A 57671-nucleotide genomic window follows, 5' to 3' on the forward strand; every position below is an offset into this window, starting at 1 on the left:
TCCAATGAACATACATTTTATTTGTTTACATTTTTCTCAGCGGGACTTGTTAACTTCTTTATACCGTCAGGCGGTGGACAATGGGCGGTACAAGCTCCTATTATGCTAGATGCTGCAACCACTTTAGGTGCTGACTACGCTAAAACTGCTATGGCTATCGCGTGGGGTGATGCTTGGACGAATATGATTCAACCGTTCTGGGCACTGCCAGCCCTTGCAATCGCTGGCTTAAAGGCTAGGGATATAATGGGCTTCTGTTTATTCGTTTTAATCTTTACGGGCATTATTATTAGCATTGGCCTCCTTTTCTTCTAACTAAATATAGAGGTATAAACTTCACGGGATGTATATCCGTGAAGTTTTTTTACTTACCCTTAGAGCGTAATAGACTTAAGGGTTTAATTTAGCCGTAAAAAAAACCCGTCTTAGTGTAACGGGTTCTGTTTTCGAGTACAAAACTTAAAAAACACTATAAAAAGGATAACAAATCGAAATGGTTTGGATATCCTTTTTTTATTGACATAAAGCGGCTTTTTACAATTTTCATACGAATTGGTATATCAAATCTCATTAATAAAGTTATATTATAGAAAGTTCTATAACGATGTGAATATATACATAATCTTTTTTCCGCTCGAATTAGTTAACGTGTTAATTTAAATGGCAAGAAACTATATTCAACCCCCATGAAAGAACTTAATCATCTTTCATTTTCTGTGGTGAAGTGCTAATTTTTGCGCTACATGGGTGGCTAACGGTGCAGGATAATTTAAAAAGGATTAAATTTAGGAGGTGGTTAAATGAGTTTTTATTCATTTATAGCAACAAATTATGAAATGCCAGAAGTAGAAACAAAAGCGAGGTATATTACTGTTAAGGAAGCTATTGAATTGAAAATAAAACCACATGAGTTGGTACCTTGGGAGAAAATGGACCCTAATGCCCAAATATTATTTGTTGAAAATGAAGATGACTTAAATGAATTGGTCATTAAAAAGGACGCTTACTATGATGTAAGTGGATATACAAGTTATCCATTCATTTATGAAGTGAATTTTATCTATTCGGAATTGAGGGCAAAGCAATTACTGGAGTACCTAAAAGAAAATATTAGAGAAGGACAGATATTAGAACTATGGAGAGTATGGATTGGTCATGACGATAATGAAATAAATATACCGTATATTAGATGTTATTATAAAGAATTATCTCTAAATCATCTAGTACAAATGTACAATTGGAACCATGAAAAATATAAAGAACAGTATTGTATAGTATTAGAAAGATAAAAATATAAATAATTCTTATTGAACTAATGGATGGCTTTAGGTAAATTTTGATTCACGAAATATCAAACCAAGTTGTACAAAAAGGTACTGCGAATTGTAGTACCTTTTTGTATACAAATTAATTGACTTTTTAACCTGTGATTTTGCTCTTTTTGTACTTCAAAACAGAACCGTTAGTCTTAGTGGGCCTTCTCTAATGCCAATTTAATGCCAAAGCCAATTAACACTGCACCTGTCAATCCTTCGATGACAGCCTTCGTTGTTGGCTTTTTCATAAATGCGCTAATTTTATCCAATAAGTAAACATAGAACACAAACCAAAATCCTGTTAATGCCGTATATATAAGTCCCATTATAAGAAACGGCATAAATGTACCGCTTTTGCCATCTACAAACTGCGGTAAAAATGTTAGAAAAAATACAGCCACCTTTGGGTTTGTAACGTTCGTTAAGAAGCCTTGTTTAAAGCATGATTGCTCTGAATATTTGTGATCAATTTGGGTTTCGTCTTGTACAACTGGAGGCTGTGTACGTATTGCTCGTAATGCCCATAAGGTTTTGACACCTAAATAGCATAAATAGAGCGCGCCGACGTATTTTAAAATGGTAAATACATATGCTGACTTTACAATAATCGCGGAAAGTCCAATAACTGCTGCAAACGTATGGATCAATAATCCACAGCACGAACCGATTAAAGTCTGTAAACCTCCCTTTCTACTTACGGTAAGTGTATTTTTTGTTGCAATCGCGGTATCCGGGCCAGGCAAAATAATTAATAAAATGCACATTAATAAAAAAACAGATATGTTCACCACTTTAACGACCTCCTTTTAGTCGGAAAATTATAAAAATAATTTTAACATAAGTGAGGCTACTCAAAAAGATATGGTGAAAATTTATCCAATGTATTTATCATTGACATACAACCTTAAGGTGTTATATATTCATAACACCTTAAGGTTATATTTTTGTGAAGGAGTTCATTTTAAATGACTGAAAAACTAGAGAATATTGTTAAAACGGTTACACTCAATGCACCGATTGAAAAAGTATGGGAAACTGTAACGGACGCTGAAAAGATTGCTTCTTGGCTTATGCCAAATGATTTTAAGCCAGTTGAAGGTCATGAATTCACAATACAATCACCGTTTGGTCCTTCACCATGTCGAGTAGAACAAGTAGATGCTCCACATTTTGTTCGTTTTGCATGGGATACAGATGGATGGTTTGTTACTTTTGAACTGAAAGAAATTGGTGAGCAAACTGAATTCACGTTAACACATGGTGGCTGGAAAGAAGCTTCACATATCATTCCTAAAGCCAACATGCCTGCTGAAGCCATTCGTACAACAATGGAGGGCGGCTGGACAATGCTTGTCGGCAAAAAATTAAAAGAAGTTGTGGAATCACAATGACACAACATGCTGTAAAGTATGATGTTTTTCAAGCAATCGCTGATCCAACAAGACGTCATGTCCTACAGCTACTTGCCGCAAGTGATAAACCGATCTCACTGATTTCTGAGAATTTTTCTATAAGCCGAACTGCTGTTGTAAAGCATTTGAAAATTTTAGAACAGGCTGAGCTAGTGTCTGCTCAGAAAAAGGGACGAGAAAAAATATACACATTACATGCCGAAAAACTAAAAGAAATTGAAGACTGGCTACAATACTTTGATTTATTTTGGGATAATAAACTGGCACAATTACAAAGTATTTTTGAAGAATAATCAATAATGCCTCGGCATTATTGTAGCTGTCGCTTCGCTTTCGCACAGATAAACAATGCGTCCCGAATCGGCTAAATAAAGTTAAAATGGCAAGGAGCTGTCCCTACTATTAGGACAGCTCCTCGTTTAATATAGATAAAATAATCCACCATTAATGATTTCTATTTTAATTTTTGTATTGTATTGTTCCTCTAATGCCTTCTTTTCAATGTCATAGCATTCTGGCTTATCTTCTTCTTCCTCATAAAAATAATCAAGTACTCGCTGATCATGCTGCCATCGTTTTTTTGCCTCAGCAGCCCATGAATGATCATCTTGTTCAATAATCTTTTCAATAGTAGCATGTAATCTTTCGAGTGCTCTAAGAGGCTTAATGATATATTGTACGTGAAAAGCATTGTCTGCTGGAACAGTATCAAATTCAGATGTGCATATTGTCTCTTGAAAATCCTCTTTTATGATCCCGGTAAGCAAGTTTATGCCAAATGAATAAAGTGTTTCTTTCGTTCGATCGCAGCAATACGACACTTTAAAATTTACACCAAGCCAAGGAGTTAGGATAACTTGCCCTATGTCATTATCCACCTTTTCAAAAAGCTGAACATAAGCTCCTAGCTCCCTTGTTGCTTGAAAAAGCTGGTTCATTCTCGGAGAACCAAAATGAATAGCTTCGCCATAAAGGCCCCCAGCTGATGTTGTTTGATTTGTAATGAAAGTTACTTGAGCTGGATTTGCCTCACTGTTTGTAGCTTCGACGTATTGCCAATAAAAAGGGCGATTCATTATTCTTTTATCAATATCAACGGTTAATTGTACAGTAAGATAATGCTGGTCTTCTCCTAATATAGGGCAATCATTTTCATTAAAAAATTGGCGTAAATAACTATGAACTTGCTGTGGATACATGGTCCTTCTCCCTCACACTATACAGATTCTTTAAAGTTAGATAGAATCGCATCTAAATCGCCTACTACCTTTTCGAACACATCAATTTTCGTATGAAGTAATGCTAATATGTTCTCTTCAATCGTATTGGCAATAGCCAGATTATAAATATGAACATCATGCTCTTGCCCTAATCGATGTACACGCCCAATTCGTTGCTCTAGCTTCATAGGGTTCCAGGGCAAATCATAGTTAATGACATGATGGCAAAATTGAAGGTTAATCCCCTCACCACCTGCCTCTGTCGCGATTAGAACCTGTGCCCTTTCCTTAAAAAGATGCTTCATATAATCACGTTTACTTTTATTATATTTACCGTTGAATAAGACACTCGTTATACCGTTAGAATGTAAATACCATTGCAAGTATATTTGAGTAGCTCTATACTCTGTAAAAATAATCACTTTATCCTTAGCCTGTTCGACTATTTCAAGCGTCTTTTTTGCCTTTGAATTTACTTCTAAGGCCATTAATTTTGCTAGTATTTCTTCAATTTCTTGTGGTTGCGCATTGTCTTCAAGCATTTTAGTTAATGTTAAACCTGTTGCTTCCTTGCTACTACACATTTCCTTCTGCAATGTAATCATTGAAAATGAGGCTGTATTTTGAAGCGTTCCGAGCAGATTATAAACTTCCTCTTCTTCCTTTGTGAATTGAATTGGAATAATTTGAACACGGCGGTTTGTCCATTCAATACCCGTGTCCTCTCTCCTATTCCTCACCATCACCTGATTCACTAATTCTTTTAAATAATCATCATGCTCTAAATCATGCTTACTTGCCGAGAATGCAGATTGAAATGTATCATAATTGCCAAGATGACCAGGCTTAAGTAAAGAAATAAGATAATATAATTCAAAGACATCGTTTTGAATCGGTGTAGCCGTTAATAATAAACAAAACTTTTTCTTTAAGCTTTGTACAAATTCATAAATTTGTGTTTTATGATTTTTTAATTTATGAGCCTCGTCGATAATTATCATGTCGTAATCTTGCTCATAAATGCGCTCTTTGTGAGGACTCTTCTTTGCCGTATCCATACTCATGATAAGGACATCATGACGCTCAATCTGAACATTTTTCTTATAAGCTACTGCCGGAATGTGGAACTTTATATTTAATTCTTCAACCCACTGATTAATAAGAGATGCTGGAGCTAATATTAATGCTTTTTTAACGAGGCCCCGAATCAAATATTCCTTTAAAACTAAACCTGCTTCAATTGTTTTACCAAGACCTACTTCATCAGCTAAAATCGCTTTACCGTTCATACGTTCAATGACTGTCTCTGCTGCTTCCAACTGGTGCTTAAGCGGCTTTAAATTTGGTAAATACTTCGTCGCCTGTAAACCTGTGAAATCAGGAATTAACTTCATTTTCACAATGTCATAATTCATCTTGTACAATGTCCAGCTATCCCATTTTTCAAGTTCATTCAGTTTATTGATAAAGCCTTCTTCCCATTCGGACGACCTTTCTATTTTCATGATCATCACCTCATACCATTATTTCTAATGTTTAGGTTGTCCAAAAAAGAAAAAGCTATGTTAAGGTTTTGCGAAAGAATCACTAAAAAGTAAACTATGCTCCGGCAAAGCGAGTAGTTGATTTCCGTTCTGGCTGGGCGCTTTGTTGTTGCTGTCGCATAGATAAAACAATTGCTGCCGCTTCGCTTTCGCACAGAGCTCAACTTATTCACATTACTTACATTTCAAAATGACACTTCAACCTCTCTGTGATAAACTTTCTCTTTTTTAAATACGGCTAAAGAAAAAAATCCATACTATCTAATACCTTATTATTTTCTGCAACGTTTTATGGCATATACACCATGATTACCGCGCATGCAAAATTCGTAACTATACAAATCCAATCCCTGTTTATAAATTAAATATAGGATTTTGCAAATTTAAAAGGATAATGGTATTAAGATAGTCTTTTTATTCTCTTCCGTTTTTCATACAATTAAAGAAGTATTACTATAGCGTTTTTCAGAAGAGCAAGATTATGCCCCAATTTAACAGGGCTTACATATACCGAGGAGGTTACTATGAATATTCTGGAAGCATTATCAATGTCAATGCCTTACATTCATTTAGCTATGAAGGGCGAGGCCATGATTGGATTAGTCGATAAAGAGAGTGAGAGTATTATTGCATATTTACCTGGGAAACGGATAGATTCTGGTTATAAAATTGGACAAAAAATTCTCCCAGGTGATGTAATTTTACATCTCCCACTTAAAGGAAAAAGTACCGATGAACCTGTATCAAAAGAGTATTACGGTGTGGATTTTAACGCATTTTCTTTTCCTGTTCGTGAAAATGGGCATGTCGTTGGCGCGCTAGCCTTTGGATTACCTATTGACCATTCTCTCCAAATGGAGAAATATATTGTTACTATGAATGATATTATTCAAAACCTACAGGATAAAGTACATACAATTGCCTCTCATTCGGAGGAGCTAGCTGCAACTAGTGAGGAAATTAATAAACAGACACAATTTGCTTTAGAGGATGCTGAAAAAACAAATGGTATTACGGATTTGATAAAAAATATTTCTCGTCAAACCAATTTACTCGGATTAAATGCATCGATTGAGGCAGCACGTGCAGGTCAGCACGGTGCCGGATTTAATATAGTTGCACAAGAAGTTCGCAAGCTTTCTACTGAAACAACTACTGCTACTGATAACATTGAATCCTCACTTCGAAGCATCAATCATAATCTTGAAAATTTAAAGCAAAACATGACTCAAATTAATGGAGCCACAAACGAACAGGCACAACTTGTTCAGGACTTTAGTGAAATCATTGATGAGCTTAATACGCTTAGTATGGAAATGAAAGGTTTTATGTCTAACGCAATGAAATAAAGGCATATATCAACGGAAAAATCCGCCTCGCTTTCTGTGGTCAATCAAGAACCACATAAGTCTGCGCGGATTTTTTTCTTTTGGTCACTATTCGGAATAAATCGATACCAATAATTCACAAAATATACTGTATGATTACTTTTTGGTACACTATTGAAAAAAGAAAAAATGAGGTCAACATGAAAAGGAAAATATTCATTCTACATGAGATTTATGGCGTCAACGATTTTATAAAAACGCAAGCTGAAGCATACGGTAACGCCAACACGACTGTTGAGTGCATTTCTTTATATTCAGACGATAGAATATTTCCATATGAACAAGAACAGGAAGCCTATGAATATTTCACAAATGAAGTTGGCTTTGATGCTCCTCTCGATAAACTATCCGAAAAGATATTGGAAGCTAGAACACATTTTGATGAAGTGCTGTTAATCGGATTTAGTGTAGGTGCAACATTAGCTTGGAGACTATCATCGCTACCATTACAACGTATCGTTTGCGTTTATGGTTCACGCATTTGTCAATACTTGGATGCAATCCCCTCCTGTCCGACACTCGTTATTTTACCAAGTCATGAGAAAAGTTTTAATGTCCATGAATTAAAAGAAACACTCGATACGTTTCCATCTGTTCATACGAGACAATATATAGGTCAGCACGGTTTTATGGACTTTAATAACGCAAACTACCATCATGGAAGTTTTTTACAGTCACGAACCGAAATCTCGCAATTTTTCGAAATCAAACGAAGTCAAGGAGGACTAAGTAATGAATCAAAATGAAAGCATAATTATTGACCCTTATATAGAAGGAGGAAATGTAATTTATCCAAACTTTCACCTATCTATGCAGCCTGGTATTATTATCGGCATCAATACGGATGTGTCAAAAATACATACATTATCACAATGGTTTTCGAAGCAAAGTAATACGTATACACATTTTCGTGAAAACGCCTTGTATGAGCGACTGACGGTTCGAGAATATATCAACTTTTGCTTAAAGCTTTTCAATGCTTCTTCTGAAAAAAGGGAGGATCTATTAAAATTATTCGCTTTAATGGAGAAAAAAAGCATTAAAATCAGCAAGCTTTCGAATGGAGAAAAGCAACGTTTAAAATTGATTCATACATATCTCGATCCGGCACAGATACATGTTTTAGAAGAGCCATTTCAAAACCTAGATGAGTTTTCCAAGCAAAACGTCATTCAGTTATTGGATGCCCTTCAACAACAGAATAAAACAGTCATTTTATTATCTAACAATCTTGAGGATTTAATTATTTCGAGTACAGAAGTACATAGACTAGATACAATGGGCATACATGCATTAGATGTTAAAGAGGATGAAACAGAAACGGCTTCCCCCCCTCAAGAAAACGTACCGATTCGACTTGATAAAATCCCTACAAAGAAAAATGATAAGATCATTTTATTTAATCCCCCTGAAATTGATTTTATCGAAAGTGTTGAGGGTGTTGTTTCACTATATGTTGCAGGTGAAGCCTATCCATGTACATTATCATTAAATGATCTTGAGCAAAAATTGACACCGTTCGGCTTCTTTAGAAGTCATCGCTCTTATATCGTTAACTTACAAAAAGTACGGGAAATCATTACGTGGACTCGCAATAGCTACAGCCTAGCCTTAAACAGCAATGAAAAGACCGTCGTACCTTTGTCGAAAAACAAGCTCGCAGATTTAAAGGAAATACTCGGAATTTAGTAGATTTCCCAGGAAATAAACGACTCCTGTCAGCTAAACTATTTCTCCGCTAAAGGTGATTTTACTGCCTTTCACCTGTAATTTAATGTCGAGACCCTTATTGTCCCTTATAGTGTAGATATCAACAACAACACAGGGAGGTTTTCAAATGAACGCAGTGATCGATGTTCAGCATTTGAAAAAAACATTTAATAAGGAAGCCGCATTACAGGATGTTTCATTTACTATTCAAAAAGGGGAAATATTCGGCTTTCTTGGACCTAGCGGATCCGGAAAAACTACTACTATTAAAATATTAACAGCGCAAACTGAAAAAACTGCTGGCGACGTTTTATTGTTTGGCCGCCCAGTAAATGAGATGAAACAAAGTAACAATCGTAAACGCTTCGGTATTTTAACAGATAATAGCGGACTGTATACGCGACTTTCAATCGAGGAAAATTTATTACTATACAGTAACTTATATCAATTACCTAAATCAGCCGTAAAAGAGGCGTTGGATTTTGTTAACTTATACGGTCATCGTAAAAAGAAAATTAGTCAACTTTCTAAAGGAATGATGCAACGTGTTACGCTTGCACGTGCCATCATGCATAAACCAGAATTATTATTTTTAGATGAACCAACTTCTGCACTCGATCCTGTTAATACCCAGCACATTTATAATGGCTTGCGTAAATTAAACGAGATGGGTACGACAATATTTTTAACAACACATGATATGAGTGAAGCCGAAATACTTTGTGATCGTGTAGCCTTCTTACATAAAGGTAAAATTCGAGCAATTGGTGCGCCAAAGGATTTGAAAAAAGAGTTCGGTGATGACTCTATTACAGTTGAATTAAAAAATGGTGCTTGTGAAGTTATTCAAACTGGAGAACAAGATGCTGAAAAACTGTTTCATTGGATGCAATCTAACGAAGTTTCTCGTATATATTCGAACGAGCCAACACTAGGGAATATTTTTATGCAAATAACAGGGAGTGATTTAGTATGAACATTTCAATGACACGTATTCAAGCTATTTTAATGAAGGATTACAAGGAATTTTCCCGTAACTATGCGGTATCCGTTATGGTACTTATGCCACTTATTATGGCATTTTTATTTAATAAAACAGGTGGAAATAATATCAACACCTATTTCCTTACAGTAAATATGGCATTTTCTATGGTGACTGCCTACGTACAATGCTGTCTAATTGCCGAGGAGAAAGAAAAAAATACGCTTCGTAGTCTCATGCTTTCCCCTGCTTCACTTGGCGATATTTTAATTGGTAAAAGCTTGTTTGTCTTTATCCTTACAATGGTAATTGTAGCATTGACTATTTTCATTGTTGGCTATAACCCAGCTAATCTTTTCATCTTAGCTATCGCTTTAATACTTTCGACTGTATTCTATATTGCAATAGGAACATTATGTGGATTATTCGCTAAAACGGTTATGGAAGGATCTCTTATCATTCTACCAGTTATCCTTATTTTCACGTTGAGCTCTTCTGCCCTAGCATTATCGTCTGCCTTTCCTATTTTAAAAATTGCAGAGTGGTTACCAAGTTCTCAATTGGTACTATTAGCAGAGGCTCTAGAAGGCACATACACAACAATGGACGTCATTATTCCAATGGCTACAATTATCGTTTGGTCACTAGTTACTTGGATTGTAGTAGGATTTATTTATAAAAAAAGAATGGTCGACTAATGACCATTCTTTTTTTATGTAATAATTTCTTTATCCCAATTTCTCTGTAGCATCAACTAGCAACTGCTGCAAATGGTTTTTCACTTGTGGCCATTCTTGTAGAGTAATGCTGTACATCACTGTATGACGAATTGTACCATCCTTCCGCACCATATGATTACGTAAGACCCCCTCCTTTGTTGCCCCTAAACGTTCAACCGCCTTTTGAGAACGTAAATTTTCGTGGTCTGTTTTTATTTGAACACGCTGTAAATTGAGTACTTCAAAGCAATATTGTAATAATAAATATTTACAATTTGTATTAATGGCCGTACGCCAAAAAGCAGGTGTAATCCACGTAGTACCTATTTCAAGCCGTTTATTTGTTTCATCAATATCCATAAACCGAGTCGAGCCGATGATTTGTCCGGATTTTTTATCCACAATTACAAATGGGAACTCAGTTTTTTCACGTTTTGTTATTAATGCCTTGTCCACAAAGTTATTCACATCGACCATTTTCTCAATTGTTGTGGACATGTGTGGCCATATCTCTGGATAACTACCTGCTTCCAATAATCCTTGCGCATCCTCTTGTTCTAATGGCTTCAGTAATACTACCTCATTTTCTAATGCTATAAAATTCATGTTGCTTCACTCCTTTTTTACTATTTAAGGGTATTTTTGATATGATAGATAGAACCAATTTTCTAAAAATACACCGTACCAGGAGGTGCAATATTTTGGAGTTATCGATTTCATTTACTGGAGATGCATCGAAATACGTGCAAATTTACGAGGAATTAAAACAAGCAATTTTAAGCAAGAAACTACTGGCCCACGAGCAATTGCCTTCTAAACGAACACTTGCTAAAACGCTTGATGTTAGTGTCCATACGATTAAGGAAGCTTATGAACAATTACTAGCTGAAGGCTATATCTATAGTAAGGAACGCTCTGGCTATTTTATAGCGCCCTTTGAATTTGAATGGGGACAGCAGCAAAAACAGCACATATCCACAGCTATAACATCAACTACCTATACTATAAAATTTGATTTTAATAACGGACATGTGGATAAGGAAGCTTTTCCATTTTCGATCTGGCATAAACTGTTGAAAAAGCACTTTAATGTGGATAATTTAACAACAAGTCCTTGGCCAGGAGAAGCTATATTGCGGACGGAAATCGCTCGCTATGTTGAACGATCAAGAGGAGTTACTTGTGAGGCATCACAGGTGTTTGTTTATAGTGGTACACAAAATCAGCTGCAGGCTCTCTGTCACTTTTTTGGCCAAAAAGCACACGTTGGCTTAGAGGAGCCTGGCTTTAAAAGAGTACGTGCAACATTGCAACAATGTGGATTAACAACTCATACTATTCCTGTTGATAACTTAGGGGTAACCATACCGAAAGAATCCATCCACATGTTATACACAACACCCGCACACCAGTTTCCGCTTGGGATGGTCATGCCGGTTGAACGCCGTGCAGAACTTCTACAATGGGCCACTTCCGAGAAGGCCTATATTATTGAGGATGACTATGACTCAGAATTTCGTTATAAAGGGCTCCCCATCCCCTCTTTAGCAAAAATGGATCAGCTGCAACGCGTTATTTATTTCGGAACCTTTTCTAAAACACTTATTCCGTCGCTGCGTATTAGTTATATGATTTTGCCTAAATCGTTAGTCGAAGAATTTATGCTATTTAATCAGGAGCAAAAGTCTGTTGTCTCAAAAATAGATCAACTAGTATTAGCCGATTTTATTGCTCAAGGCTTATTCGATAAGCACTTAGCCAAAATGCGCACTATTTATCGCAAAAAGCAACAAGCTTTACTAGCAGCGATTACCGCAAATTTTTCTGAGGCATTCGAAGTAATTGGTGAAAAATCTGGACTACATATTATTATGAAGTTACCAAAAAGGCTTACTGAACAGGATGCGATTATGCTTGCCCAGGAGGTAGGAATCAAAGTCTATCCATGTTCAACTTCCTATCAACAAGACTCTATACATGCTATGATCCTTATGGGCTACGGTGGGCTAACCCTTAAGCAAATCAATGAAGGCATCGCGTTACTTGCAACAGTTTGGCAATCATCCATGCCAGAATAATTTTAAGTAACCTTTTAATAGACAAAAAAAGATGACTCCGACAGTACATATCAGAGTCATTTTTTTATCACTTAGTCAATATTCATCCCGCATTAACAGGCATTAATTTCACTTTATATCTACCACTACATTTTTAAGGTACTCATCAAGTTTCCCTTTATCTACAGTCTGCATAATAGTTGAACGTTCTTCTCTGTTCTCTAAAGCTTTAATAATTAAATCCCCAACATTTGGATAGTAATGCAACCAGTCGAAAAAGTTGTTCTCATTCTTCGTTACTTCATTCACACCATGGAAGCTATACACGGTACCAAACACATCTACCATATCATTCATCCATCTACTATAAGCCTCATAACGATTTTCATTATGCAAAATTGTCTGAAGCCGTTTGGCAGGCATTAATTCTGTAAAGACCACTAGTTCTGTATTTGGGAATGCATCTTTTATAGCTTGAAGCCTTTTTCGATAGTCGGTATCGTACATAAAAGGCTTAGCTGCCTCTGCCTTAAAATTCTTCTGAAATTTTTGCCATCCCTGCTCCATATCATCATTGGGATACGTAGTTTGTGCAATATTATTACGTGTGTAACTGCGAGCACCGTCGTAATGATTTGCTTTTGAAATATCATAATTAAAAAGAGCATAATGCATCGTGCTTTCTGAATATAAGGACTTTATTGCATAAAAAGGTGCCTCCGACGTCTCGATATAAGTTTGCGGCGGATTCGATGTACTAGGTTTGCCAGCATTCGCCGAATCAAAATATAACTCAATAAAAATTCTCTTAAATGGCTTACCATTTTTCTTTTCAGCATATTTCATGTAAGGCAAATATTCTGTAATATGCAGTCCACTTAATGAATAGTTATAAACATCTTCTTTTGTAAAAGCCCTCTCATCAAGATACGTAATCCTGCTCGTTCCCATTAACAAACTGTCATAGTTAAAATCATGGCTATTGATATAATTTGTTTTTAATTGTCTTTCATCAAAGCCAAGCTGATAGTCGTTAAAATCATTCGCATGTGTGTAATTCCAAAGAGGGTCAATATAATAATTGAAACCCATAATTCCGAAAACAGGTAATCCTATTACTATGAATGATGTGGCAAATAATTTTACTAACCATTTTTTCGGATCCAAGTTCATTCACACCTTTATTTAGAAATTAAAATATAAGAATATACTATTTTTTTGCATATAGTAAATCGATACTAGCACTAGTGCAATCATAAATTGCGTATAAATAATTGCTCCCCAATTAAATTTCATCTTATCCATTAATTGAATAGAATTTAATGTAGTAAACGCAATAACAAGTGTGATTAAGAGTCCTACAACAATCACTATTGGATCACCGAATGATAGTCCCAAAATATTAAAGGCTTCCGCTTGAGCAAAATTAGTGTGCGGTTCCGTAAAGAAATCAGTTATAGCTGTCATGTTTGGCGTAAACATTTTGGCTAAAATAGTATTCGCTTGCTCAATACTTGTTGCACGGAAATATACCCAAGCGATATTAACAAATTGGAAAGTCATAAACCACGAAAGTAAATACGGAAGTTTTATACCTGTTTTACTAAAAAGTCTCACAACAACAGACGCAAAGCCATGCAGAAGTCCCCATAAAATAAAATTCCATCCTGCACCATGCCAAAATCCACTGATGAAGAAAATAATTAATATATTTATATAGGTTCTAAAAGCCCCTTTACGACTACCACCTAATGGAAAATAGACATAGGTAGTTAAAAACCGGTTCAACGTCATATGCCACTTTTTCCAAAACTCCTGAATATTACGTGCTTTATAAGGAGAGTAGAAATTTACTGGCAGTTTAATATTAAATAATAATGCCAAACCGATCGCCATATCAGAATATCCACTAAAATCATAATAAAGTTGCACTGTATACGATAATGAGGTAATCCAAGCTTCTATAAAACTTAAGTTACTATAATTGGCAAAGCCTTCATTCGCCCATATGCCCACCGTATCAGCAATAACAACCTTCTTGACTAAACCAATTGCAAAAATAAATAAGCCTCGTGCTACATGTTCAGGAATAATTTTACGATTTTCCTTCGTATCATACTGTGGAAGCATTTCATCATGCTGAACAATTGGTCCTGCAATTAACTGCGGGAAAAACAAAATAAACAGCGCATAATGACTAAACTTATAATGAGCTGTTCCATCACGATAACTATCAACAATAAAAGCAATCTGTTGGAATGTAATAAAACTAAGTCCTAATGGTAGCAATAAATGCAACAGTGCAAAATTTGTACCAAATAAACTATTTATATTATCAATAAAGAAATCTGTATATTTATAGTAACAAAGAATTAAAATATTGAAGATAACGCCAATAATCATATACGTTTTTCTCGAACGACTATTGGTATTACTAATCACCCGACTTAAAGCAAAGTTCACAACTATTGAAATCGTGATGATTGTTAAATAAGTTAACTTAAAATAGCCGTAAAAAAACAAAGAGCTCAGTACCAACCAATAAATCGCATATTGCTGGTTCCTGAAACGATTTAATAAAAAATAGAGAATAAATGTTATTGGTAAAAATAGAAAAATAAATTCAAAGGAATTAAAAAGCATTGCACCACTCCCCTAATAGCCATTCCTTTATATTCAAAATTTAAGACTCTTCACCACAACATTTCCGTTCCGACTAGACGCTTACTTGAAGGCGTTCGCTTGCGCTCCAGGGGTCTCGTCTTTGACGCTTTTCCAAAGGCCCTACAATCAACCTAAAAACACGGCATACGTTTAACAAATATTTAGTGAAGAGTCTATCAAATTTAATGTTTTAATATTATATTTACATCACTTAAATTAGCCATATAACACTTTAACATTGATACACTCGTTAAATCTAAATGAAATAAATACCATAGTTAGATGCAGTATGTATTTAAAGAGGCCAAATATAATATTATAATAAAAAGTTGGCCAAAAACAAATAACAATATCAAAATAAGGTAGAGAAAGACAAAAATCTATATAATAATACCTCATTTTAACAATTGTTTAAAGGAGATTCCTGTTTATTGTTGAAAAATGTTTATTTAGGATTATACTTACAAACTATGTGGTAATTCTTAATGGGTGGGCTTGATTTTGGGCCATCCACTCACCACAATGCTGTTTTCGAGCTACAGGCTCTAAAATAAAAGTAACCTCTGTATAGCATGTTGATTACTATACAGAGGTTGTTCATTTTATATTTTAATTAAAATCTTCCCTTGATGCTGGCGACTTTCCATCAAATCATGCGCTTTCTGCATGTCTTCTAATGCAAAGATATTAGCAATTGGTACTTGGAAACTTTCATCCTTCAACAATGCAAACATCTCTTGTGCAACTTGTTGTAGCATTTCAGGCTTAGAAGCTCGAGTCGTTCCAAGGCTAAAACCTTTCACATTGCGGCAGCTACCATGTAAATCAGATGTTTTTATATTCCCGGCTTTACCACCACTATTTCCAAATTGCACTAGCGTCCCATACGGAGCTAAACAGTTAAAACTCTCTTCCGTAATATCCCCAGCAATGGAGTCAAAAATAATGTTAACACCATGACCATCCGTATATTCATTGACTTGCGCACTAAAATTATCGTATGTCAGTACATGATGTGCACCTAGTTCAAGGGCAATTGTCGCTTTCTTCATATCACCAACTGTACCAATAATCTTCTTGGCGCCTAGCTTTTTCGCCATTTGAATCAGCATTGTTCCTGCCCCACCAGATGCAGCATGAATTAATACGCTATCATCTGAGCTAATTGGAGCGATTTGATGTGTCAAAAGATAGGATAGAAACAAAACCGTTGGCACAGCAGCCGCCTTTTCCAAAGGGACATCATCCGGAACTTTAAAGACGAGCTGCTCTTTAGCCACCACATATTCTGCATAGGCTCCATTTTTCGGGAATGCAATAACTTGGTCTCCCCTTTTAAAAATACTGTTCCCCTCAAAAACCTCTTCAACTACACCAGCTACATCTAAACCGAGTATCATTGGAAAATTTGCTTTTGCTTTATTACCTGTTCTATTTTTAATATCAGCAAAATTCACACTCGTATATGTCGTACGTATTAATACTTCCCCTGCTGAAATAGTGGGCTTTGGACATTCCCCATACTTTAAAACATCAGAAGTACCAAACTCATTAATGATCACAGCCTTCATAAATTTCCCCCTCCTTGTTATAGTAAAAGTATAAAATAGAATAATTTCCATAAAAAGAGACAAAAGGAGATATTAAATGTCCACCTTTCTTTCAAAAAATAAAACACTATTTTATTTACTTTCACTCTATTGTCAACAGAAGAACGGTACCTTTCATCTACAGCAATTAGCTACTTTATTAAAAATAAGTCCTAAACAATTGAATCGTTATCTTAAATTATTTCAGAAACACAATTGGCTAAATTATAATGCTGGGAATGGGCGTGGACACTTGTCCAAAATTCAATGGCATGGAGATATTGAACAAATTATTGTAGATCAGCTTAAATCCCATCTCTCTACAATGACTATGATAGATTGGGGAGAATTATTTGCATTTCCTAATTTAACGGATTCTTTAGCAATGAACTTTAAGCATCTATATCAACAAAATATAAAAAACAATATCCTATATAATGAGCGTTTGATTGTACCTATCTACCACCCTATTTATACTTTACAGCCTAATCAAGTAAACGATATTTATAGTGCTGCACTTTTATCCAATTTAACAAATCGTTTAGTTGAAGCAGATGCGAATGGTAATATTATTCCTTCTCTCGCGCACCATTGGAAAGTTAATGACATAACATTGCGTCTTTATTTACGAAAAAATGTTGCATTCCACAATGGCGATTTACTAACAGCACATGATGTAGCTTGGTGTTTGCGTCAACTACTACATCTTCCTTTATGGCAGCCTATTCGAGAAATTATCATTGTTGATATGTGGACAATTGATTTTATTTTTTCGGAATCTTGCACATACGCACTACACTTACTAACAGATATACAAGCGAGTATCTATAAAATTGAAGATAATGTAGTTTTCGGAACAGGTTCATTTGCAATATCAAAACATACACCCCATCAAATTGTTTTAGAAGCATATGACAATTATTTTGGCATGCGAGCATTATTGCATACGGTAGAATTAGACATACTTCCAAAAGGATCTAATTCGTTTTGTCAAACTAATTTATCAACTGACATTCATCGCAAAAAAATAAATATCCAAAACGGGGTTTGTGCAGTAATTTTAAATAAAAATAAAGAGGCTTGTTCAACTAAAGCGCAAAGGCAACATATTAAAAACATAATACACAAGCATTTATATAAAGCTATTCAAAAGGACTCTTCATTACAAAATCATTTAAGTAGTTTTGGTAATACTATCTTACCCCTATGTAAAAAAGAGGTTTTAAAAATCGGCGTGCCAAAAGGGAAAATCAATCTAAACCAATGCTTAATTTCATCTTTAACAAAGTATGGTTATCACCCTCAAACAGAAGTATTAACACTATCTCAATATATTAAAGATAGTCTTCAACCTCTTAAGTACGATGCATTTGTTTATACGAATGTCACAACTGTAAATAGTGCTTTTCACAAATTGCATGCCATGTTCAACCCAGTTTCTCCAATTTATAAAGTATGCAAAGAAGATAAATATTTTAAAAATATCTTTGAAAAGTTTAAATTAGCCACGATGGCAGAATGGCCGTTACTTTTCGATTCTTTAAACAACTATTTAATTGAAGAAGCTATTTTGATACCATTATTTACACATCTCGATGATATACCGTTTGCCCACGATATTTTAGAATTGGACTTCAACCACTTAGGGCACATCGACCTTTCAACAATTTGGTATGACAAGGAGGAATTATGATGAAAATCAAACCGAGAAAAGAACAATACAATGATGTTACATACAATTACTTTGATTTAGAAAGTAACAAGGTGTGCTTTATGTTCTCTGGCACAGGCTACACGTATGAAAAGCCACTTCTTTATTATTCCACTGAGCTAATGCTAGAGCTTGGCTATGATGTAGTACAAGTATGCTATTCATTTAATTCAAAGCAATTTGAGCAGGAGCCAGAAGCTATTTCAGCAATGGTTTATAATGCCGCGAATCCTATTGTGGAATATGTTTTAAGCACAAAATCTTATACAGAAGCTGTATACATTGGAAAATCACTCGGAACATTGCCTATTACAGATTTTTATATGCAGCAGTCTTCATCTGTTCCTTCTCGTTATGTACTTTTAACACCCCTACTGTCACTTGAGCATGTTATGAAAAATTTGCTTGGAAGGCAGGCATTTCTTGCAATCGGTACAGCTGACCCTCATTACTCTAAAGAAAGTTTAGAACAACTTTCTTCACATGAGCTTCTCATTATAGAAAATGCTGACCATTCTCTTGAAATAGCAAATCATACAGTTGAGTCGGTGATTCTTTGTCAGTCACTATTAACGGGGCTTAAAGCTTATCTTTAATAAAAATATCGGAACCTTTTCATGAAATATCGGTATGTTTTCAAGATTTATCGGAACAATTTCATAGTTTATCGGAATGTTTCAAAAATTAAATACTTTACCAAAATTCCAAATATATGCTACACTATCGAAAATACATTGAAGAGAAGAGTAAATAAGGCTGTTCTTCCCAGAGAGCTCGGGTTGCTGAAAACGAGTAAGAACGAATTATTGAAACAAGCCTCGGAGTAGCGCATTGGATTTCTGCTTGAATGATGATGCGACGGGAACTCCCGTTACAGAGTAACAGTATAAGCATAAGTATTTATGCCGTACTGAAAAGGCTATTATGGCGACATAATAGTGAACTAGGGTGGCACCACGTGAGTATAAATTCCACAATCTCGTCCCTAAGACAAATCGTCTTGGAGGTGGGATTTTTTTGCTTTAGTTACTTGTCATAACTACAAGGAGGAATTTATATGAGCATGAATAAATTATTAGAAGCATGGCGTTATCCAGCTATATTATTGTTTAGTATTGGTGTTTCCAGCGTTGGAAGCTGGATCTATTTTATAGCTTTAAATCTTATTGTCTTAAACCTTTCAGGGTCAGCTATAGCTGTGTCCGGTTTGTATATTGTTAGAGCGTCATCCACACTTTTTGCCAGCTTTTGGTCAGGTAGTTTGATAGATCGTTTAAATAAAAAATTTCTCATGATTGTTCTCAATCTTTTCGAATCTTTACTAATTGTCATACTACCTTTCTTCTCTACGTTGACTTGGATATATTTTATGGTCTTTGTGATCACAATGGCTAGTTCTATGTATCATCCAACTTCCATGACCTACATTACGAAATTAATACCAATTGAACAAAGAAAACGTTTTAACGCGCTTCGTAGCTTTCTTGATTCCGGCGCATTCATAACCGGTCCAGCCATTGCAGGACTGCTGTTTACGATTGGAACGCCTAATATGGCGATTTACTTGAATGCCATTGCTTTATTTATTTCAGCCTGTATTACATTAGGTATGCCTAATGTCGAAGCCAATCAAAAGCTGGCTAGTAAAGCAGATGAGAAAATTTCCTACAAGGTATTATTCAATGACTGGAAGCTTGTTATAAGATTTAGCCTTAAAAACCCTTATATTATGATGATCTATATTTTATTTAGTGCGATGATTGTTATGATGACGGCAACGGATTCTTTAGAGGCTGCCTTTGCTACTCAAGTACTTTCATTATCCGAAGGTGAATACGGTGTTTTAGTGGGCATAGCAGGTGCTGGTCTATTAGTTGGCTCTTTAATGAATACAGCAATCGTTGAAAAAGTGCCGACTGCTTGGCTAATAGGAATGGGTTCGTTAATAACGGCATTAGGCTATTTAACTTTTACATCCTCTTACACATTTCTAATCGCTTCTTTTGGATGCTTTATTTTGTCCTTTGCAACTGCCTTTGCCAATACAGGTTTCTATACTTTTTATCAAAACAACATTCCTGTCGATAGTATGGGGAGAATAGGCAGTATTTACGGTTTTGTAGAGGCTTTGTTCATTATTATCATAACTGCAGTCTTTGGAGTTACAGCTGAAATTATATCTATTCGATATGTTGTTGTCTCTGCAGCCATCATCATGTTTGTAGTAGCAACGATACTGCTAATTTTTAATGTTCAACCTTCAAAGTCCAGTTTTTATAGAAATATTTCTGAACTCAATGACTAGAATAGATTTCGATGCTATCGCTTCGCTTTCGGAGGCATAGCGATAAAAAATAGTAGCATCTCCTATTATAAGAGGTGCTACTTAAAATGTTGGGATAAGGCATAATGGTATTCTGCTGTCGTATCGATCACTTTGTTTATCGCTTTGGCTGGTCTTTCCGTCACTCTGTCGGGGCTATCCACGACTCGGGGTGTTCTATCCACGATTTTGGCCGTTCTATCCACGGCTTTGGCGATTCTATCCGTCACTTCGACTCTTCTTTCCGTCACTCTGATTTCTTTCCGTCGCTCCGACTCTTCTTTCCTTCGCTCTGATTTCTTTCCGTCGTTCTGACTCTTCTTTCCGTCGCCCTGACTCTTCTTTCCGTCGCCCTGGCTCTTCTTTCCGTCGCCCTGGCTCTTCTTTCCGTCGCTCTGATTTCTTTCCGCCGTTCTGACTCTTCTTTCCGTCGCTCTGGCTCTTCTTTCCGTCGCCCCAGCTCTTCTTTCCGTCGCTCTGGCTCTTCTTTCCGTCGCTCTGATTTCTTTCCGTCGCCCTGGCTCTTCTTTCCGTCGCTCTGACTCTTCTTTCCGTCGCTCTGGCTCTTCTTTCCGTCGCTCTGGCTCTTCTTTCCGTCGCTCTGGCTCTTCTTTCCGTCGCTCTGATTTCTTTCCGTCGCCCTGGCTCTTCTTTCCGTCGCTCTGATTTCTTTCCGCCGTTCTGACTCTTCTTTCCGTCGCTCTGGTTCTTCTTTCCGTCGCTCTGTCGGGGCTATCCACGATTTGGGGTGTTCTATCCACGACTTTGGCGATTCTATCCGTCGCTTTGGCCTTCCTATCCGTCACTTCGGCTCTTCTTTCCGTCACTCTGATTTCTTCCCGCCGTTCTGACTCTTCTTTCCGTCGCCCTGGCTCTTCTTTCCGTCGCCCCAGCTCTTCTTTCCGTCGTTCTGACTCTTCTTTCCGTCGCTCTGGCTCTTCTTTCCGTCGCCCCAGCTCTTCTTTCCGTCGCTCTGGCTCTTCTTTCCGTCGCTCTGATTTCTTTCCGTCGTTCTGACTCTTCTTTCCGTCGCCCTGGCTCTTCTTTCCGTCGCCCCGACTCTTCTTTCCGTCGCTCCGACTTTTCTTTCCGTCGCCCTGGCTCTTCTTCCGTCGCTCTGATTTCTTTCCGTCGCCCTGGCTCTTCCTTCCGTCGCCCTGGCTCTTCTTTCCGTCGCCCTGGCTCTTCTTTCCGTCGCTCTGGCTCTTCTTTCCATCGCTCTGGCTCTTCTTTCCGTCGCCCCGACTCTTCTTTCCATCACTTCGGCTCTTCTTTCCGTCGCTCTGATTTCTTTCCGTCGCCCTGGCTCTTCTTTCCGTCGCTCTGACTCTTCTTTCCGTCACTTCGACTCTTCTTTCCGTCGCCCTAGCTCTACTAACCGTCTCTCTAACTACCCTAACAAAACAAAAAAAGGGCATGAATTCAATATTACTATTGATTCATGCCCTTAAAATATTAATACGCTAAGCCGAATAGCGCTTTAATGTGTGTAAGATAGCGAATGTTAGACGCTTCTTTCATAAGTGTTGCAGGAAGACCTTTAAGTTCTGTGTTGCTAGCACCGATAGTCGCAACAGCGTCTTTACGGCCTAAGCTTGCAAGTGTACCAGAGTTAATTGCAGAGAAAGACTTCATCTCTTGGTTTTTGTATTGTGCGAATAAGTTGTAGCCAGCGCACTCACCCATTTGCCATGCAACTTGAGCAGTTGGTGCGTATAGCGGACGTCCGCCATCAGCTGGTAATGCAACAGATGCGTCACCAATTACGAATACATCATCGTGAGATGTTGATTGTAAGAACTCGTTAATCGTTGCTTTACCGCGGTCAGCAGCAAGGCCAGACTCGCCTACGATTGGAAGTGGAGCTACCCCACCTGTCCAAATAAGCGTATTGGCAACGATTGGTTCGCGATCTTTAAGAGAGATGACATTACCATCAACGCCTGTTACAGGAGTACCTGTAATGAATTCAACGCCACGTTTTGTTAAGCTTTCAGTAGCACGTTGGATAAGTGCATCTGGAAGTACTGGTAAGATTTTTGGACCAGCTTCAACAAGTTTGATTTTAAGATCAGCAAAGTTAACACCGTGTTTTGCTGCGATTTTCGGGAAGTTGTCCACGATTTCACCAACAAGCTCTACACCTGTTAAACCGCCACCACCGATAACGATTGTTGCATCTGCTTCGTCTTTTGTTTGTGCATATGCTTTAATACGGTCTTCGATGTGTTTGTTAATTTTGTTTGCTTCGTTCACTGATTTAAGTACCATAGAGTTTTCTTCTAATCCTGGGATACCGAAGAATCCAGTTTGGCTACCTAAAGATACTACTAAAGTATCGTAGTTTAAAGTATAACCAGTATCTAGGTCAACTTTTTTACTGTCTACATTGAATTTTGTAACTTTAGCGATTTGTAAATCGATATCTAAACCTTTAAAGATTTTTTTAAGTGGTAAAGCAACAGCACCTTCAGCAATAGTACCACCAGCTAAACGGTGAAGTTCAGTGATGATTTGGTGTGTTGGGAATTGGTTTACTACAGTAATTTTAGCTTCATCAGCTGATAGATACTTACGTGCTGTTAATGCAGTTAGAACGCCAGCGTAACCAGCACCTAAGATGACGATTTCTTTTGACATGATTAATTAATCCTCCGTCCTTACGAATTGAATGTATCTCGAGTCGAGTCTTATTTAGCTTTACGTTCAGCGCTTACTTGTAAGAAAGCATTAACAAAACGGAAAACACCTTGAACTTGTGGGTCCTTTAACATTTTCATAAGACCGAATAAACCAATTACTTCTTGGCTTTCAGAAGCACGGTCTTTCGCTTCAATTGCAGTAGCTGCAAGGTTTTTAGCTGAGCCTACTACTGGGCCAGCCATTTCTGTTACCGCACCAACAGTATCATTTTTAAGCACTTCGTCAGTTGCAACAGCTTGAGCAAACTCATATGATTTTGTTAATAGCGTCATCATCTCAGTTAACTTTGGTAATTGTTCAACTAAAGTTGTAAGTGATTCCTGAACCTCAGGCTTTAATAATTGATCTAGCACATCCAATTGTTCTTGACTCACAGTTAATTGTTCAGACTGTGTTTGGTTTTTCGTTTCTGACATTTTGAACTCTCCTTTGCCATCACTATTACTATTTTAATTTTATTGCTTCCATGTAAAAAAGACCATTAAGGCACTTCTTAACAGTCGTTACAGCGCGTATATCTTACAAATCACCAGTCTCAAGAGCTGGATAGCAATTCGTATAACTTGTTATTACAATGTTAACTTTATTTTGCAAAAAGTGCATCATAATTCCATCCTCATCTTGTCTTGGTGACATTACAAACTCCATTATAAGACTGTTTACACATTATTTCAATGAGCTAAATCACAATTTCGACAATCTTTTCAAAATTCATTGATTTTATCAACTATACATCGTATTTAAGTTTGCTTTTTGTCTCCACTGTTAAAAAATACAATATTTTCGATCTCAAATTTTTAAAATATCTCTGTAAAACATTTGATTTTCAATAGTATTTGTTCTATTTAAACTTCCCCTCAATTGTTCATGTAATACTAATAAAAAAATTTATCGCCTACATTTTTTTTATCGATAACTAATTACGATTCATCACCCAAATTGCCTCATTTCGATTATCAAAAAACCTGTTAGAAGAAAAATTCCTCTAACAGGTCTAAACATCACAAATTATTTAGTTGGTTTTTTCAAATCCATAGAAGCCGTTGAGCTTTCAATTTTTACGCGTTTTAGGAAGAACGCAAGCACTAGCGCAAGGACTGTAACACCAGCTGCTATTAAGAATGAGTGTGTAATACCATCTAATAAAGCAGTTTGTGCAATCTGATCCTGCATTTGTTGCATTTGTTCTGGCGTTGCTGCAACACCTGATTGCGCTGCATTGGCTTTTGCTTCTGCAATTAAATCTTCGGCTGTTGCTTTTGAACGGGTATTCATGAACGATACCATTACAGCACTACCAATCGCCCCCGCCACTTGTTGTAAAGTATTATTAATGGCTGTACCATGTGGGTTCATAATTTGCGGTAATTGGTTTAAACCGTTTGTCATAATTGGCATCATAACCATCGACATACCGAACATACGAATTGTGTACATAGACACGATAAATGTATAGCTTGAATCTAGTTCTAACTTTGTTAAACCGAATGTCGCAAGTGATGTAATCGTTAAACCGATAATCGCTAATATACGCGGTCCAAATTTATCAAAAAGTTTCCCTGTAATCGGCGACATAATCCCCATTACAAGTGCCCCAGGAAGCATCATTAAGCCTGCTTTAAATGGATCAATTCCACGAATCGATTGGACATAAGCAGGTGTTAAAATCATCCCCGAGAACATAGCCATTGAGACGATAACCGAGATAGCTGATCCCAATGCAAACATTGGATATTTATAAATACGTAATTCTAGTAAAGGTTGATCCATACGTATTTGTTTAAATATGAAGATGATTAAAGCAATAAAGCCAATTGAAATTGTGCCATATACCCAAGGACTTGACCAGCCCTTATCTCCTGCAGTACTGAAACCATATAGAATACCACCGAATGCAACTGTTGATAATAGTACTGATGGGAAATCTAAATGAACTTCGCGTGTTTCCATCACGTTTTCTAATTTCCAAATACCAAACAATAAACTAATTACAGCAAATGGAATAATCATTTGGAATAGCATACGCCAATCATGGTGTTCAATAATATATCCTGATAACGTTGGACCTATCGCTGGTGCAGAAATCATTACTAAACCGAAAATACCCATTGCTGCACCACGTTTTTCTTTTGGAAAACTAATCAGCATTACATTCATTAGAAGTGGTGACATACTTGCAGCCCCCGCTGCTTGTACCATACGACCTGCAAGTAACATACCAAAGTTAGGTGCAAAGGCAGCCATAATTGTACCGATTGTAAAGACTGACATCGCTGTAATAAATAAATGTCTATTTTTAAAGCGTGTTACAAAGAATGCTGAAGCAGGTACTAAAATCCCACTTACAAGCATATAGCCCGTTGATAGCCATTGTACCGTTGAATATGTTATACCAAAATCTTTCATGATTGTTGGTAATGCAACATTTAATAATGTGTTGTTTAAAAAAGCAACAAAAGCACCCACAAATAAAATTGAAATCATTCCATAGGGGGGCTTTTTCAGTGTTTGACCACTATTCATTTATATCCCTCAATTCGTTCTTGTTTTTTTCGATAAAACTTATTTTATACTCGCAGTCTACTTTTTTCAAGAATTAAGATTATATTTTTTAAAAACATTGATATATATGCGTTTAAGCTATAGAATAAGAGTATAATATTTTTAAAAAAGGTGAGGTTATGAACAAAAGAAAAAGACAAATCATTACTGCTGCCCGTGCCTTATTTATTGAAAAGGGATTCGTTGATACATCGATTAACGACATCATTAGCGAAGCCAAAATCTCAAAAGGCACATTTTATAATCATTTATCTTCTAAAAATGAATGCTTAATCGCTATATTAGACGAAGGGCGTGAGGAGGCAAGTAATCGCCGCCACGAACTGCTTTACGGCAAAGATCCTACTGATTTGGAAGTATTAACACAGCAAGTTGCGGTACTCATGTATGTCAATCGAGAACATAATTTAATTCAAATTTTTGAATCGGTTTTCCATTCTCGTGATAATGAACTAAAAAAAATTATTTTAAACTATCATTTGCAAGAGCTGGAGTGGCTTGCTAACCGACTTGTACAAGTTTTTGGAGAAGAAATTAGTCCAATTAGCTACGAATGTGCTGTCCAGACACTTGGTATGATTAACCTTTCAATACGTGCTGTCTTAATTGCTGATTATAAATATATAAATCGGGAAGCCATTGTACGTGTAGCATTACGCAATATTAGCGTAATTATACCTGTTATGCTTGAATCAAAAGAAATCCTCATTAGTACGGAAATGATCAACACGATACAAAACGTCGCGAACTATAAAACAGTTGATAAGGAAACGGTCATCGAGCAATTAACAGGCTTTAAGAAGGGATTATCGAAGAATGAAACAGCGGAAGGCTTAGAGTATGTAGAATTCTTATTAGAGGAATTACAGCTTGAGAAACCAAAGCTCTTTATTATTGAATCACTTCTCACACCTTTCCGGAAAGCATTCGTCGAAACCGAACACGAAGAAGAGGCACGTGATATCGCTAATAGCTTATGGCGCTATGTAAAAATTGAGCGACCATCAGAGCGTTGCATGAAGTAAAACTTATCTTTAGACACTTAAAGGGACTATATGGAAAGTGTAGTATCACGCTTTTCATATAGTCCCTTTTTGTATTTACTTTATTTAAATTAGGTTCGACATCAAATGGGTGAGATGACATTTTTTATATAAGTAGCAGGACGACCCTTTTGGGGATCAGCGTCCACAGCCTACCGCTTAATTTGACGATCTTTCGGTCCTATCCAAAAGCCAATCGCAATGCTAATAGCCACTACAAGAAAAGGTGCATACAAAATAATAAATTGATTCATTATAATTCCCCCTATGCATGATGATCATGTTTACCGCAAGCATAATCACGATCAAACACGAACCATTTCATTACTAAATATAGTGAAGGTATGAGTAGAACTAATCCTCCAACAAATGTAATCACTAATGCAACTGCCATTGTTTCATTTGTAAAGCTATCATAGACTGATAGGTACGGATACAGTAAATATGGATAATGTGAAATACCATAGCCGAAAAATGCAAAGCCAAATTGGGCAACCATTAAAAAGAGTGCTATGCCATAGTTTTTCTTTTTAAATAAAAGAATTAATGTGACAACAAATAGCACACCTGAAATCGCGAAAAGCCACCACAGATTTAACATATTTTCATAATGCTCAGGCACATGTCCCTTTAACTCCACCATAATCCCTATTACACTTATTATGAGCGGCAACGACCAACCGAGTGCATACTTTCGCATTAAATTAGAAGCATGTTCATCTCGCGCTCTTTTCCCATACCATGTTAGGAAAACGGCTGAAATATACAAAACTGCAACTATACTTAATAACACAATAGACCAAGTTAACGGATTTGTGAAAAGTTTAACCATTTGCAAATGCGGTTCTTCATTTACGATTTTCACGAACCCTCCCTCGGATATCGTTAACACAATAGAAAGAGATGCAGGTATAAATAAACCAGTAATTCCGTACATCATTGTATAACCAATATGTCCACCTTTTTCACTGTAGGACTCAAATGCATAATAGCTCCCTCTAATTGCAATTAATATTAATGCAATACTGACCGGTACTAGCAAAATTGTGCCGTAATAATAAGCTGTTTGAGGAAAGAAACCTACCATTCCAACAAAGAAAAATACAAGGAAGACGTTTGTAATTTCCCACACCGGAGATAAATAGCGCTTAATAACATTGGCTAGTATTTGGTCTTTACCAATCAAGACACTATACGCATTAAAGAAGCCCGCTCCAAAGTCTATGGACGCAACAATGACATAGCCGAATAGAAATAACCATAGTACTGAAATCCCTAATATTTCTAAGCTCATTGCCCTGCACATCCTTCCACTTGTTGATGTTCTTCAATTTCACGTTCAATCGGATTGTTACGGAACATACGAATAAGTACAACGATACTTCCTACCGCTAATACAATGTACAGCCCCGCAAATAGTATTAGCATAGTATCGACTTGGCCACTTGTTGTAGCACCTTCCGCCGTTTTCATATAACCACGAAGTATCCAAGGCTGACGCCCTACTTCCGCAAACCACCAGCCTGCCTCAACAGCAATAAGTGATAGCGGACCACCTGCTACTACTATTCTCTTAAAACTTTTTGAAGAAATAAACTTCCATCCTCGCCACTTACCTAGCACATAAATAGCTGCAACAACAATTAGTAAAGTTCCGATAACTACCATGACATCAAACAAATAATGAATATAAAGTGGCGGCTGTTCGTCCTCAGGAAATTGATCTAAACCTTTTACTTCTGCAAAAGGATTATTATGCGCCAATACACTTAGTGCGTATGGTACTTTAATGGCGTATTTCACTTCTTCTCCATCTAGCACTCCGAATAGCACAAGCGAAGCATCCTCTTTTGTTTCAAAATGCCATTCAGCAGCAGCTAATTTTTCTGGTTGATATTCAGCTAAATACTTCCCAGAAAAGTCACCTACAATCAGTGCCGCTATTGAAAATACTAAGCCAAGTTTCAATAATAGGTGTAACGCTTTTTTATGATACACATGCTTCGATCCCCGCAGCATACGATAAGCTGCAATAGAGGCTAATAAAAATGCCGCAGTCATATAAGATGTTACTAATACATGTGCTACCTTCGTTGGCATTGCGGGATTTAACATAGCCAGTACTGGTTGAATATTTACAAGCTCTCCATCTACAAGGTCAAAGCCCTGCGGTGCGTTCATAAATGCATTCACAATCGTAATAAAAACAGCCGACATAGAAGCACCAATAGCTACCGGAACCAATAATAATAGATGGCGCTTCGGATTTTTGAATCGATCCCAAGTATATAAATAAAGCCCTAAGAAAATGGCTTCAACAAAGAACGCGAATGTTTCCATAAACAAAGGTAATGCAATTACCTGACCAGCCAACTCCATAAAGTTTGGCCATAGTAGCGATAGCTGCAGTCCGATCGCTGTCCCAGTGACAACACCGATTGCCACAGTAATTACAAACCCTCTTGCCCATCTTCTTGCGAGTAATAAATAATGTTCGTCATTATTTTTCAATCCAACCCATTGAGCAATCATTATCATTAAAGGTATACCAACACCAATTGTTGCGTAGACAATATGAAATGATAATGTTAACTCCGTTAAGGCTCGACTCCACATTACAGCTGAATCATTCATTTTATTTCATCTCCTAGGTTCCGAAAATTCTTCCAATTATCGAAAGAAACATTATCCCCGCTACTAAAAAACTTATAATTATTAGCTTTTTCTCATGCGATTTATATGCAGCAGCCTTTTGTTTTTCCATCATAGTAAATCAACCCAAATTTTAATCGCTGTCGCTAAGATGAGTACGGCTAAAATACTTTGCAAAATTTTTGTATTCATTTTTTTACCTATTTTTGCGCCAAGGGGAGCTGCAAGTAAACTTGCCACTATCATAATTACTGCAGAATAGTAATCGACTTGCCCAGTCATTAACTTTCCGATTGTTCCTCCGATTGATGAGATAAACGTAATGGCTAGGCTAGTTGCAATCGTCATACGCGTTGGAATACCGAGCACAACAAGCATTATCGGAACAAGTAAGAAACCACCTGCAGCACCAACAATCCCTGAACCAATCCCAACTATAAATGCTAAAATAGCTGCTAGCGACTTGTTGAAGGTTACTTCATTCATTGGCTTATCATCAATTTGTTTCTTAGGAATAAACATCATCACAGCTGCAATCAAGGCTAAAATACCGTAGACGACAGTCACACTGTTTTCAGATAAAAACTTTGACCCGTAGCTCCCAACAAAGCTACCAGCTAAAATGGCTCCCCCCATATAAATAATGAGTGGCTTATTAAGATATCCACCTTTTCGATACGCCCAAACCCCTGCAATCGAAGCAAAAAACACTTGTACCGCACTAATACCCGAAACTTCATGTGCTGAAAATGCGACTAAGCCAAAAAGTGGCGGTATATATAGTAGCATTGGGTATTTAATGATTGAACCGCCTATCCCCAACATACCGGACACAAAAGATCCAACGAATCCAATCAGGAAAATCACCATTATAAATGTTATATCCATTGTGCTTGCACCTCCTTTTATTCATGTGCTTTCAGTATAGTCCTGCTACAATTTCAGACATATAGGGGTTTTCCACTATTAGCTTTACTCACTGTGACAATATTGAAAATTATTCCTAAAAAATAAAAAAAGATCACTCATCTTTCAAGTGATCTTAGCTTGTCAGCAAAGTAATAATTATAAAAAAACGCCTAGTCGGAACGTAAATCAGCCCCTCATTTTGCCGAAGTGCTATATATTTTACTTTACATATTGCACCAGTTTTCAACAGTAACAAGTTGTTACATATAGTTATTTGCAAGCCCATACTGAATAAGCTCAGCTTTATTACTTAAATCGAGCTTTTGCATAATATTCGATTTATGATTTTCAACCGTTTTACTACTAATATATAGCTGCCCAGCAATTTGGATATTCGTATACCCTAGAACTGTTAACCTCATAATCTCCTGCTCACGCACAGTTAAAATGCATTGTTCTTCATGCCCTTTATGTTCAAATAATTTATCCATCTGCTCCTGCGGAATACCAACGTTGTAATATATGCGACCACTATATACAGCATGGATAGCCTCATAGAGAATTCCACCTTGACTATTTTTTAAAATATAGCCATGGGCTTCAACAGCAATAGCTTTTTGAATATAAGCAACTTCATTGTGCATTGTTAACATAATAATTTTCACGTTAGGCATTTGCTTATGAATTTCTTGAGTAGCCGTAAATCCATCTAACCCATTCGGAATGGATACGTCCATCAAAACGACATCCGGGTTTAATGATATTGCTTGAGTGATCGCCTCCGCTCCATCACCCGCTTCACCTACAACCTCTATATCTATATAATTTTCCAATAAAAGAACAATTCCTTTACGGATTAGCACATGATCATCTACAACTAAAACACGAATCATCTAAAGTCATCCTTCCAATTAGGTACTTGAATGCTAATTTGTGTACCTTTATTGTGAGCTGAAGTAATATTAAAAAATCCGCCTAACAATGTAATTCTCTCCTCCATATGCTTTAAGCCAAGCCCTTCTTTTTTCACTTGCTGTAGATTAAATCCTACGCCATCATCTTCTATATTGAGCGTTAAATTTGTAGCTTTCTTTTCGAGCCGAATGACGACTTTAGAAGCTTTGGCATATTTAGTAATATTGTGTAAAGCCTCCTGTACGACGCGATAAATATTGATTTCTACAGATGGATGACAACGTTCTTCAAAATCTGTTTCTAACGATATAGCAATATCAGGATGTACCTTTTGCACTGAATCGACAAGGGTGCCTAATGTAGGTGTAATTCCTAACTGATCAATGCTATGAGGGCGAAGTTGATAAGAGTACAATTTAATATCATTCATTACTTGCTCTAGCTCATTGCGTACTTCTTCAATATACGTATTTAGCTTTTCATTGTCTTTGACATAAGATTCAATCGCTTGTAGTGCAACAGATACTGTATATAATGATTGGCCAACGCCATCATGTAATTCCTGCGCAAGCCTTTTATGTTCTTCCTCTTTTGCCTCAATCAGCTTTTTAATAATAAGCTTTGAAATCCGGGCCTCTTCTTCCTTTAACTGAAGAGTCTGATCTCGCAATACAAGCAAAAACTCTTGCTCGTTTGTTTTACCGTCTGTATACATCAATGCTGTGCTCATTTCAACATCTATCTTACTACCATGATACGTCGGCATTTTCGATAAAAAATAGGGAATCTCATTATGTTCAATTAAATAACACGTATGTTCGTTTGGAGACTTTTGACGGTTTTCACAAAATGAACAAAAGGGCACTCGATCTCCTAATTTCCATCCTGTTAACCGCTCCGCCGAGGGATTCATCATTAAAATCTCACGTTTGTGATTCATAATCATAATTCCATCTTGAATATATTGAAATATTTGCTGTAAATATAGCTGTTCTTTCTCCAACTTAAACACACTCCAGACTTAAAATTGAAAGCACAACAAGAATCAATGCATTCCTTTAAGTTACCAACCAGCATACTTTGCCCTATACTTTTTCTTCTATCAAGCTATAACTCTTAACTTCATGCCCTGCTTTCCGAATGATACGAACACTCATATTTTTTTCTAGCTGTGTTGATGCAATAATATGAAGGGGCTTTTTTGGTAGTTCATGTATGTGACGGACCAAATAGGAAATTGGTAAATTTAATGCATTGGGTGTAGGTGATTTGTAAGAATCATTATAATCACGTACATCCACTATCGCCGTTCCCGCATTTAACTCTCGCGGTAAACACTCCTGTATTTGACGTACCGGGACATGACGTTTATATATCATTCTACCAATAATAAGAAGGCATATACTCAAACTTGCAATAATCATTTTTTAACCCCTTTTAACGAGAAAAAAGGTTGTCTAAATCCGTTTAGCTTTCACAGACGAGTCTCATAATCCATTTTGATTAAAAATAACGATTTCTACTTCTCATCTTTCAAAGTGCTAAACAAAGAAAAATAGCAGACTAGGATTACTAGTATGCTATTTTTCTTTTAGAACAACCTCTTTAAATAAAACTTTCTTTTTTAGCCATTATCTCTTGTTGCCATGCCATGTAGCCGCCCGTTAAATTTACAATGTTATGAATGCCCTTTGCTTTCAGTACACTTACAGCCATTGCAGATCGAGCGCCGCCTTGGCATTGTACAACAATTTTTTTATCTGTTTGCAATTCATCTAAACGTTTAGATAATGTACCAACCATAATATGCTGAGCGTTTTCAATATGGCCCGCATCATATTCTGTTTGATTGCGTACATCAAGCACATGAACTTGTTCACTTTCAATTAATGGTTTCGCTTCTAAAGGCGTTATATTTTCATAACTTTCTAGAGAAGTAGCCTCTTCCAAAACTTTCGTTACATCCCCATAACCAACAACATTGTCGATACCTATAGAACGTAAAGCTATTAAAATATTATCTAGTTGCGAAAGATTAACTAGTAAATACAATGGTTTTGTATAATCTACTAGCCAGCCAGCCCAATTTGTCAATGAATTATTGTAAGGAATGTTTAGTGTACCAGCGATAAATCCTTGTGAGAAATCTTCCGCTGGACGTGTATCAATAACTTGCTTTCCATCTGCAAGAAGTTGAGCAATTTCTTCATAGCTTGACACAGCCTTCACTGGCGGTAAGTTTTTAATAAGCTCTATCCCTACTTTATTGACACGCTTCATAACAGCGAAATAATAAGGAGGCTCCGGTTGACCTTCTAGTAAAGCGTCAATAAATTTTTGCTCATCATCAAATTGCATAGCCCAGTTGAATTGCTTCTCATACCCAACCGTTGAGGACGGCACAGCTCCTAACGCTTTACCGCAAGCACTACCTGCTCCATGAGCCGGCCAAAGCTGCATGTAATCTGGTAAATCCTTAAAGCGTTCTAATGATTTAAACATTGCTTTTGCGCCAGATAGTGATGTACCCTGAATCCCAGCAGCTTTTTCTAATAAATCAGGGCGTCCAATATCACCTACAAAGACAAAGTCACCCGTGAAAATTCCCATTGGTTTATCTGCTACGCCGCCACGATCCGTTAATAAGAAGGAGATACTTTCAGGCGTATGCCCAGGTGTATGCATAACTTTAAAGATAAGATTACCTATACTAAATTCATCACCCTCTTTTAATAATTGATGAGGAATACCTTCCAGATTTTGATACTTCCAATCAGCATCCCCTTCATCGGAAATATACATCTTTGTTCCAACACGGTCTGCTAACTCACGAGACCCTGCTACAAAATCAGCATGGATATGCGTTTCTAATGCGCCAACAATTTGCATCTTCTCTTTTTCTGCTAATGCAAGATAGGGTTCAATATTACGCATCGGATCAACGATAACCATTTCTCCCTTCGCCTGACATCCCACAACATAAGAAGCGTGTGCTAATTTTTCATCGTAAAAATATCGTAATAACATGTTTAAACTCCCCTTTATACTCAATTTTTTTCTTTTAAAATATCTAATGCCGATTGGACATAATTCAGTGTTTTTTGAACAGCAGGATCTTTCAGCCATTTAACAATTGAAAAAACATTAATATGCTGAGGCTTTTCTTCTGCTCTTTGCTGTACCATTTTTAAGAAATCCAAACCTGTCCTTCCTTTTTCAACATACGGATCGATATAGCTCTTTAAATTATTCATTGTATATTCTGTCGTTTGTTTATCCTGAAGTACTGCTTTTCCAAAATCAACGATGTTTTCTAACTGATGAATGATTTGAACAAGCTTTGGCAATTTCTCTATAAGCTGTACAATAGCTGTTATCGTTTCTGAACCTACATTATAAGTAGTGACAAATTGTTCGTATCGATCTATTGTCTTTTCATCCGTCAGTACTGCTTTTCCAAAATCCACAACATTTTCAGCCGAATCTATCGTTTGCTCTACATTCGGTAATTTATCCAACAATCGCTGTAAAGAGTGCCGAACTTCTGGTTTCTCAAGCATTTCGATTATTTGATATAATTCTTCGCTCATACTTACCGTTGCATTAGCCACGCTTGTCGCCTCCCTTCATTTGTCATTACATTGTTCCTTTCAACATGCCATCCCAGTACATGACAGGCAGTAAATCCTTTTTCATGAAATACATACTGGATCTTTCCACAGCCTGGTTAAAAGGCATAGATTCGACAGGCTCTTTATTGTAATCAAACTCAGCTAATATCAGTTTGTTGTAGCCTGTTACAATCGGGCAAGAAGAGTAGCCATTATACATTTGTGTCATTGGCTGTTGTCGCATTAAAGAAATAAGATTTTGCGCAACAACAGGCGCTTGCTTGCGTATAGCTGCACCCGTTTTGGAAGTTGGGAGATTGGCATTGTCACCTATTCCAAACACATTGCTATACTTTTTATGTTGCAAAGTAAATTTGTCGACATCTACCCATCCACATTCGTCTGCTAATGCACTTGTTCGAATAAATTCAGGTGAACACATATATGGTGTCACATGAATCATGTCGTATTTAATTTCTTCTAATATGCCTGTATCTAAATTTTCAAAGATAGCTATTTTTTCATCCGCCTTAATTTCAATCAAATTACGACGGAATCGAGCATCAATATTTTTCCGCTCAATTACCTTTTCAAGTGCTTCTCGATATTTTAAAACATCGAAAATTGCTGGATTGGCCGAACCAAAAATAACGTTGATATTGTCACGAACATTGACGTTATTAAAATAGTCCTCTGCCAAATGCATAATTTTTTGTGGAGCACCGCCACATTTTACTGGAGAGTTCGGATGTGTAAATAATGCTGTTCCCTCCTTAAAATTACGGATCGTTTCCCACGTATAATCCACATGCTTAAAAGAGTAATTACTGCATACACTTTTAGTTCCAAGTGCTTCTTCTAGCCCTTTAATAGCACCCCAGTTAATCTCTATCCCACCGGCAACTACTAAAAAATCATACGTGTATGTTGTACCCTCTTGTGTTAGTACCTGGTTTTGATTGGGATCAAAACTACTAACAGCTTCTTTTAACCAAACAGCTCCCTTAGGAATAACGGACCTCATTTCACGCTCAGAGTCCCATTTATTTGCTGCACCACCTCCCACCAATGTCCAGAGTGGTTGATAATAATGTTTTTTTGCAGGATCTATGATGGCAATCTCCCCTTGAAGCGAATGAGATTGACGAAGTAAACGTGCAGCTACTGAAATGCCAGCAGTTCCTCCTCCAACGATGACTACTTTAAAAGAAGTCTTCATGTGTATATCCTCCTTATCACGCTGTCTTTCGTATACAACTTTTACACCTTAATAATAGGTATAAGAGAGAGCTGTTCATATAGGGGTAATCCCCTAAAAAATTACACTCCAATACTCAAATGGCACAAAAAGGCAGTACAGGTGAATGTTTCATCACTTGTACTGCCCAAATTAACAGTGTTTTCTTTACTTTATCAATCAACAACTAGCTCATGATCATAACGTGGGGTTGATTCTTTGAGGCCAAAAAACTACTACTTACATTTAAACTTTATTACAAAGACTGTACCTTCCGCTCCTGATTTGACACTAATGGAACCATTGTGTAAATCAATTAACTGCTTAGTAATAGCCAATCCCAGACCTGTACCCGTTGCATCATCCGTAGTGTTAGTACCTCGATAATATCGCTCAAAGAGGTTATCGAGCTCCTCTTGAGGAATTCCTGGACCTTGGTCGGCGATTGTCAGCATAATCTCCTGGCCTATATTTTGCGCTTCTACGTTTACCTTTGTACCGTCAGGAGTATATTTTTTAGCATTGGTTATTAGATTATCTAAAATACGCTTTAATAAAAGCTCGTCCGCTTCAAGTACGACATCCCCATAAACATTTACAGACACTTGCTCATCTGCAAATTGAGGTAACCATACGTTAAGTGGTAACAGCACTTTTTCAAGCTGTATCGCTTTATTTTTTAATTGATACGTATATGTTAAGTCTCGTATAAGAGCATCCATATACGTCGCCTTCTCCTGCATCGTAGTTGCAAAGACGCGCATTTCTTCCTTTGTCCACTCATAATCCTCGGAAGCTAGCATTGTTGAATAACCATAAATAGAGCTTAACGGTGTCTTTAAATCATGGGATAAGCCTGTTATCCATTCCTCACGTAATCGCTCTGCATGCTTAATTTGCCTTTCATTAGAAGAGAGGCGTTTTGATAAATTATTAATTGATTCATCAACTGGCTGGAATAATTTGAATTTCCTCTTTAACTTCCCTGTCTTCCGGTGATGGATACTTTTATCTCTTACTTTACTGTAGTCAAACTGGGTTAGTCGCTCGATACGAGATATTACATAAATAAGCGGACGAACAAATTGACGGGAAATGCTAATCGATAAAAAGATGATCCCTATTAACAATATAATATGTCCACCAAAGAAGATGGAAACAAATAAAACCATCGCTTTAGTAAATGGCTCGTCAAATGGCTTATATGATGGGTTCGGCATACGTACAACTAGTGTCGAACCATCCTCTAAAGCAGCATTTCTCGAAAGCTCTTTATACTCAAAAATATCGTAGTTCTCTTCCAGCAGTTGAGGCTTATGGAGCTTTTTATAGCGCTCACCAATGACTTCTACACGATCCCACTGCTTATTATAGATTTCAACTGAGGCCTTCTTATCCTGTAAACGCTGGAGCAGTTCTGAAGAAACCTCTCCTTTTTCCTTCCAATCCCGAACTACTTCCTCAAAAAGCGGTTGGACAGGTAAGGCCGGGAGGAATAACAAATGGTATTTAGGAATCTCCCACGTGTGCATTCCCGGCCTTTTAAGAGTCATTATTTCGTTATCTGTCATACTACATAGTTCACATGTATCTCCCGTGTAATCAACAATGTCCATCGAATTATCGAACAAATATAATTGCCCTAAGTTCTCCTTAGCTCGCCTCACTAAATAATCAGCAATCTTAATAGATTCTCCTTTTTCTACGACAGCATCATCTTTAATTTCAGAGGAACTCATTATGTGAATATCGTCACCGACATGACTATTGATAAAGATTGTAAACAACACCAAGCTTATAATAAAGCCTGCAATGAATAGTAAATAAAAAATAATGAAATAAGATACAAAACGAAGCGTTAATCTTCTAGCTGGCTTCATGAATGAACATCTCCAACAAGTTTATAACCGATACCTCTTACAGTAATAATGCAGGTTGGTTTACCTGGATTCTTTTCTATTTTTTCTCGCAGTTTTCGAATATGAACCATCACAGTATTATCATCGAACAAACAGTCACCCCATACGCGCTCGTAAATTTGCTCCTTCGATAATACTTGCCCTACATTTTCACATAAATATTTCAATAAATAAAATAACCTACCGCTAATAATTTCCTTTGTACCATTTACAGTCACCTCCGCTGCATCGATATCGAATGTAAATCGACTGCATGAAAATAAATGACTTTCAGGAACATCTTTTTTCTTGATATATCTCGAAAGCTGGACCTTCACCCTCGCAACAAGCTCAAGTGGATTAAATGGCTTCGTAATATAATCGTCTGCCCCGTTCATAAAACCACGAAGCTTATCTGCATCACTACCTTTTGCCGTTAAAAAGAATATTGGCGCTTCACTTTGCTCTCGAATCATATTCGCCATATCAAGTCCGCTACCATCCGGGAGCATAATATCTAATAGATAGAAATCAAAAACCTTCGTTTCAATTTTCCTTTTTGCTTCTTGAACAGTGTCGCAGAGTGTAATGTTTAAAAACCCTTCTTTTCTTAAGATAATTTCAATCATTTCTGCAATTGCACGTTCGTCCTCTAATACTAAAATTGACGCGTCTTGCATGCTATCACCCTTCTTTTAAGAATACTTTAAGGTAGCCATCATTTCACCATAAGCTTTCCCAACTACACTATGTATAAGATAACCAATTAAGGAGATAAAACGCAATGACAACTAACCGTGTTACTTTCATAGATACAATGCGTGGGTTTAGCTTATTCGGCATCTTAATGGCGAATTTGTTGATTTTCCAGTTTGGCATGTATGGTAAAGATGAACTAAAAGATCTATCCGCCCTCGATAATGGAGCCTGGTATTTTGTAAAAATCTTTATAGAAGGATCATTTATGCCGATCTTCACCATTTTATTCGGCTTCTCTCTTATTAAACTTATAGAGTCTATTCGTAGAAAAAAAGATAAGAGTCGATGGTCCATTTTACGCCGCGCAACAGGGCTAATCGCTTTAGGTTTACTACATTCAATGTTTTTATGGGAAGGCGATATTTTATTTGCCTACGGCATTATGATATTGTTTTTAATCCCATTTATTAATCGTAAACCGAAAACTTTATTCATTTGGGCTGGTATCTTCTTTTTACTTATTACCAGCTTATCATTTGGTTCCACAGAAGAAACTAAAAAAGAACAGAAAGAGTTAGCAACCTATGTAGAAAAAGCCGACAATGTATACGCTAACGGGAGCTACTTAGACATTTATGATTTCCGTGCAAATGATCTACCTCCGGGCATGGATGATGCAGGTTTAGTCTTCTTCTTATTAGTTTTCCTTGCACCAATGTATACCTCTGCATTGACCCTTTTCGGCATGGGGCTTGCTAAAAAGCAAGCTTTTGTCAATATGGAAGACGAAAAGAAATGGTATAAGCTCGGCGCTCTGCTTGTTCCAATAGGGTTAGCTTTAAAGAGTCTGAGTTTTATTATAGAAAGCAATTTTTCCGGAATGCTGTTAACAGGTGGATCTGAATTATTAGCAGTTGGCTATGTCTGCCTTGCAGCTTTAATATATAAAACCCGCCCTGTACAACGTCTCACTCCTGCCTTTGAGAGTGTCGGTAAACTATCATTAACTAATTATCTAATGCAAACCATTATTTGTACAACAGTATTTTATGGATACGGTCTTGGCTTATATGGCAAGTTAGGCGTGTTTGGTGGTATTTTATTTGGAATCATCGTGTATAGCTTGCAATGTGTTTTCAGCCTTGCCTATTTCAAAAAATTTAAACGCGGACCATTTGAATCTGTACTGCGTGTATGGACGAATTGGTCTTGGAACGGACAGATTAAAATAAAACAGAAAGGACGTACTTTACATGAATAGTGACTCCAAAGAGGACTTTACAGATACATGGTGGTTCTTAGGAATCTGTACTGCTGTAGCTGCCGTTTTAACACTATTTGCTTTTTAATATAACAATCAACTTTACTTGGTAACAACTATACAACAATATCTTGGAATTCGTTTTCATTCGCCCCCTACTGTATACTATGACTACACATATTATACAGCTTAGGGGGCGTTTTTTTGCTACAGCGAATTATTATTACTGGCTATAGACCACATGAATTGGGCATTTTTAATGACAAGCACCCCGGCATTGCCATCATAAAAAAAGCACTCGAAAACCGTCTGCGTATATTGATCGATGAAGGTTTAGAATGGGTCATTATTAGTGGCCAGCAAGGTGTAGAAACATGGGGTGCTGAGGTTATTCTTATGTTAAGAAAGGAATTTCCCCATTTAAAATATTCTGTTATCACTCCTTTTTTAGAGCAAGAAAAAAATTGGCAGGAACATAAAAAAGAAAAATATCAGGCATTAGTAGCTCAAGCAGACTTTGTAACGAGCGTAACGAAAAAACCATACGAGGCTCCGTGGCAATTTATCGAAAAAGACAAATTCATTATCCAAAATACAGATGGTCTACTGCTTATTTATGATGAAGAAAATGAAGGCTCCCCGAAATATATGAAACGTCTAGCAGAAAAATATATGGAAACACACGAATATACACTTTTGATGATTACCGCTTATGATTTACAAGTAGTGGCAGAAGAAATTCAGCAACAAGATTGGTAGGGAAAATATTGCTATAATTTTCTGATAATTATATACTGAAGCTATATTAGTTATAGACTTTATGGATCATCACAATAGCGTGTGGTTGATCTCCGTTCCGACTGGGCGCTTTGCCGCTGTCGCTTCGCTTTCGCGCAGAGCAGAGCTTCCTGGGGGCGTCCGATGAGCCGCTTGGGCCAACACGATGTTGGTCACGAAGGCGTTATCACAGGACGTGATGGTTTTAGCCTTCGTTCCCCTATGTGCTCGCTCCAGGGTCTCATCTGTGACGCTGATCCCCGAGGAGTCGCCCAGTCTCCACTCCAATCAACTTATATAAAATGGTATTCCTTTTTCACGTATTCTTATCTACCCTTTAGTGCTAATTTCTAAAAAGGAGCTGCTAACATTTGAGTAAAAAAATCGAAATGGTTCTTGAGTCGTCTCCGGTGAATGTTTCTCATGATACGTACCGCAGAGAGTGCAAATATACACGTGGGATTCATATTGAAGAACAAGAGTTTAAAGCAATTTTAGATGCAATGTGCCATGATTCTCGCTTGTATTTTGATTTCCATAATCCACGCAGAGAGATTAAAAAGGGAACATATTTAAATGGACATTCTGGATTAGCGCATAGTATTTATAATTACTATAAAACAAATCACAATCTTGAACTGACCGAGATTATAAACGGTAAAGATTTTTATGTAAAAATAATATAAAGTTGATAAACTGATTTCATAAAGTGGGCTGTTTCTTACAAAACAACTCACTTTTTATATTCAATAAAAAAGAGCTACCCTATATGAGAGTAGCTCTGTCTTTTTATAAATCAGATACTTGAGCACCTAATTCTTTATTATTGTACATTTCAGTGTCCAATTCTTTTGTAACACGTGCTGTTGTCACACCTGCAGTCATTGACCCACTTACATTAAGTGCAGTACGGCCCATGTCGATTAATGGCTCAACTGAGATTAATACACCCGCAAGTGCAATCGGTAAATTAAGTGCTGATAATACAAGAATTGCTGCGAATGTCGCACCACCACCAACACCAGCTACACCAAATGAGCTGACAGCTACAACTGCAATAACAGTAATGATAAACACTGGATCAAGTGGATTAATCCCAACTGTCGGTGCAATCATAATCGCTAGCATTGCAGGATAAACACCAGCACAGCCATTTTGACCAATAGATAGACCAAATGAGCCCGAGAAGTTTGCAATACCCTCAGGTACACCAAGACGACCCGTTTGTGTTTTAATGTTCATTGGTAAAGCACCTGCACTTGAACGTGATGTGAAGGCAAACAATAATGTTTCCGCAGTTTTCTTTAAGTACGTAAATGGATTTAAACCACTTAAAGTAAGAATTAGTAAGTGTACTATAAACACGATAATTAACGCTACATAAGACGCAACAACAAACTTACCTAGGTTATAGATTGCCCCGAAATCAGATGTCGCAACTGTACGTGCCATAATTGCTAAAATACCATATGGTGTTAAACGTAAGACAATTGTTACAACGCCCATAACTAATGCATAGATGGCATCCAAGCCCTTTTTAATAGTAGCTGCAGTGTCTCCATCCTTACGTGCGACACGTAAATAAGCAAAACCTAAAAATGCTGAAAAAATTACAACAGCAATTGTTGATGTAGAACGAGCACCTGTTAAATCTAAGAATGGATTCGCTGGGAATAACTCAATAATTTGAGTTGGTAAATCCGGCGCAGTTAATCCAGAAGTTTTTTCCTCTAAATACGCTCCACGCTCTGCCTCTGCAGCACCTTGCATAATATGTGAAGCATCTAAATGAAACACTGTTGCTGAAAAAATACCAACAGCAGCTGATACAGCAGTTGTACCGATTAAAATGACTAAAATCAGAGCTGCCATTCTTCCGAAGTTTTTACCAACCTTCATTTTCGTAAAGGCAATTAAGATAGAAATGAAAATTAATGGCATCGCAACCATTTGTAGTAATTTAACATAGCCAGTACCAATAATATTGTACCAATTTGATGTTTTAGCTAACACATCAGAATCAATACCATATATTAAATGTAGTCCAAGACCAAGTACAATACCTAAGCCTAGAGCTGTAAATACACGATTTGAAAACTTAACGTGCTTTTTATTCATAAAATATAAAATTCCAACGAATACGAGTAAGACGGCAACGTTAAGAATAATTTGTAATGTAGACAATGAAAAGCCTCCTAAGAAGTTTAATTTTAATGTAATCGAATTATATACCTATAATCCCTATAATTCAAGTATGTTTTATTTAGATTAATAATTTCCTAAAGTAAAGCGGCTTATTTCTTTTGATTATGCCCTAAAAACCGAATTTAATAAGAAATGCTTATTGAACACGTGATCTTCTTCGTGGAAAGCGTCCGTTATAAAAAAAGACTGTGGGCAAGCTCCCACAGCCTGACCTACTTTGTTTAATGAACGAGGTAGGTTTCTTTTTCATTGTCATTAACGAGATAACAGCTTCCCGAAATTTTTTTACATTGTTTTTTCACACGTGTTACCGCATCTGATAATTGGTCAACAGATTCAAATTGCTGATATTGATTAGTAATAACCGTAATGGATAGTGTAGTACAAGATAGCGGCTCCAATTTACCAGCTCTATTTTGTATTTGTAAGTATGCTAAATCCTCTACAGCATAAAAGCTTAAAATAAACGCATCAAACTCATCAATAATTCTTTGACAGACTGCAAAAGCCTCATAATGCGGAAGAATCGCAACGAAATCGTCTCCACCAATATGTCCTAAAAAATCTTCTGTACCCACTATATTTCTTTTCAAAATATCTGTTAAATACAGTAAAATCTTATCCCCTTTATTAAAACCATACGTGTCATTGTATGATTTAAAATGGTCTAAATCAAAATATATTAAACTATATTGGGATAGCTGCAATGCTCCCTCTAGCCTTTCATCAATTAATTTATTACCAGGAAGACTACTTAATGGATTTAAAAAGCTAGCGATAGCTACTTGTGTGTCTACGAGCTTTAACAGTAGCTCCCGAATACTTACTACACCATAATATAAGTCATTCCTTGTTACAATCACATCATCATATAGGTCCTCTGAAGGTCTAGACATGGCTAATGTACTGACCTCTGTTATAGGTATATTGCGATCTACAATTAAAGGATTTTGTTTCATAATAAGCTGATTATGTCGTCCGATAAATAAATTATAGCCATACCTTGTACCAATTTTTTGATAGAAATGTGTACGTGTAATATGCCCAATTGGTTTGTCATCTCGAACAACGACAACACTACGTAATGACGGATTACTTATAAAAAGCAAATCCACCTCTTTATTCTTCACAAATTCATCAATACAAGGAACATTTTCTATGACTTCCCCTATCTTCATGGTCACCCATCCTTATTTTCCCCAAATGTATTTCCTTTGCGGGTTTCCCTACCGCATAACCTTGTGCGTAGTGGATTCCAATAGTATGTAAATACTCAAGTTCTTCCTGGCGTTCAATACCCTCTGCAATAATTTTCGTCTCAGCCTGCTCTGCGTATCTCATCAGCAATGTAACGAGCTGCTGCTGCTCGCTGTTCTTATCAATAAATTGTATTAAAGAACGGTCTAGTTTAATAAACTCTGGCTTTAAGTAAATAACAGTTTTCAAGCTATTATAGCCTGAACCCACATCATCCACTGCAATTCGATAGCCCTGTGATCGATAGTGTGATAATACACGTTCAAACTCTACAAAATCTACCACTGCACTACGTTCAGTTAGCTCAAACACTACCTGCTGTGGTTTTATGCCAAGCTCCTTTAATAGCTGCAAGGTTTCACCACTGTGGTAACTCTTATCTAGTAAAACATTAGGATGTATATTGACAAATACTAAAAAATCTCTGTTCACCCATTCTCCGTGCAGTCGTTCTTTGAAACGTTGAAATGAAAGATTACGACAAAAGCATTCAAATAAAAATACGCAGTCCGTTTGCCCAACAAATTCATAAAACTGATCGACACTATGAAACAATTCTGAAGGCTCTGGACGATTCAGTGCCTCAAAACCAACTGTTTGCCTTGTCTGTAAGTCGACGATAGGCTGAAAATAAGTATGTAATCTCTTGTCCTGAATAATTTGTTTCAATGCTTTTAAACGTTTTATATAGAGAGTATTATTTTGATGCCGCCCGTATAAATACTTTAAATAAGAAAATAAATTACTTGTTTTTATGCTTTGTCTCACAACAGACTCCATTCTCGCACCTCTTAAATTGGTTATTAGGGTCTATTGTACGCTTGGATTGTAAATGTACTGTGAATAATATGTAAAAAGAGGTGGCTCAAGCACTAGAAATCCTTTTCAACAGTTGACATTGCTCTATTAAAAGTAATCTTAATTACTTGATAGAGTAGTATTTTTTTCACAATATACAATATATTCAATCAACTCGTTGATATAAATTGTAAATAGTGTATGCTTATAACAATAGTATTTTATTACCTTTTATAGAAATTTGTTATTTTTATAGTACAACACTAATTCAACCCCATAAGCTACCTTGTATCAGTTGATTGGGTGGAGGCTGAGCAACTCCTTGGGAATCATAGCGTCACAGATGAGACCCAAGGAGCACAAGCCTCATCGGGCTCCTTCAGTATAGAACCCAATCGGAGCGGAAATCGCCCCCACGTTATGGCGATGATTCTTTACAATAAAAAGATCTGTTCTTTATAGGGAAACCTATTTTGATAAAAACTATTTTCAAGGGAGGATCCTGTTAATGAGTTTGTCGATTCAACAATTATTGGAGAACAAAGGAATTACACCAAAATCTGAACACCTTGAACTTCTAAAAGCACGGTGGGAAGGTATGCAATCCCTTCGTGGTAATTTAGAAGGCATCGCTATTGATGATGCTGATATCGCTATCCGTAGCATCCCTGGAGGTGACCACATTGACAACTGATTTACACTTAAAATCTGTTGAAGAATTAGCACCATTACTTGAAACTAAAAAACTCTCTCCTGTCGAGTTGACGAAAGCAATTTTAGATTTTGCTGAAGAAAGTCAGCCTAAAATTAATTCATATATGGCTTTTTATCGTGAAGAAGCCCTAGCGCAAGCACAAATGGTAGAAAAAGAAATTTTGAATGGACAGTATCGAGGAATGTATCACGGGATTCCTATGGCATTAAAAGATAATTTGTACTTTAAAGATAAGATAACTACGATGTCATCAAAGATTCATAAGGACTTCGTTTCAAATTATGATGCGACGGTTGTAGAAAAGCTTCGTAATGCCGGTGTTATTTTCACGGGTAAATTAAGCATGCATGAATACGCATGGGGCATCACGAATAATAATCCTCATTACGGACCCGTTCGTAATCCATGGGATTTGGATAAAATCCCTGGCGGTTCTAGTGGCGGCTCCGGCGCAGCAGTTGCAGCAGGGGCAAGCGTTGCATCATTAGGTACAGATACTGCTGGCTCTATTCGAATCCCTTCATCAGCCTGTGGGATTGTCGGCTTAAAGCCTACTCATGGGCGCGTAAGTAAATATGGCTGCTACCCTCTTGCTTGGAGCTTAGACCATATTGGTCCAATGACAAAGACAGTAAAAGACGCAGCCGGCTTACTTGAGATTATTTCTGGATTTGACCATAGAGACCCTACTTGTACAGACGTTCCAACAGAGAATTATGTACAGCAAATCTCGGGTAATGTGAAGGACTTAGTCATCGGCATCAACGAAGAATATTTCTTTAACAGAGTAGATTCCGATGTGGAGAAGGCCGTTCGGGCAAGTATTCAAAGCTTAGTGGATCAAGGGGCAAAGGTTGAAATCGTTCGAATTCCATCCTTGCAATATGCAGAGTGGGCAGAGCTCGTTACTTCCCTTTCGGAGGCAGCTGCAATCCATCATTCCGATTTACAGAAAAGACCACAGGATTTCGGAGACGATATTCGTCTGTTATTTGAACTAGGTGAATTACCATCTGCCGTTGATTACCTACAGGCTCAACAGGTGCGACGACAAATAAAGCAAGAATTTACACAGATTTTTAATCAGGTTGATGTGCTTATTACGCCTACATTACCTGTAGTAGCAAGTACTATTGGTGATGACTTTGCATATTTAAATGGTGAAAAAGTTGATTTAATTGATAATATCATTCGTTTTACAGGCCCAAGTAACTTAACAGGGTTACCTGCCCTTTCCGTTCCTTGTGGCTTTAAAGGTAGTTTACCAGTAGGCCTTCAAATCATTGGTCCAGCCTTTAAAGAAGGTCGTATTCTTAACGTTGGTTACGCGATTGAACAAACGAATCCAATGAAAAATAGAAAACCTAATATTTTCGCTAACATCTAATTTTGATAGTGTGGGAGAATCTGCTTGCTTTACGGACTTTGTCTGTAGAACTTCAGCAGATTCTTTTTAATTGGTTGGTTTATCAGCGATTCGAATTGCCTTATCAGCTATTTTACTGCGCTTTATCAGTTATAATATGTAATAGAAGCTCCATCACAAGAAAGGTTGTTTGATATCCTAATGAACGTAGAGAACTTTTTACAATTACCTATTACAAAAGATTTCACAGTCGTTGCTGGTCGCAATGGTTTACATAAACCCGTTCAAAATGTGGAAATTCTAGACTTTGAATTTTCACCTGATATTCAAACTGTGAGAGAAACGATTTTCACACCGAATAGTGTTGTTTTAAGCAGTTTATTATTCGCAAAGCAAAAGCCAGAATATTTATGGAATGCCGTGAAAAACCTTATTGAGCTAGGGGCAAGTGCTTTAGCTTATAAACCTGTTATCTATGAGGATTTGCCTGAGGAAGTGCTAGTCTATGCAGATGAACAAAATTTCCCGATATTGCGATTTGGCGGAGATGAATTTTTTGAAAAGATTATTTTAGAAACGATGGCCTATGCAAAAACACAGGATTATTCGTTCTTTTTAGATACGATTATGCGACGTATTATGGAGGAAGAAGTAACGGATGAACAAATAAAGTCTATTTTACAGCAAATCAATAAGCCCTTTGAAAAATATGTATTTGTTGCTAATATTCAAACGCAAGATTATACAAATAGTCAATGGATGCAATCGCTTTTTCAACTAGAGCCTCTATTGAAATCTGGGATGATTTGTAGCTATAAAAAGAGCCTCTTTATTGTAATGACTCATCCATCACAGCAATTCCAATTTGAAAAACTCCTCAATGAATGGTTAACGTTGTATGCAATCTCGACGGATTCAATGACCTTTGGCTATAGTCGTTGTCACGTCACACAAACAGAATTCCCTATTGCTGTTCGTGAAGCCTTTTATGCACGCATCATGGCTGAAATTGAAACGGCTCCTATATGTCATTATGAGAACCTCGCTTCCGATTCGTTATTAATTGAATTGCATCGTAAGGACGCTAAATTTGCTATGGACTATGTAAATAGCTATCTTGGTCCCCTATTTGAGGAAAAGGTTGATCCGGACTTAATGAAAACTGCAATCACCTATGTCGTAAAACGAGGAAATATTAAAGAAGTAGCCGTTGCTCATTTCTGCCATCCCAACACAATCCGTTATCGTATGTCAAAAATACGTCAGCTAGTAGCACCTTTAGAAAATGATTATGTTTTTTATGAGCGTATAGCTGCAGCCGTTAAATTGTACTTATTACATAGCAAAACGAATGTTGAATGACAGCTTTGGAATAAGTACAAAAAAACGCCTGAATTTTTAGAAATAAAATCAAACTATTTTCTCCCATCTCATGCTATTCTATTGAAGTTAGGAGGAGGAATGATGAAACAATACATAGCTGATGGTATGCTATTAGTCACTGCAATCGTTTGGGGTAGCGGTTTTGTCATAACGGCTATTGCATTAGAATATTTAACAGCCTATCAAGTAATGGCAGGTAGATTTTTATTAGCTTCAATTATACTGACAGTCTTATTTGGATATAAATTAAAAAAAGTTTCAAAATCAGTTATCTGGAAAGGTATTTTGTTAGGAAGCATTTTGTATATTGCCTTTGCTCTTCAGACAGTAGGGTTACAATATACAACACCATCTAAAAATGCATTTTTAACTGCTGTAAATGTCATTATTGTCCCAATAATTGCGTTTGCGGTTTACAAGCGTCGTATAGATGGCTACGAGATAATCGGTTCGATTATAGCTATTGTTGGTATTGGTTTTCTATCTTTGCAGGGCTCGCTAACAATGAATATCGGAGATGCGCTTTCCTTAGCTTGTGCTGTCGCCTTTGCCTTTGATATTTTTTGTACGAATCTTTTTGTCCAAAAGGAAGATGCCATTGCTCTTACGATTATTCAATTTATCACAGCATCTTTTTTAAGTGTTTTGGTCGTAGTCAGTCAAGGCGATATCCCAACTACTCTTGAAAAAGAAGCCATCTATTCAATCGTTTATTTAGCCATTTTTTCAACTACCCTCGCCTATCTTTTTCAAAATATTGCGAATCAATATACATCTGCTACAAAGGCTGCGATTATCCTGTCTACAGAATCCTTCTTCGGCATGGTATTATCCGTTATATTCTTACACGAAGTATTAACAAGTCGTATGGTTGTAGGGGCAGTACTGATTTTACTCGCCATATTAATTGCAGAAGTAAAGCCTGCACATCCTAAAAAGCGAATGATGAAGAGCTCTCGATAACGATTTTTGAAATAGTTTCAGTCCTGCTGAAGCTATTTTTTATTAAACACGGCTAGTCATGATACTTGTAGTAATCCCTGCTACCAAAATTGTAATAATAGAAAGCAATAATGTACTAGAAGATAAAAGCAGTCCCCCTATGACGATGACGATTGAATCTATCATAAAAATAAGTATCCCGACATTAATTCCGGTTTTATCACTTAAAAATTGGGCAATCAAATCTGTACCACCAGTGCTTGTCTGAAATCTAAGCATCAAACCAACACCAAAGCCCATAAGTACCCCTCCAAATATGGCGCTATAGATGGCATCTACATGGATAAGATTCCGGACGGGCTTTAGTAAATCGATACTAAGAGAATATGCGAATAAGCCATGGATACTATTGTAAAAATACGCTCTGTATTTATACCAAGAAATAACGAAAATTGGAATACTAATAATGATGATCATTAAACCTATTTTAAGCTTATATATATAGTGTAAAATAAGCGCTATCCCTACGACGCCCCCATCTAAAATTTGATAGGGTGTTAAGAATAAGTTTATCCCTAATGCTACCGCTGCACTTCCTATAAGAATGACCAAGCCTTTCGTAAAAAAATACATACAACACCCCTCCGAGACTTGCATGTTTTTATAGTATGAAAAAATCAATTTGAACATGTTATTGTTCACGTCTGTCGGTGTAATTGTATTAATATTTTTTATCGAGCTCGGTCGCTAAATTTCTCTATACATTGTGAATACAAAAAATGGATCATCACCAAAACGTGTGGTTGATTTCCGTTCCGACTGGGCGCTTTCTTGGGGGCGTCCGATGAGCCGCTTGGGCCAACACGATGTTGGTCACGAAGGGCGTTATCACAGGACATGATGGTTTTAGCCTTCGTTCCTCTATTGCTAATCCCCAAGGAGTCGCCCAGCCTCCGCTCCAATCAACTTATTTACATAATAGACGTTTTAACAAAGTCATCCACAACTTTTGGTGAGAACCCAAAATGCCCTTCTGCATGTAACAAAAGGGCATTGTTAGAATAACTATTTGTGTTTTACCTTCATTCGATTCAGCAAAAATCCACCTTTAAATGATTTGGGTTCGTACGAAATAATAAAAGCATTCGGTTCATAATGCTCGACAATTTGGAACAATTCCGTCTCACGGTTTCTCTTTGTTAATATTTCATATTTATAGCGATTACTATCTCGCCCCTCACCAATGTAAATCGTGACTGCAAACCCTTCATTCCGAAGAAATTTTACAAGTTCCTCATTCTTATTTTGCGTATTAATGGTCGTATAAACATAGCCTATCGCTAATTTACGTTCAATTTTGGCCCCTAAAAATATACCTAACCCAAAGCCAACTGCATAAAAGACCATAGCTACCATACTTTGCTTCCCACTAAAAACGAGTGAAAGGCCAAATACATACACTAACATCTCCAGCATACCGAATATGGCGGCAAGGAAAGTAACATTCTTCACTAAAAGTATTGTACGTAACGTTAAAAATGGCACATAAATTAATTGAAGTATTAAAATCAGAAATATACTTTGCATTTGTAAGAGACCTTTCAAAAGTAGTTTTATACATTTTAAATATATGTTGAGACATCGACTTGCATTCTATTAAGATGGATCTATTTTCTAGATTCCCTAACAAGTAAAATTTAAACATCTACTTTTCATAAAAAAAATGTCACCTACTATAGAAGTAGATGACATTTTGTTTATTATAGAAATCCTTTAAGCGTCCCCATGTATCAAGTCTTCCTGATGCATTGGCCCAAAACTAATTGGGTGGGGTTGGTGGGTATTTAAAGGACACCTCCGAAAAGAAGTGCCCACTTTAAATGATTACCCTTTTTAAATGGCTAGCAATCCGAATTCATCGGTACTTTATTTTTTATTAGTTCGTCTATGTAATACTCTTTTAACCAAACTTCCAATTTCATTCTTTCTTCTTGACACATATGTGAATTCATAGTTACTTGTAGTTCTTCAAGAACTTCTTTAGCGGTTTTTAAATTCATTTATACCCAACCTTTCCACAAGGTTCATAATATTCCATACTCAATTGGATTACAATACCTAATTTCCCCCTTTTATAAATATATGAACATCAAAAACAATAATAGTGTGAAATTATACTTAAAGTGTTATGCGATATTATTTGTAGGTTAATCTCTAATTGGTTTTGTCAAATTTACAGACTTTTCCTATGACAGAAGATTATTGAAAAAAGGAAGTGAAATGAAAAGATTACTTTAAGTGCAATGGTTCAAAAAACAGTGGATAGTGAAGATTATAAAAAGTTAACTTATATACAAAACATACGTCTTAACAAATGTCATCCACAACTTTTAGTAGTTACCTAAATAAAGTAATGTATAACATTATTTAGAATTTCATTGAATCAGTTATGGAAAACTGTTATATTTGTTCCGTTAAATGAATCATTTTATCGGGGGGGTTAATAATGTCAAAACATTGGGATATATACTTTGGGTATATTGATGAAAAAATAGCTTCAGTTGTTTTAGATATGGATGTATGGCAAGAAATCGACACCGAAGAGTACAATCACGCTATCGCAGTCAAACTTAAAATAAAAGAGCCGAATGAAGATGGATTTCCAATAGGGCATGAGGCTGAAAAAATAAATGAAATTGAAGTTTCCTTGAAGGAATTTGTAGGTCTTAAAAACATTATTAACGTTGGTAGAATTACAACAGATGGGACAAGGGACATTATTTTCTATTCAGATCAAGAAAAACACAAGGATTTAATTGAGGCTGCTGACCGCTTCATTAAATCAACTGGCTACGAATTTGAAGTTTTCAGTATAGAAGAGGATGAAAATTGGGAATTTTATTTTAACTTTTTATACCCTAATCAATATCAACAACAGCATATGGGGAACCGTTCAGTAATTGCCCAATTGGAAAAATCAGGGGATGAATTGGAGGTAGCCCGTAAAGTTGATCATTGGTTATACTTTGAAAGTACCAAAATGCTCGGAGATTTTGTAAAGGCAATTAAAAAAGAAGGGTTTTTCGTAGAGGAAGAATCAACCGAGATGAATGAAAAAGGAAAATATTCGCTTTCTATTTATAGAATTGATTCTGTTGATTTTACTTCAATAAATGAAGTAACGGACCTTTTAGTAGAGGTTTCAGAAAAATACGAAGGAGAATATGATGGTTGGGCGACATTTGTAGTAAACAAATAGTTTCTAAATGGGATACCGTTAGGCGTTTACCCATATCGCCCATAGATTTGAATTACTTACTGTCAAAAAGAATACATTTTCTAATACGACTATATCTGCATGGATTGTCTTTGTGACTAACTTCCAAGACTTGCGTTTATGATTGATTTTCATATATGCAAGTCTTTTTGTTATGCTCCATATACCGCTACTCTTCCTCAAGGTATTCTTCCAATAGGTACCCCTTTTTCCACATAAAAAAATGCCACCTCCTTAAATCTAAATCAATAGATAAAAGTAGGTGACAACGTTCTTTTCATCAAAATATGTGGGGTATTTGGATGAACGTTATTAAATTATTTCTTTTAAGCTTCTCCATGCATCGGGTCTTCCTTACGTTGCGGCCCAATCATGTTAAATAAAATGTTAAGGATAATCGCAGTGACAGAACCACAGACGATACCGTTAGAAGTTAGAAGAGATACACTCTTTGGCAGTGCATCGAATATTCCTGGTACAACCGATACACCGACACCAAGACTAACTGCAATCGCAGCAATCATCGCATTTTCCGCTGACTCATTCATAACAGGTACTAGCATGCCCATACCTTGCGTAATAACCATACCGAACATCGCTAGCATTGCCGCACCAAGTACTGGTGTTGGGATAATCGTTGTTAATGCTGCGATTTTTGGTAGGAAGCCAAGTGCTACTAGTAAACCACCTGTGATGTAAATGACTTTACGATCTTTGACGCCTGACATACGTGTAAGTCCCACGTTTTGTGAGAATGTTGTATATGGAAAAGCATTGAAAATACCGCCGATAACAGAGGCTAGACCTTCTGAACGGTACCCACGTGATAAATCTTTTGAATCTAATTTTTTCTTACAAATATCACTTAGTGCAAAATAAACCCCTGTTGATTCTACTAAAGAAACCATCCCTACAAGCGTCATTGTAATAATCGCAGATGCATTAAATGTTGGCATCCCGAAATAAAATGGCTGAACCATGTGTAAGACGGCAGCATCTGACACTGGGCTAAAATCAACCTTCCCCATAAATACTCCTAGGATTGTCCCCACAACTAATCCGATTAAAATGGAAATTGCACGAATGAAACCTGTAGAAAAACGATAAACGACTAAAATAATGACCAATGTAATAAACGCTAAAGTTACATTTGAACCGGATGCAAAGTCTGCTGCATCTTGTCCACCTGCCATATTGTTTAAAGCTACTGGTAGTAAAGAAATACCGATAATCGACACGACCGAGCCTGTAACAACCGGCGGGAAGAATTTTACTAACTTACCGAAAAAGCCTGCAATAATCATAATGATTATACCTGATGCAATAATAGATCCATAAATGTCAGTTATACCTTGTTCGGGATTTATACCGATTGCAATAATTGGACTAACTGCTGTAAATGTACAGCCTAGTACTACTGGCAAACCAATACCAATCATTTTACCTGAATATACTTGTAAAAGCGTTGCGATCCCACACATCATAATGTCAATCGCTACTAAATACGTCATTTGTGTTGAATCAAAGCCGATTGCCCCACCGATAATCAGTGGTACTAAAATGGCTCCTGCATACATCGCAAGTAAATGTTGAATAGCTAGCGTCGTCGATTTAACTTCTTTCAGCAAAGGTTTCCCTCCTCTATAGGTGATGTAATGAATGCATATTTAAACTACTTTTCAGCGAGTGTCCAAACACATGTACCTGCCGCTACGCTTTCGGTACAAAAGACACCTGCTGAAAGAAGTTAAAGCCTCCGGCGGATGTCACAGAATCGGAAAGGAGTTCTTTGTGCAAGCACAAAGCCGATTCCGGACGCAATTATGCCGAGGCATAATTGATCGGTATTCATTACGCATTAGCCTCCGTAGCAAATGTTACTTTGCCATCCTCAAGAGAGTCTACGATTGCTAATGATTCCACGCGAACTCCTTGCTGGCGTAATAATTTTCCACCGTCTTGGAAGCCTTTTTCAATAACAATGCCTACACCTACAACATTTGCACCAGCTTGTGCTGCGATATCAAGCAAACCTTTGACAGCTTCCCCATTAGCTAAGAAATCGTCAACAATTAGAATGTTATCATCTTCATTTAAGAAGTTACGTGATACTGAAATATCATTTGTTTCATTTTTTGTGAAAGAATGTACTTTTGAAGAATACAGATTATCTGACAGTGTTAATGATTTACGTTTACGTGCAAACACTACAGGGGCACCGATTTCAAGACCTAGCATTACAGATGGTGCGATACCTGAAGATTCGATCGTTAAAATTTTTGTAATAACTTGATCCGAGAATCGATTTGCAAACTCATGACCAATTTCTTTCATAAGCATTGGGTCAATTTGATGATTTAAAAATGAATCTACTTTTAATACAGATGAAGATAAAACTTTACCCTCTTGTGTAATTTTGTCGTGTAATAACTTCATTTCCTTGATAGCCTTCTTTCTTATAGTAATATCTCTTAATGAGCAACTTACATTCCGTTATAGGTGAGCGCCAGAAGCAATGCAAGTAATAAAAAACGCTGAATACTTTGATTCCAATCATCTACGAGTGGAGCAAAGCATTCAGCGTAAAAACGTCGAAACGAATAGAAAACATCTTTTATGAAGTCTTCTAAAGCATTGCTACCCATAGTCGATTTATTTACGGTAAACCGGTAGAAACTTGCGAGCCATATTCTCGCTATTATATGAGTGAAACAGTATTAATTTCGCCTTGGCGTAATTGCGTCCGGAGGCTTTAGGCCAACACGAGGTTGGTCACTCAGTCGTTGCCACAGGACGTGGCGTTCTTAGACTGAGTTCCTCTATTTCAGTAGGTGTTCGGACACCCACTGAAAAGGAACCACATCTGCATTCATCTCACCACCCTCAAAGGTGGGAGTCTTCTGAATGAAGATAAAGCTGCAAGAACTTCTTTATCTTCATCACGCCTTGGCATCATTTCCAAAAATGGTATTTTATTCGGCATGTGCTTATATCTTATACTAAATAAAGTTTATATTTTCGGAATTTACTATCATTCTAGTAAGTTTCGATCGTAAACGTTCGTGTTTTACAATCAACGTAATGATTATATCAGACTATTTTCGAGCTTGCTAGTCATTATTTTGATAAATGGAAGGGCACTGTCATAATGACGATATTTTTGTGAAATAACAGCGAAGCGCGAATTAATAGACTCGATTGATTGTGTAACATATGATGCCATCCTTTTTTCGGTAAAAACTGTGGGATGATAACTGTTAATTGATAGCCAGATTTCGTACATTGATGTTCAACCTTATCAATAAACTTCATCAGCGGCTGCGTAATACTTCGATATGGAGAATAGTATGTTACAAGCCGTATATCTGGCTGCCAAGCTTTCCATTTCTCCTCAAACGCTTTTGCGTCCGCTTGATCGAAGGCTACATAAAAGGCAATAATTTTATCAACGTTTAATGTCTGCGCGTAATGCAATGTATTTTCGACTACCTTCGTAATACCTGCAACAGGGACAATGAAAACATTACCCTCAACATTCGGTAATTCCACATTATCTAATCTTAGCTGTTCACCAACTGTTTTGTAATGCTGTTTGATACGGTGGAACGTCCAAATAATAATTGGTAAAAAGATAAACACTGGCCATACTTGAGGCAATTTTGTCACAAAAAACATCATGGCTACAATAAAGGAAATGATCGCTCCAACTGTATTGATCGTAAATTTAACAAGCCAACCTTTTGGTTTTTCACGCCACCATTTTCGCATCATTCCCGCCTGCGCTAAAGTAAACGGAATAAACACCCCTACTGCATAAAGTGGAATCAAATGCTCTGTTGTTCCGCCAAATAAAAAGATTAAAACAATGGCACCTAACCCAAGCATCATAATGCCATTTGAATACCCAAGTCGATCTCCACGAATTTGGAATATTCTTGGGATAAAACCGTCCTTCGATAAATTGACAGCTAGTAAAGGAAAAGCCGAATAACCTGTATTCGCAGCAAGCACTAATATCATCGCTGTTGTTCCTTGTACTATATAATAAAAAATATTACGACCTACACTTGCCTCCGCAATTTGTGAGACAACTGTTTCTTTCGCATTTGGAGCAACTCCATAAAAATATGCTAGACCCACAATACCGATAAATAGTACTGCTAAAATACCGCCCATAGCCAGTAATGTTTTAGACGCATTTTTCGGCGCCGGATCTTTAAAATTAGGAATAGCATTTGAAATGGCTTCAACACCAGTCAAAGCTGAGCTTCCTGATGCAAATGCTTTTAATAATATAAACAAACTAATACCTGCAACTGGTGTACCGACCTTTGGATGTAACTCTGCAGGAACTTGCCCCGTTACTACGTTATAAGCCCCTACCCCGATTAACATCAGCATCACGATTACAAACAAATAAACCGGATACGCTAAAATGGATGCTGATTCTGTGACACCACGTAGGTTTAAAATCGTTAAACATATAACAAAAAACACAGCGATTACCACGTTATATGGATGCAGACTTGGAAATGCCGAAGTAATGGCATCTGTTCCAGCCGATACACTTACCGCAACTGTTAAAATATAATCGACAAGCAAAGATCCCCCAGCGACTAAACCAGCATTGACACCTAAATTTTCCCGAGAAACTACGTATGCTCCACCACCATGTGGATACGCATAAATAACCTGACGATACGAGAAAATAAGTGCTGTCAGTAACACAACTACCCCTGCAGCAATCGGTAGAGAGTACCAAAAGGCAACTGTACTTACTGTCATGAGAACAATTAAAATTTGCTCAGGTCCATACGCTACTGATG

General features: G+C 36.9%; 56 protein-coding genes, 1 riboswitch and 1 other annotated feature (2 of these 58 running past the window's edge). Of the genes, 26 read left to right on the forward strand and 30 right to left on the reverse strand.

Translation table 11 applies throughout. From position 1 onward, the window contains the following. A protein-coding gene (locus tag ACYQ73_RS17820; RefSeq protein ID WP_460013731.1) for a short-chain fatty acid transporter crosses the window boundary here: on the forward strand, positions 1-315 show its 3' end. 999 nt of this gene lie to the left of the window's left edge; the window shows 315 of its 1314 coding nt (coding positions 1000-1314); the start codon falls outside the window, past its left edge; it ends in the stop codon at positions 313-315. A 485-nt stretch (positions 316-800) separates the two neighbouring features. Then, positions 801-1289: a magnesium transporter gene (locus tag ACYQ73_RS17825; RefSeq protein WP_460013732.1), complete on the forward strand. Its 489-nt coding sequence runs from the start codon at positions 801-803 to the stop codon at positions 1287-1289. Positions 1290-1468: 179 nt separating this feature from the next. On the opposite strand, the gene ACYQ73_RS17830 is transcribed toward ACYQ73_RS17825, so the two are convergent. After that, the gene (locus tag ACYQ73_RS17830) at positions 1469-2080 is read right to left on the reverse strand and encodes a LysE family translocator (protein WP_460013789.1); all 612 of its coding nucleotides are present in this window, start codon (positions 2078-2080) and stop codon (positions 1469-1471) included. 201 nt (positions 2081-2281) lie between these two features. Here ACYQ73_RS17830 and ACYQ73_RS17835 point away from each other — a divergent pair, with 201 nt between their 5' ends. After that, positions 2282-2707, forward strand: coding sequence for an SRPBCC family protein (locus ACYQ73_RS17835; protein ID WP_400941800.1), 426 nt, complete (start codon positions 2282-2284; stop codon positions 2705-2707). Continuing rightward, on the forward strand, positions 2704-3021 hold the full coding sequence (locus ACYQ73_RS17840; protein WP_460013733.1) for an ArsR/SmtB family transcription factor: 318 nt from the start codon (positions 2704-2706) through the stop codon (positions 3019-3021). Before ACYQ73_RS17835 ends, ACYQ73_RS17840 begins: the two co-directional genes overlap by 4 nt. A 126-nt stretch (positions 3022-3147) precedes the next feature. Here the strand turns inward: ACYQ73_RS17840 and ACYQ73_RS17845 are convergent, their stop codons facing one another. Then, positions 3148-3927: a YqhG family protein gene (locus ACYQ73_RS17845; protein ID WP_460013734.1), complete on the reverse strand. Its 780-nt coding sequence runs from the start codon at positions 3925-3927 to the stop codon at positions 3148-3150. Between the two features lie 17 nt (positions 3928-3944). Further along, entirely contained in the window at positions 3945-5459 is a 1515-nt protein-coding gene (locus ACYQ73_RS17850) for a DEAD/DEAH box helicase (protein WP_460013735.1), read from the reverse strand. Between the two features lie 557 nt (positions 5460-6016). On the opposite strand from ACYQ73_RS17850, the gene ACYQ73_RS17855 reads away from it, so the two are divergent. From ACYQ73_RS17855 to ACYQ73_RS17875, 5 genes are all read left to right on the forward strand, one after another. Further along, positions 6017-6841 carry a methyl-accepting chemotaxis protein gene (locus ACYQ73_RS17855; RefSeq protein WP_460013736.1) on the forward strand — a complete coding sequence of 275 codons (825 nt, stop codon included), beginning with the start codon at positions 6017-6019 and terminating at the stop codon, positions 6839-6841. Between the two features lie 179 nt (positions 6842-7020). Next, complete coding sequence (locus tag ACYQ73_RS17860) at positions 7021-7626, forward strand: dienelactone hydrolase family protein (RefSeq protein WP_460013737.1); 606 nt, start codon at positions 7021-7023, stop codon at positions 7624-7626. Beyond that, entirely contained in the window at positions 7613-8569 is a 957-nt protein-coding gene (locus ACYQ73_RS17865) for a LytTR family transcriptional regulator DNA-binding domain-containing protein (protein WP_460013738.1), read from the forward strand. Before ACYQ73_RS17860 ends, ACYQ73_RS17865 begins: the two co-directional genes overlap by 14 nt. Positions 8570-8717: 148 nt before the next feature. Next, on the forward strand, positions 8718-9566 hold the full coding sequence (locus ACYQ73_RS17870) for an ABC transporter ATP-binding protein (RefSeq protein ID WP_460013739.1): 849 nt from the start codon (positions 8718-8720) through the stop codon (positions 9564-9566). Then, positions 9563-10270: an ABC transporter permease gene (locus ACYQ73_RS17875; RefSeq protein WP_460013740.1), complete on the forward strand. Its 708-nt coding sequence runs from the start codon at positions 9563-9565 to the stop codon at positions 10268-10270. Before ACYQ73_RS17870 ends, ACYQ73_RS17875 begins: the two co-directional genes overlap by 4 nt. Before the next feature lie 30 nt (positions 10271-10300). On the opposite strand, the gene ACYQ73_RS17880 is transcribed toward ACYQ73_RS17875, so the two are convergent. Further along, positions 10301-10897: a GNAT family N-acetyltransferase gene (locus tag ACYQ73_RS17880; protein WP_460013741.1), complete on the reverse strand. Its 597-nt coding sequence runs from the start codon at positions 10895-10897 to the stop codon at positions 10301-10303. Positions 10898-10992: 95 nt separating this feature from the next. Here ACYQ73_RS17880 and pdxR point away from each other — a divergent pair, with 95 nt between their 5' ends. Next, complete coding sequence (gene pdxR, locus ACYQ73_RS17885; protein ID WP_460013742.1) at positions 10993-12369, forward strand: MocR-like pyridoxine biosynthesis transcription factor PdxR; 1377 nt, start codon at positions 10993-10995, stop codon at positions 12367-12369. A 108-nt stretch (positions 12370-12477) separates the two neighbouring features. Here the strand turns inward: pdxR and ACYQ73_RS17890 are convergent, their stop codons facing one another. From ACYQ73_RS17890 to ACYQ73_RS17900, 3 genes are all read right to left on the reverse strand, one after another. Further along, the gene (locus ACYQ73_RS17890) at positions 12478-13515 is read right to left on the reverse strand and encodes a hypothetical protein (RefSeq protein WP_460013743.1); all 1038 of its coding nucleotides are present in this window, start codon (positions 13513-13515) and stop codon (positions 12478-12480) included. Between the two features lie 18 nt (positions 13516-13533). After that, entirely contained in the window at positions 13534-14991 is a 1458-nt protein-coding gene (locus ACYQ73_RS17895; RefSeq protein WP_460013744.1) for an MBOAT family O-acyltransferase, read from the reverse strand. Positions 14992-15614: 623 nt separating this feature from the next. Beyond that, positions 15615-16583 carry a quinone oxidoreductase family protein gene (locus ACYQ73_RS17900; RefSeq protein ID WP_460013745.1) on the reverse strand — a complete coding sequence of 323 codons (969 nt, stop codon included), beginning with the start codon at positions 16581-16583 and terminating at the stop codon, positions 15615-15617. Positions 16584-16659: 76 nt separating this feature from the next. On the opposite strand from ACYQ73_RS17900, the gene ACYQ73_RS17905 reads away from it, so the two are divergent. The 5 genes from ACYQ73_RS17905 to ACYQ73_RS17925 all read left to right on the forward strand — a co-directional run bounded on the left by ACYQ73_RS17905 (position 16660) and on the right by ACYQ73_RS17925 (position 21652). Beyond that, positions 16660-18294: an ABC transporter substrate-binding protein gene (locus ACYQ73_RS17905; RefSeq protein WP_460013746.1), complete on the forward strand. Its 1635-nt coding sequence runs from the start codon at positions 16660-16662 to the stop codon at positions 18292-18294. Next, positions 18294-18908: a hypothetical protein gene (locus tag ACYQ73_RS17910; protein WP_460013747.1), complete on the forward strand. Its 615-nt coding sequence runs from the start codon at positions 18294-18296 to the stop codon at positions 18906-18908. The genes ACYQ73_RS17905 and ACYQ73_RS17910 overlap by 1 nt, the downstream gene beginning before the upstream one ends. 129 nt (positions 18909-19037) lie before the next feature. Further along, positions 19038-19302: a binding site (T-box leader), on the forward strand. A gap of 67 nt (positions 19303-19369) precedes the next feature. Then, positions 19370-20617, forward strand: coding sequence for an MFS transporter (locus ACYQ73_RS17915; protein ID WP_460013748.1), 1248 nt, complete (start codon positions 19370-19372; stop codon positions 20615-20617). Between the two features lie 104 nt (positions 20618-20721). Further along, complete coding sequence (locus tag ACYQ73_RS17920; protein WP_460013749.1) at positions 20722-20931, forward strand: hypothetical protein; 210 nt, start codon at positions 20722-20724, stop codon at positions 20929-20931. Positions 20932-21400: 469 nt separating this feature from the next. Beyond that, a complete protein-coding gene (locus ACYQ73_RS17925) occupies positions 21401-21652 on the forward strand; it encodes a hypothetical protein (RefSeq protein ID WP_460013750.1) in 252 nt (83 codons plus the stop codon). A 438-nt stretch (positions 21653-22090) separates the two neighbouring features. On the opposite strand, the gene ACYQ73_RS17930 is transcribed toward ACYQ73_RS17925, so the two are convergent. The 3 genes from ACYQ73_RS17930 to ACYQ73_RS17940 all read right to left on the reverse strand — a co-directional run bounded on the left by ACYQ73_RS17930 (position 22091) and on the right by ACYQ73_RS17940 (position 25861). Further along, positions 22091-23275 carry an NAD(P)/FAD-dependent oxidoreductase gene (locus ACYQ73_RS17930; RefSeq protein ID WP_460013751.1) on the reverse strand — a complete coding sequence of 395 codons (1185 nt, stop codon included), beginning with the start codon at positions 23273-23275 and terminating at the stop codon, positions 22091-22093. A 50-nt stretch (positions 23276-23325) separates the two neighbouring features. Beyond that, complete coding sequence (locus ACYQ73_RS17935) at positions 23326-23754, reverse strand: helical membrane plugin domain-containing protein (RefSeq protein WP_049667242.1); 429 nt, start codon at positions 23752-23754, stop codon at positions 23326-23328. A gap of 592 nt (positions 23755-24346) precedes the next feature. Further along, positions 24347-25861, reverse strand: coding sequence for an MDR family MFS transporter (locus tag ACYQ73_RS17940; RefSeq protein WP_460013752.1), 1515 nt, complete (start codon positions 25859-25861; stop codon positions 24347-24349). 158 nt (positions 25862-26019) lie between these two features. On the opposite strand from ACYQ73_RS17940, the gene ACYQ73_RS17945 reads away from it, so the two are divergent. After that, entirely contained in the window at positions 26020-26925 is a 906-nt protein-coding gene (locus tag ACYQ73_RS17945; RefSeq protein WP_460013753.1) for a TetR/AcrR family transcriptional regulator, read from the forward strand. A gap of 170 nt (positions 26926-27095) precedes the next feature. Here ACYQ73_RS17945 and cydS read toward each other — a convergent pair whose 3' ends face one another. The 12 genes from cydS to ACYQ73_RS18005 all read right to left on the reverse strand — a co-directional run bounded on the left by cydS (position 27096) and on the right by ACYQ73_RS18005 (position 38845). Continuing rightward, on the reverse strand, positions 27096-27197 hold the full coding sequence (gene cydS / locus ACYQ73_RS17950; protein ID WP_460013754.1) for a cytochrome bd oxidase small subunit CydS: 102 nt from the start codon (positions 27195-27197) through the stop codon (positions 27096-27098). A gap of 11 nt (positions 27198-27208) precedes the next feature. Next, positions 27209-28237 (reverse strand): cytochrome d ubiquinol oxidase subunit II, encoded by a 1029-nt coding sequence (locus tag ACYQ73_RS17955; protein WP_460013755.1) that lies wholly within the window; start codon positions 28235-28237, stop codon positions 27209-27211. Beyond that, the gene (locus ACYQ73_RS17960; RefSeq protein WP_049667236.1) at positions 28234-29577 is read right to left on the reverse strand and encodes a cytochrome ubiquinol oxidase subunit I; all 1344 of its coding nucleotides are present in this window, start codon (positions 29575-29577) and stop codon (positions 28234-28236) included. Before ACYQ73_RS17960 ends, ACYQ73_RS17955 begins: the two co-directional genes overlap by 4 nt. Before the next feature lie 129 nt (positions 29578-29706). Continuing rightward, entirely contained in the window at positions 29707-30483 is a 777-nt protein-coding gene (locus tag ACYQ73_RS17965; protein WP_460013756.1) for a sulfite exporter TauE/SafE family protein, read from the reverse strand. A 281-nt stretch (positions 30484-30764) separates the two neighbouring features. Next, positions 30765-31397 carry a response regulator gene (locus ACYQ73_RS17970; RefSeq protein ID WP_460013757.1) on the reverse strand — a complete coding sequence of 211 codons (633 nt, stop codon included), beginning with the start codon at positions 31395-31397 and terminating at the stop codon, positions 30765-30767. Next, positions 31394-32431 carry a PAS domain-containing sensor histidine kinase gene (locus ACYQ73_RS17975; RefSeq protein ID WP_460013758.1) on the reverse strand — a complete coding sequence of 346 codons (1038 nt, stop codon included), beginning with the start codon at positions 32429-32431 and terminating at the stop codon, positions 31394-31396. Before ACYQ73_RS17975 ends, ACYQ73_RS17970 begins: the two co-directional genes overlap by 4 nt. Positions 32432-32504: 73 nt before the next feature. Next, positions 32505-32843 carry a rhodanese-like domain-containing protein gene (locus ACYQ73_RS17980; protein WP_460013759.1) on the reverse strand — a complete coding sequence of 113 codons (339 nt, stop codon included), beginning with the start codon at positions 32841-32843 and terminating at the stop codon, positions 32505-32507. Between the two features lie 181 nt (positions 32844-33024). Continuing rightward, positions 33025-34446 (reverse strand): MBL fold metallo-hydrolase, encoded by a 1422-nt coding sequence (locus tag ACYQ73_RS17985; protein ID WP_460013760.1) that lies wholly within the window; start codon positions 34444-34446, stop codon positions 33025-33027. A gap of 20 nt (positions 34447-34466) precedes the next feature. After that, on the reverse strand, positions 34467-35030 hold the full coding sequence (locus tag ACYQ73_RS17990) for a helical membrane plugin domain-containing protein (protein ID WP_460013761.1): 564 nt from the start codon (positions 35028-35030) through the stop codon (positions 34467-34469). A 25-nt stretch (positions 35031-35055) separates the two neighbouring features. Further along, entirely contained in the window at positions 35056-36249 is a 1194-nt protein-coding gene (locus tag ACYQ73_RS17995; protein WP_460013762.1) for an NAD(P)/FAD-dependent oxidoreductase, read from the reverse strand. 254 nt (positions 36250-36503) lie between these two features. Beyond that, positions 36504-38147, reverse strand: coding sequence for a sensor histidine kinase (locus tag ACYQ73_RS18000; RefSeq protein ID WP_460013763.1), 1644 nt, complete (start codon positions 38145-38147; stop codon positions 36504-36506). Beyond that, a complete protein-coding gene (locus tag ACYQ73_RS18005; protein WP_460013764.1) occupies positions 38144-38845 on the reverse strand; it encodes a response regulator transcription factor in 702 nt (233 codons plus the stop codon). Before ACYQ73_RS18005 ends, ACYQ73_RS18000 begins: the two co-directional genes overlap by 4 nt. A 104-nt stretch (positions 38846-38949) precedes the next feature. On the opposite strand from ACYQ73_RS18005, the gene ACYQ73_RS18010 reads away from it, so the two are divergent. From ACYQ73_RS18010 to ACYQ73_RS18025, 4 genes are all read left to right on the forward strand, one after another. Then, positions 38950-40125 (forward strand): DUF418 domain-containing protein, encoded by a 1176-nt coding sequence (locus tag ACYQ73_RS18010; RefSeq protein WP_460013765.1) that lies wholly within the window; start codon positions 38950-38952, stop codon positions 40123-40125. Positions 40126-40329: 204 nt separating this feature from the next. Then, complete coding sequence (locus tag ACYQ73_RS18015) at positions 40330-40884, forward strand: SLOG family protein (RefSeq protein ID WP_370080769.1); 555 nt, start codon at positions 40330-40332, stop codon at positions 40882-40884. A 162-nt stretch (positions 40885-41046) separates the two neighbouring features. Further along, the gene (locus tag ACYQ73_RS18020; RefSeq protein ID WP_460013766.1) at positions 41047-41256 is read left to right on the forward strand and encodes a hypothetical protein; all 210 of its coding nucleotides are present in this window, start codon (positions 41047-41049) and stop codon (positions 41254-41256) included. Between the two features lie 17 nt (positions 41257-41273). Beyond that, positions 41274-41588, forward strand: a complete 315-nt coding sequence (locus ACYQ73_RS18025) for a hypothetical protein (protein WP_460013767.1) — start codon at positions 41274-41276, stop codon at positions 41586-41588. A 103-nt stretch (positions 41589-41691) separates the two neighbouring features. Here ACYQ73_RS18025 and ACYQ73_RS18030 read toward each other — a convergent pair whose 3' ends face one another. From ACYQ73_RS18030 to ACYQ73_RS18040, 3 genes are all read right to left on the reverse strand, one after another. After that, complete coding sequence (locus ACYQ73_RS18030) at positions 41692-43020, reverse strand: L-cystine transporter (RefSeq protein ID WP_460013790.1); 1329 nt, start codon at positions 43018-43020, stop codon at positions 41692-41694. 308 nt (positions 43021-43328) lie between these two features. After that, positions 43329-44285: a GGDEF domain-containing protein gene (locus ACYQ73_RS18035; RefSeq protein WP_460013768.1), complete on the reverse strand. Its 957-nt coding sequence runs from the start codon at positions 44283-44285 to the stop codon at positions 43329-43331. Beyond that, complete coding sequence (locus ACYQ73_RS18040; protein WP_460013769.1) at positions 44245-45144, reverse strand: EAL domain-containing protein; 900 nt, start codon at positions 45142-45144, stop codon at positions 44245-44247. The genes ACYQ73_RS18035 and ACYQ73_RS18040 overlap by 41 nt, the downstream gene beginning before the upstream one ends. Before the next feature lie 526 nt (positions 45145-45670). Between ACYQ73_RS18040 and ACYQ73_RS18045 the strand changes: the two genes are divergently transcribed. The 4 genes from ACYQ73_RS18045 to ACYQ73_RS18060 all read left to right on the forward strand — a co-directional run bounded on the left by ACYQ73_RS18045 (position 45671) and on the right by ACYQ73_RS18060 (position 49589). Next, positions 45671-45856, forward strand: coding sequence for a hypothetical protein (locus tag ACYQ73_RS18045; protein WP_249075639.1), 186 nt, complete (start codon positions 45671-45673; stop codon positions 45854-45856). Next, the gene (locus ACYQ73_RS18050; RefSeq protein ID WP_460013770.1) at positions 45846-47264 is read left to right on the forward strand and encodes an amidase; all 1419 of its coding nucleotides are present in this window, start codon (positions 45846-45848) and stop codon (positions 47262-47264) included. The genes ACYQ73_RS18045 and ACYQ73_RS18050 overlap by 11 nt, the downstream gene beginning before the upstream one ends. Positions 47265-47444: 180 nt before the next feature. Beyond that, positions 47445-48605 (forward strand): PucR family transcriptional regulator, encoded by a 1161-nt coding sequence (locus ACYQ73_RS18055; RefSeq protein WP_460013771.1) that lies wholly within the window; start codon positions 47445-47447, stop codon positions 48603-48605. A 102-nt stretch (positions 48606-48707) separates the two neighbouring features. Beyond that, positions 48708-49589, forward strand: a complete 882-nt coding sequence (locus ACYQ73_RS18060) for a DMT family transporter (RefSeq protein WP_460013772.1) — start codon at positions 48708-48710, stop codon at positions 49587-49589. 42 nt (positions 49590-49631) lie between these two features. Here the strand turns inward: ACYQ73_RS18060 and ACYQ73_RS18065 are convergent, their stop codons facing one another. Further along, the gene (locus ACYQ73_RS18065) at positions 49632-50201 is read right to left on the reverse strand and encodes a YitT family protein (RefSeq protein WP_460013773.1); all 570 of its coding nucleotides are present in this window, start codon (positions 50199-50201) and stop codon (positions 49632-49634) included. 233 nt (positions 50202-50434) lie between these two features. Between ACYQ73_RS18065 and ACYQ73_RS18070 the strand changes: the two genes are divergently transcribed. Beyond that, positions 50435-50584 carry a hypothetical protein gene (locus tag ACYQ73_RS18070; protein ID WP_460013774.1) on the forward strand — a complete coding sequence of 50 codons (150 nt, stop codon included), beginning with the start codon at positions 50435-50437 and terminating at the stop codon, positions 50582-50584. A 49-nt stretch (positions 50585-50633) separates the two neighbouring features. Here the strand turns inward: ACYQ73_RS18070 and ACYQ73_RS18075 are convergent, their stop codons facing one another. Further along, a complete protein-coding gene (locus ACYQ73_RS18075) occupies positions 50634-51155 on the reverse strand; it encodes a DUF2179 domain-containing protein (RefSeq protein ID WP_460013775.1) in 522 nt (173 codons plus the stop codon). A 919-nt stretch (positions 51156-52074) separates the two neighbouring features. Between ACYQ73_RS18075 and ACYQ73_RS18080 the strand changes: the two genes are divergently transcribed. After that, the gene (locus ACYQ73_RS18080) at positions 52075-52827 is read left to right on the forward strand and encodes a DUF695 domain-containing protein (RefSeq protein WP_460013776.1); all 753 of its coding nucleotides are present in this window, start codon (positions 52075-52077) and stop codon (positions 52825-52827) included. Between the two features lie 344 nt (positions 52828-53171). On the opposite strand, the gene ACYQ73_RS18085 is transcribed toward ACYQ73_RS18080, so the two are convergent. The 3 genes from ACYQ73_RS18085 to ACYQ73_RS18095 all read right to left on the reverse strand — a co-directional run. Next, positions 53172-54470, reverse strand: coding sequence for a nucleobase:cation symporter-2 family protein (locus ACYQ73_RS18085; RefSeq protein ID WP_460013791.1), 1299 nt, complete (start codon positions 54468-54470; stop codon positions 53172-53174). A gap of 226 nt (positions 54471-54696) precedes the next feature. Beyond that, positions 54697-55281, reverse strand: a complete 585-nt coding sequence (locus ACYQ73_RS18090) for a xanthine phosphoribosyltransferase (protein ID WP_415731678.1) — start codon at positions 55279-55281, stop codon at positions 54697-54699. 188 nt (positions 55282-55469) lie between these two features. Continuing rightward, positions 55470-55571: riboswitch (purine riboswitch) on the reverse strand. A 391-nt stretch (positions 55572-55962) separates the two neighbouring features. After that, positions 55963-57671, reverse strand: the 3' portion of a protein-coding gene (locus ACYQ73_RS18095; RefSeq protein WP_460013777.1) for an APC family permease. Its footprint extends 115 nt past the window's final position; 1709 of the gene's 1824 nt are visible here — the last part of the coding sequence; its start codon lies off the right edge, out of view — the gene reads right to left on this strand; the stop codon is at positions 55963-55965.

It is taken from the genome of Lysinibacillus sp. CTST325, from assembly GCF_054665055.1.

Excerpts from the sequence above, each read along its gene's own strand:
- ACYQ73_RS17825 (WP_460013732.1), top strand. The coding sequence starts at position 801 with ATGAGTTTTTATTCATTTATAGCAACAAATTATGAAATGCCAGAAGTA.
- ACYQ73_RS17830 (WP_460013789.1), bottom strand. The coding sequence starts at position 2,080 with ATGTGCATTTTATTAATTATTTTGCCTGGCCCGGATACCGCGATTGCA.
- ACYQ73_RS17835 (WP_400941800.1), top strand. The coding sequence starts at position 2,282 with ATGACTGAAAAACTAGAGAATATTGTTAAAACGGTTACACTCAATGCA.
- ACYQ73_RS17840 (WP_460013733.1), top strand. The coding sequence starts at position 2,704 with ATGACACAACATGCTGTAAAGTATGATGTTTTTCAAGCAATCGCTGAT.
- ACYQ73_RS17845 (WP_460013734.1), bottom strand. The coding sequence starts at position 3,927 with ATGTATCCACAGCAAGTTCATAGTTATTTACGCCAATTTTTTAATGAA.
- ACYQ73_RS17850 (WP_460013735.1), bottom strand. The coding sequence starts at position 5,459 with ATGATCATGAAAATAGAAAGGTCGTCCGAATGGGAAGAAGGCTTTATC.
- ACYQ73_RS17855 (WP_460013736.1), top strand. The coding sequence starts at position 6,017 with ATGAATATTCTGGAAGCATTATCAATGTCAATGCCTTACATTCATTTA.
- ACYQ73_RS17860 (WP_460013737.1), top strand. The coding sequence starts at position 7,021 with ATGAAAAGGAAAATATTCATTCTACATGAGATTTATGGCGTCAACGAT.
- ACYQ73_RS17865 (WP_460013738.1), top strand. The coding sequence starts at position 7,613 with ATGAATCAAAATGAAAGCATAATTATTGACCCTTATATAGAAGGAGGA.
- ACYQ73_RS17870 (WP_460013739.1), top strand. The coding sequence starts at position 8,718 with ATGAACGCAGTGATCGATGTTCAGCATTTGAAAAAAACATTTAATAAG.
- ACYQ73_RS17875 (WP_460013740.1), top strand. The coding sequence starts at position 9,563 with ATGAACATTTCAATGACACGTATTCAAGCTATTTTAATGAAGGATTAC.
- ACYQ73_RS17880 (WP_460013741.1), bottom strand. The coding sequence starts at position 10,897 with ATGAATTTTATAGCATTAGAAAATGAGGTAGTATTACTGAAGCCATTA.
- ACYQ73_RS17895 (WP_460013744.1), bottom strand. The coding sequence starts at position 14,991 with ATGCTTTTTAATTCCTTTGAATTTATTTTTCTATTTTTACCAATAACA.
- ACYQ73_RS17900 (WP_460013745.1), bottom strand. The coding sequence starts at position 16,583 with ATGAAGGCTGTGATCATTAATGAGTTTGGTACTTCTGATGTTTTAAAG.
- ACYQ73_RS17905 (WP_460013746.1), top strand. The coding sequence starts at position 16,660 with ATGTCCACCTTTCTTTCAAAAAATAAAACACTATTTTATTTACTTTCA.
- ACYQ73_RS17910 (WP_460013747.1), top strand. The coding sequence starts at position 18,294 with ATGAAAATCAAACCGAGAAAAGAACAATACAATGATGTTACATACAAT.
- ACYQ73_RS17915 (WP_460013748.1), top strand. The coding sequence starts at position 19,370 with ATGAGCATGAATAAATTATTAGAAGCATGGCGTTATCCAGCTATATTA.
- ACYQ73_RS17920 (WP_460013749.1), top strand. The coding sequence starts at position 20,722 with ATGGTATTCTGCTGTCGTATCGATCACTTTGTTTATCGCTTTGGCTGG.
- ACYQ73_RS17930 (WP_460013751.1), bottom strand. The coding sequence starts at position 23,275 with ATGTCAAAAGAAATCGTCATCTTAGGTGCTGGTTACGCTGGCGTTCTA.
- ACYQ73_RS17935 (WP_049667242.1), bottom strand. The coding sequence starts at position 23,754 with ATGTCAGAAACGAAAAACCAAACACAGTCTGAACAATTAACTGTGAGT.
- ACYQ73_RS17940 (WP_460013752.1), bottom strand. The coding sequence starts at position 25,861 with ATGAATAGTGGTCAAACACTGAAAAAGCCCCCCTATGGAATGATTTCA.
- ACYQ73_RS17945 (WP_460013753.1), top strand. The coding sequence starts at position 26,020 with ATGAACAAAAGAAAAAGACAAATCATTACTGCTGCCCGTGCCTTATTT.
- cydS (WP_460013754.1), bottom strand. The coding sequence starts at position 27,197 with ATGAATCAATTTATTATTTTGTATGCACCTTTTCTTGTAGTGGCTATT.
- ACYQ73_RS17955 (WP_460013755.1), bottom strand. The coding sequence starts at position 28,237 with ATGAGCTTAGAAATATTAGGGATTTCAGTACTATGGTTATTTCTATTC.
- ACYQ73_RS17960 (WP_049667236.1), bottom strand. The coding sequence starts at position 29,577 with ATGAATGATTCAGCTGTAATGTGGAGTCGAGCCTTAACGGAGTTAACA.
- ACYQ73_RS17965 (WP_460013756.1), bottom strand. The coding sequence starts at position 30,483 with ATGGATATAACATTTATAATGGTGATTTTCCTGATTGGATTCGTTGGA.
- ACYQ73_RS17970 (WP_460013757.1), bottom strand. The coding sequence starts at position 31,397 with ATGATTCGTGTTTTAGTTGTAGATGATCATGTGCTAATCCGTAAAGGA.
- ACYQ73_RS17980 (WP_460013759.1), bottom strand. The coding sequence starts at position 32,843 with ATGATTATTGCAAGTTTGAGTATATGCCTTCTTATTATTGGTAGAATG.
- ACYQ73_RS17985 (WP_460013760.1), bottom strand. The coding sequence starts at position 34,446 with ATGTTATTACGATATTTTTACGATGAAAAATTAGCACACGCTTCTTAT.
- ACYQ73_RS17995 (WP_460013762.1), bottom strand. The coding sequence starts at position 36,249 with ATGAAGACTTCTTTTAAAGTAGTCATCGTTGGAGGAGGAACTGCTGGC.
- ACYQ73_RS18000 (WP_460013763.1), bottom strand. The coding sequence starts at position 38,147 with ATGAAGCCAGCTAGAAGATTAACGCTTCGTTTTGTATCTTATTTCATT.
- ACYQ73_RS18005 (WP_460013764.1), bottom strand. The coding sequence starts at position 38,845 with ATGCAAGACGCGTCAATTTTAGTATTAGAGGACGAACGTGCAATTGCA.
- ACYQ73_RS18010 (WP_460013765.1), top strand. The coding sequence starts at position 38,950 with ATGACAACTAACCGTGTTACTTTCATAGATACAATGCGTGGGTTTAGC.
- ACYQ73_RS18020 (WP_460013766.1), top strand. The coding sequence starts at position 41,047 with ATGAGCCGCTTGGGCCAACACGATGTTGGTCACGAAGGCGTTATCACA.
- ACYQ73_RS18030 (WP_460013790.1), bottom strand. The coding sequence starts at position 43,020 with ATGAATAAAAAGCACGTTAAGTTTTCAAATCGTGTATTTACAGCTCTA.
- ACYQ73_RS18035 (WP_460013768.1), bottom strand. The coding sequence starts at position 44,285 with ATGAAGATAGGGGAAGTCATAGAAAATGTTCCTTGTATTGATGAATTT.
- ACYQ73_RS18040 (WP_460013769.1), bottom strand. The coding sequence starts at position 45,144 with ATGGAGTCTGTTGTGAGACAAAGCATAAAAACAAGTAATTTATTTTCT.
- ACYQ73_RS18045 (WP_249075639.1), top strand. The coding sequence starts at position 45,671 with ATGAGTTTGTCGATTCAACAATTATTGGAGAACAAAGGAATTACACCA.
- ACYQ73_RS18055 (WP_460013771.1), top strand. The coding sequence starts at position 47,445 with ATGAACGTAGAGAACTTTTTACAATTACCTATTACAAAAGATTTCACA.
- ACYQ73_RS18060 (WP_460013772.1), top strand. The coding sequence starts at position 48,708 with ATGAAACAATACATAGCTGATGGTATGCTATTAGTCACTGCAATCGTT.
- ACYQ73_RS18065 (WP_460013773.1), bottom strand. The coding sequence starts at position 50,201 with ATGTATTTTTTTACGAAAGGCTTGGTCATTCTTATAGGAAGTGCAGCG.
- ACYQ73_RS18070 (WP_460013774.1), top strand. The coding sequence starts at position 50,435 with ATGTTGGTCACGAAGGGCGTTATCACAGGACATGATGGTTTTAGCCTT.
- ACYQ73_RS18075 (WP_460013775.1), bottom strand. The coding sequence starts at position 51,155 with ATGCAAAGTATATTTCTGATTTTAATACTTCAATTAATTTATGTGCCA.
- ACYQ73_RS18080 (WP_460013776.1), top strand. The coding sequence starts at position 52,075 with ATGTCAAAACATTGGGATATATACTTTGGGTATATTGATGAAAAAATA.
- ACYQ73_RS18090 (WP_415731678.1), bottom strand. The coding sequence starts at position 55,281 with ATGAAGTTATTACACGACAAAATTACACAAGAGGGTAAAGTTTTATCT.